This window comes from Candidatus Lernaella stagnicola, from assembly GCA_030765525.1.
GTDB classification, from domain to species: domain Bacteria; phylum Lernaellota; class Lernaellaia; order Lernaellales; family Lernaellaceae; genus Lernaella; species Lernaella stagnicola.
The window spans coordinates 1-57,671 of sequence record JAVCCK010000025.1 but is presented as its reverse complement, the minus strand read 5'-3'; the positions used below and the strand labels follow the sequence as shown (position 1 = coordinate 57,671).

Genomic DNA, 57,671 nt, shown 5'->3' with positions numbered 1-57,671 from the left:
TCGTGAGGCAGTTCCAGTCCACGTTCGCGTTGTTCTCCAGGCACAGCGAATAGGCCAGCGCCGAGTCGGCAAAGCCGTTTTGATAGGGCACGGCGAAACCGCACTGGTCATACAGCAGCGAAAGAAGGTCTTCGCAAACGTCGAGTTCGTCGTCATCGTCGAGCGGTTCGCCGATGCACTCCTGCGCCTCTTCGACGCACTCTTGGAACGCGTCGCACGGATAGTTCTTGTGCCCTTCGCACGCGCCTTCGAAACAGAAGTCGTCGCCGGTGCACCACAGGCCGTCGTTGCACGCGAGCCCGTCGTTGGATGACCAGCCCACGGACAGTTGGCTCGGGTCACAGATTTCGCACGAGTTGTCGGGGTTGCGGTCGCCCGCCTTGTAGCAGACGTCGCCGACGAGGCACCCGTCGCAGGCGAAGGAATCAATCAACTCCTGGACCGTGCTGTTGATGCGTACCCCGTGGCAACTGCCCAGCGTAAGGACGGCGGCAATGGACCACACGCCGTCGTTATCGAAGTACATGGCGCTGCCGCTCTGACCGGGAATGCAGAAGTAGGGGTAGTCGTCGCCGAAGTGGTAGTTCACACGCATCATGCCCGAAGTGACTTCCACGACACGGTTTTCTTCCCACCACATCTCGTCGCCGGTGTACCCGAAGTCGCCCGGATAACCCGCGGTGTGGAACTCCCGTCCCATATACCAGTTGGCGCTGGTCGTATAAAAGCTATCCATATAGCCGGTGTTGTCGCCGAAGGGCTCGACGACGATCGCCGCGTAGTCTTTCGTGTAGTCCTGATAATTCGTCCAACCGGTGTTGGACGCCCAATTGTGCGCGTACGCCTGGCCAAAGGGCTTTTGGCCGCTTTCCTCAGCCGGGATGACGATGATGTCGTCCGGAAAACCGCCGAAATCGTGGTTGTAGATGCAGTGTCCAGCCGTGAAAACCGTCGACGAATTCTGAATAAACGCGCCCGAGCATCCCGCGTACATGTCGTCGTAACGCATGTACAGGTGAACCACCGAACTGTAGGGGAACTGTTGGGTGTTGTTGATCTTGCTCGGCCCGCCGGTTTTTTCTTCGGCGAAAACGGGCAGGGGATTGCCGGTATCAATGTCGTATCCCAACTCCGCCAACGGCGGCCGCTCGGCTTCGTTGTATTTGAAAACCCATCGAACCGATTCGTCGGAGACCGGCGTGGCCATATCGACATTCGGGAAGGGCATCGGTTCAACGTTGGTTCGAAGCCACTCGATGAATTCAGGCGTGAGTTCAGGCCTCTCGTCCGCGGCGGCGACACAGGGAATGGCGAGAATTGCCAATAGGGCCAGACAAGCCGCGACGGCGGGCCAACGGTGGAATTTCATGCTTCATCAACCTTTTCCGGACACACCGGATGCGTGCCCGCGCGTGGACCCTCGACCAGCCGACTACCAAGCACCCACCGGATCCCGACTTGATCCGGCGAGTTGACAGGGGAGTGTAGCGATTCTTCATTGGGGAATCAAGCAACCTCCGACGGCGACAAAACGCCTGATATCGGCTGCCAAAAAAGGGCAAAACGACGTTTTTCTTGGCGTCGCGAGAGTCATTATCAGGAGGTGGGAATCCGGAAAAACGTCGTTGCGGGCGCTTTGTACGGGGAGCCCTTACCTGAAAAAGCTAGGTTATTCCATATCTTGCGGACGGTCTTGACGTGACTCCCAGTCAAAAATTGTTCCTCTGATGCAAATTGGTGACAAATATTGTCACTTAGCGCCCCACTAATCGGTTAGTTACTTTGACTGTAGTATTCAGATGAATTGATTGCTGCTGCATAATTGCTTATTTTTCATGAGTTTGAACGACTGCTCACATACGGGAAAAAAAACGGTATCCAATTTGCATTATTCTTCGTGTGTGGGAGGGTTTTGGAGGACGCAACCCCCGGCCTTCGGGCCGGGGGTCCTCCAATTTTTTATTTAACCGCAGGCCGCTCCAACGCACGTTTCTCCGATAACGGTTTTTGCATGGTTTCGTTGACTGTGGGAAAAACCACGGTCGTTTCACGCACCGGCGACTCACCGAAACCGTAGCGAAGAACCTTGCCCGCAAACGCGCGCAGGCGCTCGAGATCCCATACATAGAAATACACGCCGCCGGGGAACGAGCCTACTTCTTCGATGGCCGCGTCGCCGACAAACATACGCAACGCCGGCGCACGATTCACCGGGAAGCGGCCGTGCACGCGCACCAGGTACGCTTCGCTGATTTGCTTTGTCCCGCCGTTCGGCAGCGGGATCACGTGCGGGTCCTCGAGCGTGACGCGCGCCACATCCATCCCCGTGCATTCGATGTCGGCTTGCTGCGCGACAGCAGTCGCCGCGAGCATCAGGAGGACCGCCAGGCATATCTTCGATTTGGAAATCATCGTCTATTTCCTTCTTAGAATTCGGTGAACTGAATTTCGTCGATCCCGATCAAACCGGACTCGCTGCGGTCGAAGGTCAACACGACTTCCTCCACCGCCGCCGGGTCGACCGGCGAGCCGCCGTCGAAATCCTCCAGCGGAATACGCACGGTTTCCAGTACCGTCATCGACGTGTTGTAGCTGGTGCCCAGTCGTACGTGGCACTGCGAGACAAGTTCGCGGTAGTCCGAGGCGTACACCGGGTCCGATGTCACGCCGTCCACGACGATCGATACCGACACATCCTGCGCCGTACCGAATACGTTGTACTGGTCGCTCGACTCGTAGAGTTGCCCGATGCGCAACGCCAGCATGTCGGCGTCGAGGGGAATGCGCAGCGTGTCGGGAAGCTGCACGGTGTAGGTCGCCACGCCGGCGTCCCACGCGAGAATGTGACCGTCGGTTTCGCCGACGAACTCGCCGTACGCGCCGCTGCCGGTCATGGCCTGCTCGTTACTGATGACGAAACCGCTGGCGACATTCGCGCCGCCGGGAATGGAAGTCGTGGCCGGGTCGTTATCCTCTTCGTAATGGTTCAGCCACGTTCGCGTGTGATTCTGGTACTGGCGTGACAGAACGACGTCGTCGGGAAACGAGTCGAACTCGATTTCGCCCGCCGCCATCATGCGGTAGCAGCGCCGCCCCTGCAGCGTCCAGCGGAACCAAGCCGTCGTAAACAACTTGGCGACCTGTTGCTGGTCGGCCGCGGCGATCAGCGGCGTCGTCGAATACCCGACCGGAAAGGGATCGCCGCCCGGCGCCCAAATGGTGTTGAACTGGCCGTGGTTGCCGCCCTGGATGAACAACAAGCCTTTTTCGCCCGTCGTTTCTTCGGCGACCGGCAAGGCGCGGTCGTAGGTTTTATGGCCCTGGAAATTGGAGACGTCGCCGTCGTGAGAGCCGTGCATCACGAAGTAATCGGCGTTTTCTATCGTCACCAGTTCCGGGAAGAGCGTGCCGAGTTGGCCGTCCACCGGCGCGATCGCCAAGACCGAACGGATGTGAAAACCAAAATCGTGCAGGGGGTCGGCGGGATTGTGCAGCGTCGTGTTGTAGAGCCATGCCGTCGCGGCGCCTTCGCCTCCGCGACTGTGCCCGGCCAGACCGATGCGGTTCATTTTGATCTTGCCGTACAGCGGGTGCGACGGATCGCGGTTCCATTCGCGGAAAAGCTGCAAGTGCCGCAAGAGCACGATGCCCCGCGCGTCCATCTCGCCGGAGACCCCGCCGTTGAGAAAATCTTCCTCGATCGACACGGCGATAATCCCGTGCGTCGCCAAGTGCTCGGTGAGATAGCCGTAGCCCGGGTAGGAGAGCTCCTCGGGGCTATGGTTGCCGTGCACGATCAGCACTAGGGGGAAGGGGCCGTCGCCATCCGGGTAATGCCCCAGGCCGTGCAGGGGAACCGCGCTCATGGGGATGCCGCGGACCCAACGCACGTAGAAAGCGGGCGTCCGGAAATAGGGCAGGACATTGGTTGTTTGGGCGTCGGGGTCGTTTTCATCGCCGTATTCCCAGGCCACGACGGAGTACGCCCCCGCATCGTCCGGGTCTTCCAGCGTTGTGCAATCGTCCGGCGTCGTGTCGTCATCATCGTTGTCGTCATCGTTGTCGTCATCGTCGTCATCATCGTCATCATCGTCATTGTCGTCGTTGTCATCGTCGTCGTCATCACCGGTGGTGTCGTCGTCCACTGGGGACGTGTCGTCATCGTCATCGTCGTTGTTGTCGTCATCGTCGTTGTCATCGTCGTCGTCGTCGCCGCCGGTGTCGTCATCGATGGACGTATCGTCATTGTCGTTATCGTCGTCGTCGTCGTCGTCGTCATCGCAGGCGAGGCCCGCGGCGAAACCCAATAGCAACAACCCGGCCAGCAGTAAGATGAAGGGAACGCATTTCATGATCAGCCTCCTCGCAAGATGCTGTATTTTCAGACGACGGGCCGCGGAAGGCAAGCGGGCCTTGGCAAAGGGTTAGGGACCCGACCGCGACCGAGCGCGATCTTCAGCAAACTGTAGCCGGTCTTGCCGTTGATTCGTCCGGCGCGGGCCATGCAGATTTCCTTGGAACTTCCTTGACCGCTTCGTGGCGCGCCGCTAAGATGCGCCGGGTCTGGAAATCCAAGGGGGAAATGTGCGCCAAACCGTCTTACTGATCATCTGCCTGGCCCTGATTCTGGCCGTGGCGCCCGCTTGCGACAATGTGCCGGACTACGCCGGTGAAGGTGGCGTTTTGGACAACCCCATCGGGTTGGCCATCAATTGGCCGTACGCGTACGTGACCAACGCCAACTTCGACCTTTCCGACGACAAGGTCGGATGGATTTCGGTCATCGATCTCCCGACCGCCCTGGTGGAACGCAAGCGCGCCGTCTTGCGGCACGTTGAGACCAAGCCCTACCTGGCGAAAATCATTTTAAATAATGATAAGAGCCGGGCTTTCGTGGCCGACCGGCGCAGCAACCACGTGCGAATCTTCGATCTTTCCAAACCGGGCTTCCCGGAGCAAATCGACGTCAAGCCGAACGATGAGGGCGTGCAGGGTATCGAAGTGGCGCGGCAGCCCTACGGTTTGGCGCTGACCGCCGACGGCAAAACCCTGCTGGCGGCCTGCATCGGCAGCGGCGATGTGTCGATCGTGGACGTCGAAAACCGGAAGCTGATCCGCAACGTGCGCCTGGCCGCAGGCATCACTGAAGTGAAAATCCAACCGGGCACCAATCACGCCTATGTTACGAATCAGGACCTCAACGCCATCACCGTGATCGAAGCGGATACCGGCGCCTTCCTGACCGCTTTCGGCGCATTCGGCGGCTTTAGCCTGTTCGGCTTCGATTTTCGCGGGTTGGACTTCACGCCCGACGGCAAGTCGCTGTTTGTCGCCTCGCGCAGCCCCAGCGCCGTGCTGATGGTCGACACCGATAAGCTGCCCCTGCAGCCGGACCGCGCCGTGCTGCGCATCCTGCCCTCCGAAGACGCCCCGATCGACGCGGAAGTGCGGCCCGACGGCTTAGAAGCCTGGGTCACGAATTACGACGATAATTCAATCATGGCTTACGACGCGCTCACCGGACGCTTACTGGGCGCGATGGATACCGGTGCCGGTCCGACAGATATCGCCTTTTTCGAGAATCCGGAGAACCCCGGTTACTACTACGCGTTGGTCGCCAATTTCCTCAGCCACAACCTCACGCTACTCGACGCGATGACCAAAGAAGTCATCTGGTCGATACCGTAATGGGGACGATGATGAGCGCCGGCCGGACAACTACGATCCTGATGATACTGCTCGCGCTGTTGCTGCTGATGATCGCCTGCGGCGACGATTACCAACCGGAAGAGGTGAAAGAGCATTTCTTCGGCCCGACGCGGCTCGCCGTGCATCCGGACGTGCTGCAGGATGAGGGTCCGCTGCTTTACGCCGTCAACACCTGGGGTGGCAGCATGACGATTATCAGGGTTGTCGGGTACGACATCATCAAGGACCACAGCCTGGACCCCTACAATCCCGACGTCATTTGGTTGGGCAAGGCGCCCCACGACATCGTGATCACGCCCGACGGCGGCACGCTGTACGTAACCGACGCGTTGCGCGACGCGGTGCGGCTCGTCGATCCGGAAGATCCTTGGACGGTCAGCGAATTGGATTTGGAATTCGACGGTGCGCGGCTGGACGTCGTGCCGCCGGTCATCGACCGCGATACACTGGAGTTCACGACCCCGGAAGTCTGGCGCGAACGGCCGGAAATCTGGTTCATGGACGGCGCCAACGACCGCCTCGTGGTGTGGGACCACGCGGCCATGGAAGTGGCCGGCGAAGTGGCGTTGCCTTCCACACCGGTCGAAATCGAAGTGAGCGTGGACGGGCAAAGCGTGTTTGTCACCAGCGTGGATGGGATGCTGCGGGTCGTCGACGCCGCCGCCCAGGCGCTGACGGACATCGAAGTGTTTCTCGGCGGCAAGCCGGGGGCCATCGCGGAAAACTCCGACAACGACGATTTGTACGTGTTGAATATCGATCCGCCGCAACTGCACATCATCGACCGCCGCGACTGGCAGCAGACCGACGAGGAAATTTATTTCCACGCCGCGCTTAACGACATGGCCCTCTCCACCAGCGGCGCCTACGGCTTTGTGACCAGTGACGACGGCTTCCTGTATTACTTCTTTCCCCGCCAGCGTCGCGTGTGCGGTTCCTCCTACGAACCGCCGCGCTTTTTCGACAAGGGACCCAATAGCAATCCGGAGTTGACCGACATTCAAACCAAGGACTGCCTTACCAGCGAAGAAGAGTGGCGGATCAGCTACCTGCAAAGTATCGATGCCTGGGAAGTGGAGGGGACCTCCAGCGGCCTGCAGTTCACCTATGCCGCGACCGGGCAGGCGTACGCCAGCGACCGCGACGAAATTCGCTTCGTCATTCGCGCCGGTGATCGCGCCCCCTCCGACGGCGACACCTTCCGCCTCTTCACCGACAGCGGCGAACCGCCGGTACCCATCGGCACCGTGCCCCGTGGCGTCATCGTCTCTCCGGTGGCCGACGACGAAGAATTCTTCGGCGAAGACCGAGTCTTTGTGGCCGATCCGGGCACGAACTCGGTCACCCGTCTCATTACGTTTGAGACTGATAATCGCAACATCATCGACTAATTAGCTCTTGTTGACCGCCCCGTAACTAGCCTACTCTGGAACCACGGAATAACTTTGCCATGGGAGTGCAGTGTGGCCGCGAAAATCACCGTGCTCGTCTTGTGCGACGCCGATCCCGACCGACCCGATTACGGCGGCCGGCGATTCGACCAGCCCGGCCCGCTGACGTGGCGCGGCCTGCGCGAAGGCGTACCGCGATTACGCAGCGAACTGCACGGCCTGCGCGATCACCAAGGGCGCGAACTACCGATATTGTGGGTTTTACGGGCCGACGAACAAATCGCCGCCTGCCACGGCGATCCCGGGTGGCAACTTCAAGAATTCGCGGATCTCTGGACCGAACTACAGGACGCCGGGCACGAAATCGGTTGGCATCCGCACCACTGGCGATGGTCGGACGAACACGACTGCTGGTACCAGGAAACGCGCGACACCGCATGGCAGCGAGCGAATCTCGAACGCGGCGCGGCGGCCTTCGATACACCCCCGCGCTTTGCCCGTATGGGGTGGTACGCCATGAACGACGCCACCATGCAGGCCATGCGTGACTTGGGCGTCGAGATGGACCTCTCGGCCATGCCGGGATTGCGTCACCCCGGCGGCGTCGACAAACGCGGCACCCATTTCGCCGGCGAGTACGATTGGTCGCGGTGCAGGCACGGTGCCTACCGCCCGCATGCGGCCGATTACCAAAGCCACGCCGTACGCCCCTCGGGGTTGATCGAAATGCCGCTGACGACCATCGAGTCGGCCGCGGTCCGGACGATGTATACCGTGCGGTACCTGTTGCGCGGCGGCAGCGGCATGACCGGGCGTTACACGTCGATCAACATCACCGCCCATCATGCGATTTTTTCGCTGATGATGCGCCACGTCCTGGCGCAGGCCGAAAAGCGCGGCCACGCCACGCTGGCGGCGTATTTTCATCCCGATGAACTGCTGGGAATGGGGCCGGCCATGGTCGATCGGCCTCTCTACCACGCGCGACATGTCGGCGACAATTTGCGCAACCTGGTGGCCGGTGCGGCCGAGCGCGGCATGGGCGTGGAGTTCGTGACGGCGACGGAAATGCTGGCCCGCCTGCAGGAACGGTTTCAGCGTGAAGCCGAGAACGCGCCGCCGATCTTCCCCGTTGGGAAAAGACAGCTCGGTCGCGCCGTCAAGCTCGCCCGCGAGGTTTTCAACGTGAGCGAAAGCGATCCCGATTTCGCCGACCGTTTCCGTTGGAAGCACACCGTGTGGTCGGCCAAGGGACCGTGGATTTCGGCGGCGGGTCCGAAGACCGTGCCGGTCGGCCAATACCCCTCGCTCGCGTTGCGAACGTGGTTTTTCGATCGCGAGGTGCTCAGCGCCCACTCGTGCGACACCGCCGTGTCGGCTTCGGCGCAAGGCAAGGGGTTGCTCGGACATCTCGCGCGAACTCAGTACGACCGCCTGCGTGAGGCCGACTTCGCCTTCGCCTGGGCATTTCCCAACCAGCGCATCCATCCGATTCGTACCAAAGGCTTGGCCTGGACGGACGTGGCATCGTTTCCTTTTATGTTGCGCCCGCTGGATGTCAAAGCCGTGCTGAGCGGCGCTTTGGGGAAGGGGCTGGCCGAGATGCTGGGACCGGTGGCGGCGGCCATGTGGCGGCGTATCGCACCCGAGCGCGACGCGGGCGCCCCCCTACGTCTGGTGCCGGTGGAACGTTTCGGCGTTGCGGCCGATGACATTTGGGCGCAAACCCGCGAGCGCTTGCGGATTGCGGTCGTGAGAGATGCCGCGGCGCTGAACGCACGGTACGCGCAAACTCCGGGCGCACCTTACCGGCTGTATCACGTCGAAGTGGAAGACGCGGCGGTGGGCGTGGTCGTCACGCGTCTGCTGCCCAAGCGCGGCCTGTTGACCTACGCGATTTGCGAAATGCTGCTGCCGGAAGAACACTTGCACCTGGCTGACGACGTCGTGGCCTTGCTCATCCATGAGGCCCGCGAGGCGGGCGCACAGGTTGCCGGGGCGTTGTGCTTCTCGCATCAGCCGGAACACCGCGCCTTCACCCGCAATGACTTCGTGTCGGTGCCGACGCGCTTTCACCCGGAGCCGACGTACTTTTGCGCCTACCCCCTGCTGCCCGACAACCAGGCCGAAGCGGTCAACGACGCTGAGAACTGGTACTTGACCTGGGGCGACCAGGACACCGTGTGACCCCACAAGGAGCCGCCGCTTGAACACCGCCTTCCGCCGCGTTGCCCTCCGCGTTTTCATGATCTTCCTGATCGCGGTGTCGTTGGGTTTCGTCGTGTGGCAAATCAGGCTGGGCCGATCGCAACTCGCGGCGCAACCGTTGACGGTGTCGCCCGGGCTGCTGGCGGCGAGCCTCGCTGTGTTGCTTGTGAATTTCCTTCTTGTCGCGCTCGTGTGGCGGGTCGTTTTTCGAGACCGGGGCGAGAGCGTACGCCTGCGGGACACCTTCGCCATCATCTACGCCGCGCAGTTGGGCAAGTACGTGCCGGGCAAGGTTTGGCTGTTTCTCGGACAAGTGTTTTTGGCCGAGCAGCTTGGCTATCGCAAGGCGACGGCGCTCACGGCGACCGTTGTGCAGAACATCAGCGGCTCGATCGGCGCGGTGATCGTCATCGCGGTCAGTCTGCTCGGAGCCGGATACGACGCGTGGCTGTTCTGGGTGTCGCTGGCGGTGGCGGCGGTGGGTTGGGCGGCGCTGATCGTGATGCCGGTGCGTATTGAGCGTTGGGTGAACCGCTGGCGCGAGAAGCGCGGCAAAGAAGCGATCGTGCTCGTGGTCAGTCCCGGCGCGGTGGCGCGCACCGTGTTGCTGATGACCGCGGCTTGGGTCGTGCATTGCGCGGCCTTCGTGCTGTTGGTCGCTTCCCTGCGGCCGGTCGGCTGGACCGACGCGTGCCGACTCGCCTTAGCCTACAACTTCGCCTATCACGTCGCGTTCTACGTGCTGATCGTGCCCGGCGGCATCGGCGTGCGCGAAGGCGCGCTGACGTGGCTGCTCAACGACCGCTTCGGCGCGGGCTGGGCGGGGATCGTCTCGGTCGTGCAACGCCTTTGGTTCACCGCGGCGGAATTGATCGCGTTCGCGATATCCCTCGCGTTATTGGGCGGCGTCGTTCGTCGCAAGTTGTGGCGGCGCAAAAAAGAAGTGGCGTGAATCAAGGCGATTCCGGTGCGTGCATCGTGGCGCCGCTGACGCTACACGCTCAGAAAATTGAGACTGAGTAGTAAAAACCGTGAGCAGCAGTTCGTCGGGCGCGACTCACCGAAAAAGTAAAATCTTTCGACATCAGTGCTTTAGCAATCATCGCGGATAGCGGCACCAATTTTGCAGAAAAATAGTCCGACCACCCCTGTGCCCGGAAGTGACGGTGTCGGGTCGGCAACATGGGCCAAAGACATGGAGAATTTTGTCATGGATAAGAGGAAAGGTGCGCTTGGAATTGTTTTGGCATTACTTGTTTTCATTCTTTGTTTCGGCTTTTTGTTCGCCGTTTCGTGTGACAACGACGACCGAAACAAGGAGGAGGCCGACGACGACGGCAATGGCGACGACGACAGTTGGTCTAGCGACGACGACGGCTATGGCGACGACGACGGCTATGGCGACGATGACGGCTATGGCGACGATGACGGCTATGGCGACGACGACAGTTATGGCGACGACGATGGCTATGGCGACGACGACTCATGGGGGGACGACGACGATAATGATGACGACAACGACACCTGGGGGGACGACGACGATGATGATGATGACGACACGACTCCGAACCTGCTCGAATGTCCCGAACCGGGGCCCCCGGTCTCACTGTTCCTGTCGGCGGACGACTCCAACTCGCAGGCCTCGCCGGTAATTGCGCGGACGATCATTCGCCAGGGCGATTTGCCGCCGGCCGGGAAGATTCGTACGTACGAGTTTACCAACTACTACCAAATCAACTATCCGGCACCCGATTCAGGGCGCATTCGGATCGTGCCGCAGTTGCGCGAAAATCCCGAGGCGCAGTTTCCCGGCGAGTACATTCTGCAGATCGGCGCCCAGAGTCGATTCCAGAGGCGCGACCAAGGACGCCGGGTCAACGTGGTCTTCTCGATGGACACCTCCGGTTCGATGCAAGGGGAGCCGATCGGCCTGCTGCGCGACGTCGCCCGCGCGATCACGGGGCAACTGCGGGAGGGCGATATCGTTTCGATCGTCGATTGGGATTCCGTACCCAACGTCGCGCTGTCCTCGCACCCGGTGAGCGGGCCGAACGATCCGGTTGTGCTGGCGGTCATCGACGACTTGCAGTCCGGCGGGTCGACCAATCTGCACGCCGGCCTCGTACGGGCGTACGATCTGGCGACGGCCAACTATCTGCCGGCCGGATTGAACCGCGTCGTGCTGATCAGCGATGGTCAAGCCAACACGGGCAATACCGACATCGACATGATTGCGGCGCACGCCGAGGACTCCGAAAACGAGGGCATTTACCTTGTCGGAGTTGGAGTGGGCGAAGCGTACAGCTACTACCACGACACGCTGATGGACGAGGTGACCGACGCGGGTAAGGGCGCGTATTTATATATCGACGCGACAGCCGAAGCGAACAAGCAGTTCGGCGAGCGGTTCATGGAAAACATGGAACTGGCGGCGATGAACGTGCGCGCCGAACTCGTGATGCCCTGGTACTTGCTGATGACCGATTTCTATGGCGAGGAGGTTTCGCCCAATCCCGAGGAAGTCGAGCCGCAGCATCTGGGTCCGAACGACGCGATGGTCTACCACCAGCATATCGCACCCTGCGATCCGCAGTATTTGAACGACGCGGACGAGATCATCGCACGAGCGCAGTACGTACACCCGACCACGCGGGAGTCGATGATTTCGATTCGGCGCGGCACGATCGCAGAGTTGCTTGCGGCTCCGGCCGACCAGCTTATCAAAGGCGACGCGATTGTCGCCTACGCTGAAGCGCTCAAGTTCATCTGGGAACATCAGTACGGGCCGGAAGCGCTGGCGGAATGCCAACGGGTCAAGGCGAAGGTCGCGGCGGCGGCGGAGTTGCTGTCTGACGCCGAACTCGACGAGATCGTCGGGCTGCTTGCGGAGGTGGAAAACATCCTCGATTAGCAGCGGCGTGTCGAGAACACTACAAAAAAAGCGCGGCCTGCGGGTCGCGCTTTCTGTTTAATAGACGCGCCGGGGTAGTCGGCAACAACGTGGTCGTCACCGTCAGGGAAAGCGGCGCGAACCCGATCATCAGCGCAACAGGCGGTCTTTCGAAAAGGTCGGAACTAGATCCGTATTTCAATATCGGATATCGGATACGCCACGCAGGCATGAATGTAACCGTAATGCCGATCCGATTCGCGCAAGCCGACGTAGGGCGGCATGTAGACTTCGCCCGCCACCAGTTTGGTTCGACACGCGCTGCACTCGCCCGAGCGGCACACCGCCGGCACGACGATGCCGTGGCGTTCCAGCGAATTGATCAGCGGCTCCCCGGCGGCGGCTTGGATCACCGTACCGTTGACGCGAACGGCGAATTGCTTCGTCGCTTTCAGTCGCTTCGGCCAGCCCGGCATTTTCGTCACGTCGGCGGGCGGTCCGTACAACTCCCGTTTGATCTTGTGACGCGGCACGTCCAGTTTCGCCAATTCCGGCGCCACGAAATCGTACATGGCGTTGGGGCCGCACAGATAGAATGTCTTGCCCGCGACGCTGCCGACCGCCTGACCAATCACCTTGGCCGTGATGAAACCCTTTTTGCCGCGGTAGCCCTTGGGCGGCTCGCTGATCACCGGCACGTACGTGAAGCGATCGTTACCCTTGGCCAGCGCCTTCAGTTCCTTGTCGAAAATCACGTCGCGGGTTAGGCGGCTACCGTAAAGGAGCGTCGCCGACAGCGGCCAGCCCTTCGCCGCTTGATCGCGCAGTATGCTCATGAAGGGCGTGATGCCGCTGCCGCCGGCGATGAACACCAACTCGCCGCCGTCGATGAGAGGCTCGTGATAAAGCGACCCGGCCGGGCCGGTTGTCTCAAAGGAATCGCCGACCGCCACCGTTTTCAACAGGTGTTGGGAAACGAAACCCTGCGTCGTGGCGCGTATCGTCAAATCCAGGTGCTCCTGGTTCGGGGCGCTGCTCATGCTATACGGGCGGCTGGTGCGCACTCCGCCGATCGTGACGAACCAGTTGACGTATTGCCCGGCGCGGAACGGCGGCATCGGCTCGTCCACCCGCACCAGACGGAAGGTTTTGGTCGTAGACGTTTCCTTGATGACGGCCGTCACCCGCAAGTGCATGCGTTCGGGGTGCAGCGCCGCCACCGTGCGGGTGAGTTGTTGCCGGTACTCGGGCGCGGTGAAGTCGACGCCTTGTCCCCCCTGGCGCAGTTGCCACTGCTCTATCACGGTTTTCGGATACTGGCCGAGATCCTCCAGGATGTGTTTGACCGAGCGCAGCATGGTCACGCTCCTTTCCCGTAGCGGCGTTGGCGCATAAGCACCATTTCGCCGGCAAAGCGGCCGGAGGTCATCGCCGGTTCGAAACCGCCCCCAGGCGGCGTCCAGGCCCCGACGAAGAAGAGCCCGGGCAGGGGGCCCCAGTGCGGTTGCCGCAGGATGTGCGCGTTGCTCGGCGTCTGGTCGAAGCCGTAGATGCTGCCACCTAAGGTGCCGGCGTAGCGCATGTTGGTCACCGGCGTGGAGACTTCGATCACCTCGCAGTTCCGGCGCAGGCCGGGAAAGACCTTTTCGGCCATGTCCAGCATGGCGGCGCCGATGCCGTTTTTGACGTCCACGTAGTCGCGCGGCGCGATGTCGTGCCACGGTTCGCCGTAGTAAAGCGAGGTGAGCACGGCCATCGTGGTGCCCGGCGGTGAAACATCCGGCAACACGGAGTTGTAGGCGGTCATCGCGATTTGTCCCGGCGCTCCGATGGTGGACATGCGGCGGTAGTGTTCGTCGTAATCGTAATTGATGTTGAGGAAGCACTCGTGGTCGTGCAGTCCCAGTTCTTCGGCGGGGGCCGCCAAACCCAGATAGACGTTGACCGACCCGGCGGCGACGGCGCCGGCCTGCATACGCCGCCAGAACTTCGCCGGGACGAGTTCGGGGTCAATCATATCGCGGCAGGTGGTGATGGGGCTGGCGTTGGACACGACGTTGGGCGCAAAGAACTCTTCACCGTCTTGGGTGACCACACCGCGCACGGCGCCGTCTTCGAGGAGGATTTTTTGCACGGCGCAATTGAATTTCAGTTCGCCGCCCAACTCGGTGAACCGTTCGACGAAAGCGTTGGATAAATCCTGTGAGCGACCTTTGACGTGAGCGGCGCCGTGGTCGAAGTAGGAATTGAGTATCGCGGCATAGAGCAGGAAACTGATGCGCGAGGGGGGCAGGCCGCCGTATCCCCAAAGCTGTGAGATCACGCACTGCGCTTGGAGGTCCTTGACGTGACGTTCCAGCACCTGGCCCCAGGTGGCCATGGAATATCGCAGCATATGGGATGAGTTGAAGGGGAGCTTGGCGATCAGACTCGGCGAGATTTTCCCCATCCCCAGCTTGATGAAGTATTTCATTTCGCGACCGACGGCTTCGACTTCGGCGAACAGGCTTTCGATGCCGCGGCGCTCGTGAGGGAAGTTTTCTATCAACTTCTTGACGAAGCCGGCGCGATCGACCGGCAGCGTGATATCCAGATCGTCGAAGATCGACCGATAGAAATCGGGGATCTGCACGAACTCCACTTTTTCATACACGCCCAGGTAGTCGAGAAAACGACCCAGTGGCCCCAGTTGGTCGCCTCGTCCCAGGCCGGAAAGTTCGTGCAATGCGACCTCGAATTCGAAGCGGCCCCGGACAAAACTCGTGGCGTAACCGCCGGGAACGTTGTGCTTTTCCAATAGGAGGACCGATAGCCCGCGCTTGGCCAGGTAGGTCGCCGCGGCAAGACCGCCCAGGCCGGCGCCGACGACGATGGCGTCATGCGTGCGTTTCATGGAAGCATCTCCTTTGGCTTGATTGGGGATCGAACGGTAACAAATCCGGGAGTCGGACGCAATTGTCGCGAGCCCCGGTCACGTCGTAGCGACTATTGCTAATAGTCGGGAATGTGTTCTATAAAGTTTTTGTACATCAGTGTTCTGCCAAAACCCGAAGCCCCACACCGCCGACCTCGGTTCATTGGCCGAAGTCGAGACAGCGTACCGGATGGATCTGGTGCGGAAGAAGTGAAGATACACCAGCGAAAGGGGTTGTCTATGTCACGTGCGGCCGCATGGGAAAATCGCCTGGTTGAGCTATCTACGGACTTGATACTGGTTGTCGACTTTGACGCGGTGATCCTCGAGGCTAATCCCGGCGCCAAGGACGTGCTGGGGTACTCGGCGGACGAACTGCGAGGCATGGAACTGTTTTCGTTGGTGCATCCCGACGATTTACCCGCCACAATCCAATCCTTTGAGCACGTGCAGACCGGACAGTTGGAGATGAATTTCGTTAATCGGTTTCGGACCAAGAGCGGTTCGTATCGATGGATCAATTGGAATGTCGTGCCGGACATGCCAAACAAAATGAATTACGCCGTCGGCCGCGACGTTACCGAGCAGCGGCAGGATCATTTGACCGCCCGCCAGTTGGGCAGCGATTTCGACCGCGAAGCCAAACTCGCGAGTCTCCGGGTCATGGCCGCTGGGGTCGCGCACGACTTCAATAATGTGTTCACATCGATTCTCGGCTATCTGAAATTACTGAGCGTCAAAACGACGGGCGAAGTAACTTGGCGGTACGATATCGAGGAAATCCGCCGCTTGACCGAGCAGGCTTCCACCTTGTCCTACCAGTTGTTGTCGTATGCGGGCCTTGTCTGGTCGGCCAAAGAGCAGGTGGACATTAACGAGTTGCTTGGCGAAATGAGCCCCGAACTGGAGTTCACCGTTTCCAAAAACGTCAATCTGGTCGTCGAGTCGGGGGAGGACCTGCCGGAGATCGCCGCCGACGTGAATCAGATGCGGCAGGTGGTGCTCAACCTGCTGGTCAACGCCGTGGAAGTCATCGGCGAGGAACCCGGGAATGTCACCATCAAGACCGGCAAGGTTACTGCCGGCAAGGGATTCTGGCGCGCCCCGGAATTGCGTGGCGCGGGCGACACCGGCGAGTACATTACGATTACCGTGATCGACGACGGGCCGGGCATCGAACCGGCTCTACAGGGACGGGTTTTCGATCCTTTCTTTACGACCAAACCGTTGGGACGCGGGCTTGGGCTGGCGCAAGTGTTGGGTATCGTGCGGGCTCATCACGGCGTTGTGATGGTCGAAAGCAAAGAAGGACACACCAAATTCCAGGTCATTCTGCCGTGCTCGGACGCGGAGTCGCCGCGACCCCGGATCACCAGGGAAGAATGCGCCACAGGTCAGGGCAGCACGATCCTGGTTGTTGACGATGAGGTTTCGATCTGCGATGTCGTCGGTTATGTGCTGAGCAACGCCGGCTACGAAGTGCGTAAGGCGAAAAACGGCATGGAGGCGTTGGAGGTTTTCACCGAAGAAGGGCTCGCGATTGATTTGGCGCTGATCGATTTTCGCATGCCGTGCCTGAATGGATTCGAAACCAGCACAAAGCTGCGCGAGATGAAAGCCGGGCTGCCGATCATCATGGCCAGCGGTTACCCGCGCGATATCGTGCCCGACGACTTTTTCAGCATGCCGTGCACCGCGTTTCTGCAAAAGCCCTTCAAACCCGAAGAATTGCTCAAGCTTATCGAGGAGATGCTTGGCGATGCGGAATCCGCCGCCTCAGCGTCGCCCCAATAGCGAGGAAATTTCTTCCCGTCCAAAACGATAGATTCGGGCGCGATCCATCACGAAAAGCTCGCCGCGGCTTTCGCTCCACAACACTTTTCGAACGCGGGTGCCGACATGAAATATCGTCGTGCTCCGGCCGGTGGCGGCGTCAACGGCATGCACTTTTCCGCTGAAGTACTCGGGCGCAAATAACGTGTCGAGCGACGGCGCGTAGCTGATATGCGCGACCATCGGCGCGGCGGGCAGGGATCGAATGGGATTGAAATCGCTGCCCAGCACGTCAATGACGCCGCTCAGAGGACGCGCTACGAAGAGATGACGCTTCCGAGCGTCAATCGCCAACCCGGCTGAGAAAAACCCCACTGTTTCAGAGAGCGCCGTCGCGGCGTTTTCGCCGATCAAAACGCTATAAACGCGGCTGCCGCCGCTCATGTCGCTCAGGTAGCAGGTGTACCCCGACCCGGGACAAAAAAGCTCGAAGGGCGCACCGGGCAACGTCGGCGCGTAGCCGCACTGCATCGCCCCTCGTGCCGGATCCACGCGGCATAATCCGGCTTGCCCGTGCGTGGCGGCCCATACCTCGCGGCCCGGTCCCACCGCCGCCACGTCGCGCAGGTTGGTGCCGCCGATCTGTGCCGTGGGTTGCAAAGAATCGGCGTTGAAGATGTGAAGCCAACCATCCTTGCCAAGCACGAACACCCGGTCGCCGGCGACCGCCAATTGCCGCAAATCCGTCTGCACGGCGGGCGAGGAATGAACTTGATCCGTTTCCAAGTCGAGGAAATGCAGGCGGCCGTTCGCCCGCGAATCGGTGAAGTACAAACGTTGGCGCGAAGTGTCGAGTTCGGCGTCAAAGAGATTCGGCTCGCCCGCCGACTCCGCAGGGCCGTATACGATATGCGCCGCGGCGAAAGCGTCCGGCGGAAAACCGGTTTGGTACAGGTGACCCATCAAACACAGCATGTTGACGGCCATCATGATCGGGAAAAAGTCGCCCGGAAATTCCCGTAACCGAATCCACCCGCCACCGTGCCGGTGAATCCGCCACGCCACAATCACGCCCAGCACTGCCGTCGCCGCCCAAAAGAGAACCGTTGCCTCCCGGGCATTGGTGACCAGTGGCAAAACGGCCGCGGTGAGCGCAAACAAGAACGGCACCAGCAGGCGCAATCGCTTCGCGTCCTGCCAACGATTCCAGGGAAAGGCGACCGACGGCACGACCATCGCCGCGACCAAAAGGCGAGAGGAAGAGGGCTGGTACAGCAGGCTGAATACGAACCCGATCGCGGCAAACAAAAAGACGACGCGTTTGGTCCAGTCACGCAGTGAGGCGAAGGCCGGTAGCTCGCTCCACCAACGCCAGCGCTCGCTGCGGCGGCCGAGAAGTTGGACCACGGCCACGATCGCCGCGGCGCAACAGGTGGCCGGGAAGCCCAGCGAGAAAAGCAGGCACAGCGCCGGGGGCAAGCCGGTTTCCAGCGCGATCGTCTCGCTCCATCGGAACCCAAAATATGTCGACAGCGTCAAAACAGCCGCTAAAATAAGGCTTGTCGGCAGTACTTTTACGACCAGTCGACGTCTAAACTGTACTGAAAACGCGTCGCGTGACGTTGTTAAAACTGACTCCAACCGCGTTCCTTGGATGACAACCTGAAGGCCGAGCACCGCCGCCAGCAGAGGGTAGGCCGCCAAAATCAGGGCCGCCGCGAGGCCGACGACCGTCACCGACGTGGCCAACCATATCTCACGAATCCACACCGAGGCACTGCCGGGTACGGCCACCGCGAAGTAGACCGCAGCCGCCAGCAGCAGCAGATCTTCCGTAACGAGAGGCCCGTTGATGTGAAACGACCGTCTGCCGGCGCGGCGCGCGTCTTTGTTGATGGCTTTTCCCCTATGAAGCAGGCGACTTATCCTACCAACGCCTGGGACCGCCGGGCAAGGTCCCGAGATTCGCTGCTTGCCCCGCCGCCCGGAAAAGGTTATCAAAGATGAGCACCCCCCATCCTATCGAGGAGAGTACCGGTGGCGGATGATTTTTATCCACGCGGCAAAGGTATTGGCGCCCGACTGCGCTTGGTTGGACTTCTGTTCGTCGTGATCGTCGGCACAACCGTGGCGATTTTCTGGATCAAGGGCAATGATCCGCTCGAAGGTCTCGACAAGATGGTCGACGCCATTGTGAACTTCTTCAAGGCGGTTTTCTAAACGCCGATCCCGGCGGAAAGACCATCGCAAAAGATGAAATGTCACTTTAAGTAATTGCCTATAAACTTATGAATTATATGGTTATTGTGTTGTTACGTTCTGCTTGCAGTTTGTAGCTCGAAAGAAAAAAGGATGAAGAAATGGAGTTGCGCTCGTTCGCCTCGGCGGCGGATTTTTTACGCGTGACCGAAGGCTTCCTGGCCGAGCGCGGCGCGGAAGACAACCTCATTTGGGGCGTCGCCCACGAGTTGACCCAGCGCGAACCCCGGTCCGGATTGCCGCCGTATTGGGCCGCAGTGCTCGATGGCGAACGGGTGATAGCCGCGGCCATGCGCACGCCGCCCCATCCGCTTGTCATCACGCGCACTACGGATGAAGCGTTGAAGATCCTCGCCGACGATTTGGAGCGGCGGGGCGTCGAACCCTCCGGGGTCACTGCGGAAACGGGCGTGGCGAAGCGATTCGCCGCGATGTGGAGCGCCCGCACAGGCCGGGGTTTTCGCATGTGGATGAACCATACGATCTACGAGTTGCGGCAGATCAAGGAAAGCGCCCGTGTCAGCGGGAGATGCCGCGTGGCCCAGAAGGCGGATACGGAACGCGTTTGGGATTGGTGGGGACGGTTCGAGGATGAGGCCATGGGGGCCGACGCCGAGCGTGCCTCGCATGAGGTGTTGGAGACCTACATTCGTCAAAAGCGGGTTTATTTTTGGGAAGATACGGAGCCCGTGAGCCTTGCGGTCGTGGTGCGCAAGCTGCCGCGTTGGGGCTGTGTCGGGGGAGTGTATACGCCGCCGGAGCAGCGCGGTCGCGGTTACGCTTCGGCATGCGTCGGGGCGGTCTGCGAATATCTGCTCGCGGAAGGCTCCGAGTTCGTTTGCCTCTTCGCCGACCGGGACAATCCGATTTCGAACCATCTGTATCAGAAAATCGGTTTTCGGCCATTGGTTGACGGTGTCATTTTTCGTTTTACGGCCCGGGAAGAGCGCCCGCGGGAACTCGTCGGGGAAAAGTGACGAAGATAACTCCGCGTAAGAAAAAATTATTTCCCGCAAAGTTTGCTTGAACCGATGCCTCACGCCTTCTACAATGGTTAGCAGGAGAGGTGGGCCGCGCAAGAGTACGGAGTTTAGCGATGACCCGAAAAGCATTTCTTATCTGGACCCTGATAATTTTGGTAATGGTACCGCTGACAGTCGCGATCGGGTGCGGTGGCTCGGACACCGATACTCGCGCCGATGGAGGCTTTGGCGACGATGACACGCCGCCGATTCCGCCCGTCGACGATGATGACGACGATACTGCGGGCGACGATGATACCGGCACGGACGACGATACCGGCACGGACGACGATACCGGCACCGACGACGATACCGGCACCGACGACGATACCGGCACGGACGACGACGACGACGACGATGACGACGACGATACCACCCCGCCGATACCAGGGCGGCCGTATGCCGAAATCAACAGTCCGGAAGACGGCGCGACGTACGGCTCCTACACCATCGATATCGATGCCGACATTTTCGAGGTTGACGATCCCGCCGACATCACCGTGACGATCGACAATTCGGATATCACGTCCGTGCTGACCGTGACGGCCACGAAGGTGACCGGCCAGATCACGGCGCCGATCGGTGGTTGGCACACGCTGCGCATCGACATGGTCAACGACAACGGCCCGGGTTCGGACAGCGCGGACTTCTTCGTCAACCAGCCTTACATCACGGTGCTCAAACCTGAACCCGGACAATTGGTTTCGCGTATTCCGCTGGAGGTTCAGGCCGAGTACGGCAACGTGGTGGAGGCGTCCATCGCCATCACCCTCGACACCAACGACATCACCGGGTCGCTCGAGATTTTCGGCGGCGATATTCACGGCGAAATCGGCGGTGTGGCCGAAGGTCCGCACACCTTGGTCTTCAGCGCCGAAAGCACGGCGACGCGGGACACGATTACCGTGGAGGTTAACTTCACGCTCCAGTTGCTGCCGCCGCACTTCGACGTCTGGCTAAGCGACAACCGCTTGTCGACCGGCGAGACGACCGAAGTGAGTTACATCTTCTATAACGAAAACGGGCAGGACATCACCGGGACGGTAACGGTCGACATTTCCACCGAACCGACGGGCGGCGTGGTGATCGATGAGAATTCCATCACGTTTTATTCGCCGGGCATTTTTCAGGTGTTTGTCGGCACGTTCTACAGCTCCACGTATTACACGGGCACGACCGTGGCGATCGTTACGGCGTCCGACCCGTACAACATCGACTTGACGCTTAATCCCACGGAAATCGCGGCCGGCGAGTCGACCTTCGCCGACTGGACCGTTACCGATGAAGACGGCAACGAGCTTCCCTCCGCGCCGGTGGCGTTTTTGTTCGATCCGCCCGTGGGCGTGACGAGGAACGGCTCGGAATTTACGATGACGCGCGCCGGTACGGTTTTCGTGACAGCCAACGTGATCGGCACCGACGTGTACGATACCGAGGCGGTTACCGTGAATCCGGGTCCGCCGTATCGACTCCATCTCGAATGCGAACCGCCGACGATCGACGTGGGTGAAACCGTCACCTGTTTCGTTGAGATGTTGGATGAATTCGACAACCTCATTCCCGACGAGCCGTATATCTACGAGGTAACGCCCAACATCGGGGCGACGATCATCGGCGACGAAATCACCTTCGATAATTCGGGTTATTTCGTGGTCTCCGCGACCTCGTCGAACTTTCCGGCGTACGACGACGACACGGTTGTGCAGGTAACCAGCTCAACGACGCCGGGTATCGAAATCACGAGTCCGGAACGCGCGCTCTACACGAGCGCCGCCGCCGTGGACGTTACCGGCTACATTTACGACGCCGACTTGTTGGATCCGGATACAACGGTCTACATGAACGAAATGGCGATCTATTTCGACTGGATGACCGGCGGATTCGGACCGGAAGAATTTACGCTGGCCAACGGCTTGAACGTCATCGAGCTGGAAGTCGTCGTCGATGAAGGCGGCCCTGCCGAACAGCGGGCGCGAGCCTCCACCAGTGTGTTGTACGCACAGTTTGAGTGGGCGAACGGAGCCACCGTGGAAGACGCGGTCGGGTTCCGTATCACCGATTACGGCTTCGACGATTTGGAAGCCGTGATCGAATCGTTCATCACCGATATCGACTTCGAAGAAATCATCATGGGCCTCAACCCGCTCTTCGACGAGAAGGTCGAGGTTTGGGGAATCACGATCGCCAGCGCCCGCGCCAACGTCACCGACGTAGAGTACGATCCGCCGACCGTGAATCTCGACGTGCAAACCGCGGCGATGGACACCTCGGCGCAGATGACCAACGTCGTGCTCGACTTCAACGTACGCGGCACGATTCTCGGCATCGGCTATTCGATCTCCGGCGACGTGTCGGTTGCGGCGGTCGATCTGTTTACGACGACGAACTTGTGGCTCGACCCGGCTACGGGCGAGATCATTGCCGAAATGGGCTACTTCGACGTCAGCCTTTCAGGCTTCAACGTCAGCATCAGCGGTTTCCCGGATGAACTGATCGACCTGTTTGAAGATACCGTCGCCGACGCCGTCGAGGATGCGGCGCGCGACGCGCTCCAGCAAATGATTCCGCCGTTGCTGCAAGAACTGCTCGGCGACATTGAGTTCGTCTTTGATGTCTCGTTGGGAGGCGTGGACTTTGCGTTCACCGCGCTGCCGGCCGAATTGGTGCTCGACGACGTGGGCATGACCACGTGGCTGGATGCCGACGTGGCGGCGTCATACCACGACCCGTCGGTGCGACCCTTCAACGGTTCGATCAAAACGCCGGGTAACCGGCCCGATATGGGGGCGAACACGATTCCCTTCATCGGGCAGGATTACGGCATCGGCGTGGCAATGTCCGACGATGTCATGAACCGCTTGCTGTACGAGTTGTACCGAACCGGCATGCTGCACCTGGATGCCGACGACGCGCTCAACGCGTGCGATCCGGTGTTCTACCTGCTGCTGCCGCAGATTTGCGACGAATACGGCACGGGCATGGGCGACAACGTGCCGCTGGATGTCAAAATCCGGCCTCAGTTGCCGCCGGTTTTCCGCTTCAGCCAGACCAAGTCCGGCACGCTGGAAACCGAGATACAGCTCGGTGACATGTTCATCTACCTGTACGCGGACGGCGCGGGCGGCCCCGAGCCGGTGTTGACGATTGCGGTCAGTTCGAAAATCCCAGTGGATATTACCCACGATTGGGGTACGAACTCGCTGAACCTGGAATTCGGCGACGTTTTGGCGGTGGCCGATACGATCAACAACCCGCTGGATATGCCGGAGAACCTGTTCGAGGGCTTTGCGCCGCTCGTGGTCGAGTTGCTGCTGCCGATTCTCAACGAGTTCCTGGGTGGCGTCGTGCTGCCGTCGTTTGAAATCGGCGGCGACGAATACCTGATTCAGGTCGCGCATATCCTGTACATCGGTTCCAATCTGGACTTCATGGGCATCTACGGCGCAATCGCGCCCGCGACGCCCTAAGGCCCGAAAAACACCTTCACGAGGCGCGGCATATGCCGCGCCTTTTTTATGCCCGCGCGAGGGACGCTGTTTGCTTTTGCGGTGGCGTCCGCCTACAATCAAAGTCGTTTTTGGATATGGGGAAAAACAATGATTTTTGAACGATTTTCTTGGTTGGTGCGAATCCTGTTGCCGTTGTTGCTCGTTTCACTTGGAAGCGTTGCGTGGGCGGACTCGTTGTCGCTTGCGCCGGCGGACGCACACCGTTTTTCGGCCGAATTCGACGAATACGGAGCGCAGATCACGGGGCTGGACGATTGGCAGGCCGATTTCGTGATGACGGCGTTCGGGAGAGAGGACGACACCCGTGTCGTGGAGACCGTCTCGCCCAGCCAAGCGCTGCGGGTCAGCCACCAACTCGGGTTGGGCGGTGAACTGCGCGTGTTCGAGGTCGTCGAATACGAGCGGCAATTATTTCATGAATGGTACGGCGCGGGGCCCGAAGGCCTGCGTTTGGGATTCGTGGTCGATTGGCGTCTTGCGGGCGCTGGTCTGCTGGTTTTCCAGGGCGAGTTCAACGGGGATTTGTCGGGACAAGCCGCGGCCTCCGGCGTCCAAGTGGTTTTTCGCGCGAGCGACGCGAAAGTACTCGCGTTGCAGGGTTTGCTCGCGGTTGACGCCACGGGCGTGGAGTTGCCGGCCTGGATGGAATACGAAGACGCCGGCGGCGTGGGCGTGCTGCGGCTCGTGGTGGACGACTCGCAGGCGCTGTATCCGATTTACATCGACCCGGTCGTGAGCGGCACCATACCAACCGCCGAGTTTGTGGACCACGAGATAAAAAGTGCCGCCGCGTTTGCCGTTAGCGACAGCGACGAGCTTTTCTACGCCGGTCTGTTGGATGCCGAAACGACGTTCGCGGCCCGATTCGCCGATCACAACGAAAGTTGGCGCACGGCGTTGCCACTCGAACTTAGCGGCGATATCTCCGTTGTGGCCGCCGCCGATGACGGCGGTGTGTACCTTGCCGGGGCGACCGGCGTGGAAGGCGGTTTGCTGATCACGAAGCTATCGGCGGGCGGCAAGGTGGCCGGGCGCTCGGTCGTGGTCGATCTGGATTGGGCCGATTGGCTTCTGGAAACCGAAGACGGCCTGTACGTGGCCGGCGGGCGGCGACTCAACGGTGAGGACGCGGTCGAAACCGGTGTCGTGAAGCTTTCGAAAGATATGCGGCAAACGGCGCCCTTGTGGTTTGCGCCAAACGATACGCTCGTGGAGATCGCCGACGGCGCGGCACGGGACGACGGGATTTTGCTGGCCGGTACCGCCGAGGTTTTCGGCGAGCGCTCTTTATCGGTGTGGGCCGTGGGCGGTGACGGCGCAACGAAGTGGCAGGCCGATCTCCCATGGACGGACAGTGAATCATCAACCGGAGCGGCGTTGCGGGTCGGGACGGACGGCTCGGTGTACGCGACCGGCTCGCTGGAAAACGAAGCGGGCGGGCGCGATATTCTCACTCTCAAATTCGGCGCGGACGGCCGGTTGTTGTGGAAGACGCGCTACGACGGCGCGGTGGGCGGCGACGACTACGCCGCGGCCATCGTGCTCGACGGCGCGGGCAATGTGCTGGTCGGCGGCGCGTCACAGGGCGCGGGCGGCGACTACGACGCGATCACGCTGAAGTACTTCGATCGCGGTCACGGAGCCGAACTCGCGTGGCAGGCGGTCTATGACGGCACCGGCGCGGGGGACGACTTCGGCGCTCGCTTGGCCGTGAGTGACACGGGCTACGTCTACGCGGCGGTCGCCTCGTGGGGCGCGGGGTCCGGCCTCGACATGGTAACGATTTGCTATGCCGACGCGGGCGAGTACGTCCTCGAGGATTGGGTTGCCCGGTACGACGCGCCGGCCGGCGGCGATCAACGGCCGCGGGCGTTGCGGTTGACGAGTAACTTCGAAGTGCTGGTCGCCGGTACCAGTCGCGACGCGACCGAAGCGGGCGAGGGTGTGGCCGTTGCCTTGTACAAGGCCTGCGTCGGCTGTCTTATCGACGAAGTGTGCGTGCAGGTGGGCGAGATGGCGCCGGGCAATGACTGCTTGTATTGCGCGCAGGTGGGCGACGAGGCGTGGACGGCGGTCGAGGACGGCGATCCGTGCGATGACGTGATGTTTTGCAACGGAGAGGACTCCTGCCTGAGCGGCGAGTGCACCGAGCATACCGGCGATCCGTGTACCGATGATGGGGTGTACTGCAACGGGCCGGAGTTCTGCAACGACATCGACGACATTTGCGAAAGCGGGCCGGCGCCTATCTGTCCCGACGATGGATTCTGGTGCAACGGCGCAGAGGCCTGCAGCGAAGATATCCAGGATTGCGGTCACGAATACGACGTGACGAATCCGCGATGCCCGGACGATGGGCAGTTCTGCAACGGCGACGAAATCTGCGACGAACTCAACGATACGTGCGATCACGGGCTCGAACCGAATTGTCCCGACGACGGCGTTTTCTGCAACGGTCTGGAAATCTGCGATCCGGAGCTTAACGCCTGCGGACACGCCGGTTACGACTGCCCGGACGACGGCGTCTGGTGCAACGGCGCGGAATACTGCGAGGAGAGCATCGAAGGTTGCACGAGTGAAAACCTGACGACACCGCGCTGTCCCGAAGATGAATTGTGGTGCAACGGTTTCGAATTGTGCGACGAGGAAAACGACGAGTGCGTCAGCGAACACGGGCCGGGCAATCCGCGATGCTTGGACGACGGCGCGTGGTGCAACGGCGAGGAGTATTGCAACGAGGAAGAAAACGATTGCATGAGCGATTATCCGCCGGGCGCCGATCGCTGCCCCGACGATCCGTTGTTCTGCAACGGCGAGGAATATTGCGACGAAGAGTTGGATGAATGTCTCAGCGAGTATGGGCCGGGCAATCCGCTGTGCACCGACGACGGCGCGTGGTGCAACGGGTCCGAGTTCTGCAACGAAGAGCTGGATTTATGCGATCACGACTACGACCCGGATACCAATCCGCGCTGTCCGCTCGACACGCTGTTCTGCAACGGCGAGGAGTTCTGCAACGAGGACGGGGATCTGTGCGACCATCAAAACGTGCCGGAATGCCCGGATAACGGCGTGTGGTGCGACGGCGCCGAGATTTGCGACGAGGAGGACGACTCCTGCACGCACGAGTACATCATGAGCGTCAATCCGCGTTGCCCGGTCAACGATGACTACTGCGACGGCACGGAATTCTGCGACGAGTCGAACGATCGCTGCTGGAACCAAGCCGTGCCCTGCGGCGACGACGGCTTCTTCTGCAACGGCGATGAAGGCTGTGACGAAACGCTGGATGTGTGCACGCATACGGGCAGCCCGTGTCCGGATGACACCTTGTTCTGCAACGGCGAGGAAAGCTGCGAGGAAGCGTTGAGTCAATGTGTGCACGCGGGCAATCCCTGCCACGATTTCGAGATCTGCAACGAAGAACTCGACCAATGCCTCGAAGCGTGCAACGGCTGCTTGATCGACGAGGTGTGTTGGGGCGACGGGCAACTCCATCCCGAAAACGAGTGCTTGATCTGCAACGACGATCTCAACGATGAGGATTGGTCGTTCAACGACGGGTACACTTGCGACGACGGTGTGTTCTGTAACGGCGAAGACTCCTGTCTCTCGGGTTCCTGCGCCGAGCACGCGGGCGACCCGTGCCCTGACGACGCGCTGTGGTGCAACGGGGCCGAATCGTGCGACGAAGATGACGACCAGTGCCTGCACGAATACGATCCGGCGACGAATCCGCGGTGCCCTGACGACGCATTATGGTGCACCGGCATCGAGTCTTGCGACGAGGCGGCCGACGAATGCGTCAGCGAATACAACCCGGTCACGCGCCCGCGCTGCCCGGATAACGCGCAGTATTGCGACGGCGACGAGTTCTGCAACGAAGGCGGCGATCTGTGCGACGCCACGGGCAATCCGTGTCCGCCGGGAACGATCTGCGAAGAGGGCGAGGACCAGTGTGTCGAGGAATGCTTCGGCTGTCTCATCGGCGACGTGTGCTACCCCGACCAGTCGCTCAATCCGGCTAACGACTGCTTGATCTGCGTCGTCTCGATAAACCCGAACGCCTGGATCGCCAACGACGGTGCGGCGTGCAACGACGGCGTTTTCTGCAACGGCGACGACTTGTGCCAAGGATCGCAGTGCGACATTCACGCAGGCGATCCGTGCCCGGACGACACGCTGTGGTGCAACGGCGAGGAGTTCTGCGATGAGGTGCTCGACGCGTGCGACGCGGCGAACGTGCCGGATTGCAGTGACGACGACCTGTGGTGCAACGGCGAAGAGTTCTGCAACGACGTGGATGATATCTGCGACGTGCAGAACGTGCCGGACTGCAGCGACGACGGCTTATGGTGCAACGGCGAGGAGTTCTGCAACGAGGACGACAACATTTGCGACACCACCGGCGACGAATGCCCGCTGGACGCCTTCTTCTGCAACGGTATCGAGGAATGCAACGAAGCCACGGACTCCTGTTACTCCACCGGCGACCCCTGCAATGACGACGGCCAGTTCTGCAACGGCGACGAATTTTGCGATGAGGGTATCGATTCCTGCGAACACTCGGGCGACCCGTGCGAACCCAACGAGCAGTGCGACGAGCAGCAGGATACGTGCGATGAAATCCCTGGCGACGACGATGACGACACGGCCGGCGATGACGATGACACATCTCCGCCGGTGGACGACGACGATGACAATAACGACGACAACGATGATGACGATACCGACGGCGACGCGCCGACTCCGCCGCCCGACGATGAGCCTACGCCTCGCCCGGTGGAAGACGACGACGATTCCGGGAGCGGCGGCTGTTTCGGTTGATCGCGCTAATCGAGCGCGGTCATACTCGATTTGGCGTTTCGTTTAAGAACGCAGGATCGGCCTAGTAGAACAAGAAACCGCCGGCCAGCCGCCAGGCCGGGTCGGGATCCTTCAGGAAATCGGCGGGGCGTTCGCCGTCGCTCGCTTCCCCCTGCCAGTAATTGCCGGGCAGAAAATAATCGACTTCGGCCAACCAGTGCAGCTTATCGGCGGGCGTGAACAGGAGCCAGAAGTCCAGTTCCGTGCCGTAGTAGCTGCCGGCGCCGTTGGCGATTTCGTCATAGCGCGTGTTGGTGACCGGGTCGGCGGGCACCGGGCGATCGAACTGCGCGGCCAGAGCGGCCGCCTGGAGATTCAGTTCGAGCCAGTCGGTGGGGAAAATCCTCGTGTACACCTTCCCGCCGATCAACCCGCTACCCTGCACGCCGGGCGAAACGAAGCCGGTGCTCACCAGGTAGGGGCCGCCGTCGAAAAACAAGCGCGTGAAGGTGAAATCGGCGTTGACGTCCAGGTAGCCGGAATAGCGCGTGGCGTCGGGGTCGGGTTTGTGTCCGGAGACAAACGCGCCCGCCGCGCCGACCCGCCAAAACGTGCGGCCGTAGCTCAAATCGACGAGAAACAATGACCCCTGCACAGTGTCGATATACGAGGCTTTCTCTTCCTCGGTAAGCGGCGCCTCTTCGTCTTCTTGAATTTCCTCGGCGGTTTCAATGATGATGCGTCCGGGATCGAGGTTGCCGAAGTTCAACACGGCGTTGAAGTCGAGCGCCACATTGTGCTGGGTGTAGAGCAATTGCAGGCCCGCCCAGAATAGTTGCCCGGCCGATTGCGACGCGAAGTCGGCATTGGATGGGCCGACCAGCCAAGTGCCGATGCCGGTGCCCCCGCCGCGGGAAACTTCGGGCGGCGAATTGCGGTCGCCCGCCGTGCGGTCGCGGAAACGCAGGTAGCACAAGTAAAACGACCCGCTCAGGAAAGGATTTTGCGGGAACTGATAGCTGAAGGAGGAATAGACGTCCTCGATGCGCTGGGTCTCCCGGGTGTCGACGACCGCGCCGGCGATGGTGAACTGCCCGACCGTGTCGTCGCGGTACCAAAAGGCCGCGCCTTCGGCATCGGGGTCGCCCACGACCAGCGAGTTGGGCGTGCCGTATCCCTGGCGGCCGATGCGGTAGCCGAGATAGCCGCCGACCTCGTGCTCGGCCTGGATGTAGAAATGCTTGATGCGAATTTCGCCGGTGCCGCCGGTATCGTTGTTGACGCGGAAGTCGCCGAAGCCTTGTTCGCGGCCGTATTCGGGGTTGACCTCGAAGGTGAATCTCCCGAGCACGTCTTCGGAAAACTGGGTCGTCAGAAAGAGGCGGAAGCGCGATTCGACGAGGTGTTTGTAGGCCTCAGTTTCGATTTCGTTGTTGAAATTACCGGTCGCCGGATTCAGCGCGCGGCCGAACACGTCGCTGTTGGCGCGAAAGTTTTCCTGCGAAACATAGAGTGCATGGAAGTAGATGTCGGCCGAGAGGCTCGGGTAGGCCGGGGTGTCCTCAGCCGTCGCGGCGCTTGCCGCCAGCAGGACCGCCACAACGATCAGCGATAGGCGTCTCATTTCCACGGTACCTCCTTGCGCCAATCAACATGGTCGAAGTAGCGCTCCTCCCAAGCGGCCAACAGGCCCGCGTCATCCAGTTCGTCGATTGCAACGTTCAACCAGCGCAGGAAATCGGGGTCGCCCGGTCGACAAGCGACAGCCAGCCGTTCCTTGGTGACCGGTTTCGTCAGCGCCACGAAACGACCCACGCGGCCCAGTTCACCCGCCTTTAGGTGGCGCAGGTAGGGGTCTTCGTGAATCAGGGCGTCGGCGTGGCCTTCCACGACCGCCTCGGTGGCCGACCGCATGTCGGGAAAACCGACGATTTTCGAATGGCGCAGCAGACGCTGGGACTTGATCTGAATCGTGGTTTGCTCCTTGACGGCCACAACCAGCGGTTCGATTTTCTTGAGGTCCGTCACCGAAGACAGCGGCATGGGCCGCACAACGTTTTCGACTTGAATCTGCGGCACTTTCGCGCGGGCAAGCAGCGCGGCCAACGTGGCGGTGTAATACGGGCGGGTAAAGGCGACCCGCTTCGAGCGTTCACTGGTGATGGTGATGCCCGCGACGGCCAGGTCGATCTTTCCGCTCTCCAAAGCGTCGATGAAATCGGTTGCCCGGACCGGCGTGAAGGTTACGTCGCGCTGAGGGTCCAAACCCATTTTCGCGGCGATGGCGCGGGCTAACTCGACATCGAAGCCGCGGGGCTGCCCGTTGTGCCAGAGACAGAAGGGCGGGTAATCGGCGTTCAAACCGATGGCGATCTTGCCCTTCTGCGTGATGGTTTTCATTTGCGGCGGTTGTTCGGCCACCGCGCCCCCGACCGCCAGCGACAACAATACTGCCAGGACGGCAAAGCATAGGATTCGCTTCCGCTTCATTGGCGAGTCCCCCTTCGTGTCGATTTGATCAACTATAGCGCGTTTGAGGCGGTCGACTCAATACGAACACCGGCGCGCGGCGGGAAGGAAAAACGCCCGACCCCAAAGGGCCGGGCGTGACAGGGTTGAGGTCGGTTTAATTTACGATGCGTCGAACAGTAACGAGATGATTTCGGGCAGTGTCGGGTGCGTCCAGACGCTGATCGCCGAGAGGTTGTTACTCCAGAATTCAACCGGGTTCCATTCGTCGATGTCCACGCCGTCGGGCAGGTCGATAGCCATGACGATCACGATGTCGTTGACCGAGCCGATGGGGCTGAATTGACTCGGCACGCGGAAACTGCTCGCCGTGGGCGGCAGCAGCGCGAAGGCCGATTCGTAGAGATCGGAATCAAAGAACACGGCGACGAAATACGCGTCGACATCGGCCTTGCTCTCCAGAGCCCAGGTGACTTCCTCGGTCATGCTGTTGTAGCTCGTGGCGGCCTCGTCGAAGTACGGCAGAAAGTCGCTTTGCGCTATTTCAACGCCGTCGGCCCAGGAGTCGGAGAAGGGCGCGTACTTGGCCGCGATCGTCATTTTGCTGGTCACGAATTCGGAAGCCAGCAGATCGGTTTTGATCGCGCCGAGAAGATAATCGGCATCGGGGATGTCGGCGTAACTCAAGGTCATGACGCCTTCATCGGCTATCGCGAAATCGAGTGGCGCGACGAGGCGGTTGGGGATTTCCGCGGCCAGCAGGCCGATGTAGTCGGCTCCCGCGTCCGGGTTGGCGATGGTCACCTCAAACGAATCCTTGGCGACGTCGACGGGCAGCATTTCCATGCCGGGCACGCCTTCGGTGTCCCAATCGGGCAGGGCGCCGGCGTAGGGCACGGTCAATCCGTCGGACAAGAAAGCGGGAAGGAGTCCCATCACAATTTCGAGGACGTCGTCGCCGTTGATGATGCCCTGGACGATTTCGGTCAGGGTTTCCAGCGTCAAAACGGAGCCGAGGTCGCAATCGAGCAACACACCGGCTACCGGCGTCTCGTTGGTCGTGGCCAGGTACGGAAAGCGATAGAAACTATGGTCGTTCATGCTGATCGCGATGCCCAGCAGGTTCAGGTCGAGCTCAGGCAGGTAGATGTTCTCGGGTAGGGGCAGGTAGTACGCGGCGTCGGCGGCGTCAGGCAACGTGATATCGACATGGTAATCTTCGTCGGTGAACACGAGCCCGAAATCGGTGCTGAAAAGCTGTTGCCGCGAAAAACCGCCGAACCCCGCGCCGATGTAGATCGGCTGAGTGATCAAGCCCGCCAGGGAGTTCGGATTGGTCAGTTCCAAGGGAGTGGCGTCGACATAAAACTCATCGCTGGCCGATAAGCTTCGCGGGTGGGTGTAGGTTTCGGGGCGCAGCCGGAAGTACATGACCGCCGCATCCGCCTTGTAGGTCCAGCTCATAAAGTCGTTTTTGCCTGCCGTGACCATGGTGGCGGCTTTGGTGAGGTCCACTTCGACGAAACCGTCGGCGTCGGTTGTGTATTCCGTGCCGCCGGCAATGACCGCGGCGTTTTCTATCGGTTCGCAAGGATCAGCGCCGTAGGCTTCCTCGTAGACGTAGACCGCGATGGTATCCCCCGCGGAGCCGCCGCCGATCAACAGACCTTCACCGATTTCTTCGGGATCGGGCAGGGTGCAGAAAAGCGATGAGAATTCCGTGTCAGGATCGTCGGGCGTGGTGTCGTTGTCGTCATCGTCGTTGTCATCGTCATCGTCGTCGTCATCGTCGTCACCGGCCGTATCGTCGTCGTTGTCATCGTCGTCGCCGCCGGGCGGGATGGTCGAGTCGTCGTTATCATCATCGTCGTCGTCATCGTCGCCGCAGCCGATGGCGGCGAACGTGAGGATCATCATAAAGGCCAGCAGGACAAGCAACCATTTCCGTTTCATTATTAACCTCCTTGAAAACCAGGGGGATCGAAATTGCGATTCAATATTAGTCTAAACCATTTTTTACGCTTGGCGTCAAAAGCGCCCGGCCGACCGATGAGGTTTGGTTCTTCCGATTTCTGCGCGCCTGCCTTGCCAAGCGCCGGCATTTTGGGGAATCTCGGCAGGTAGCGATTGGGGCCTGGAGGTGAACGGTCATGAAGCTTCGAATTCTGTTTCTTCTGATAGCCGTTTGTTTGGTGTTCGGCGGCCTGGCCGGGTGCGACGACGACGATGATAACAATGACGACGTCGCCGATGACGACACAAACGACACCGACGACGACGCCGATAATGACGATGACAATGTCGATGACGACACCAACGATGACGATGACGCCGATGATGACACCAATATTGACGATGATGACGACGACGATGACGACAACGATGACGACAATGACGACACGAGTCCCCCGCCGCCGCTGCCGCCGCCCTCATACGGTTGGATATTGATGGACACCAACCGCGATCACATTTCCACGGTGCTGGATCGGGCCGGTGATTTCGATATCGACAACGTGCATTTGTCGCACGGTTTGATCATGGACATCGACGAGATCAACCTCGACGAGGTTAAGGCCCAGATGCTGCAGGAGGTCGCTCAGGAAGCGCACGCCGTCGGTTTGGAAGTGTGGGTGTGGGCGCATGAATTCTACGGCAGCATGATCACCGCCTGTTTCGACCCCGAAGATCCGATGTGGGAAAATCGACGCGACGCCTACCGCGACGCGCTGGATCGCATTCCCGAAATCGACGGCGTCGTTTTGATGTTCGGCAGCGCCGACACCGAGCCGTGGTACGTGCTGTGCACCTGCGATTGGTGTGAGGAAAACGAGCCGACCGGCAACCCGCTGTTGGCATGGATGTACCCGCGCCAGCCGGAACGGGCGCGGATGGTCTACGATGCGGTCGGCCAGGTGGTGCTGGACGAATTCGGCAAGAAGCTACGCATGCGCACGTTCCTGCACCAACCGTTGGAAATTGGCTGGTTGCGGAAATCACTCACCGAGGGCGACGTCGATTCGCGCCTGATGGTGATGAGCAAGGATGTGCCGCAGGATTGGCAGCCGTACTATCCGCACAATCCGTTGATCGGCGACGTGGGCTACCGGCACCAGATCATCGAGATGGACCTCGGCAACGAATACTGGGGCAAGGGCGAGATTCTCAATTCGCAGGTTGATTACATTTTCTACCGCTATTCGCACGACCGGCTGGTGGGTGCCCGCGGCGGGGCGGCGCGCATCGAACGCGGCTCCGAGCACGCTTTGGGCACGGCGAACGAGATCAACGTTTACGCGTTTACCAGGTTGTTGCAGGACGAGGCGGCGACGCCGGATCAAGTGTACCGGGAATGGTTCCAGCAACGCTACGGTATCGGGCCGGAGACCCCCGCCGCCGATGCGCTCAAGGATATATTCCGCAACTCGTTCTATGCCATGCGCAAGATGTACTACACGCTCGGGCAGTGGACGATGATCAAGGGATCGGACATTCCGGATGGCGCCCGTTATCCGGAGCAATTGTGGGCGAGGGTGACGGCCTTCTACGACTTCTCCTGGCTCGACGCGTTCGTCGACTTGGTTGTGCCGACCGAGCAGACGCTGCGCGATTTGTGGCAAGAGGGAGAGGAAGCGCGGGAACTGGCCGGCGACAATCTTGCGGCGCTCGAGGGCCTCGAAGCCGCGTTCAGCAATCCGGATGACTACGCCGAACTTCACGAAATGCTGCGCCTGCACGTCGCGGCGGCGGAGGTTTGGCAACTGGTCGACGACACGACCTATCGCTTCGTGCATTTCACCTTGGGGCACCCCGGTCAGGCGGACTACCTGGAGTGGAACGCGCGCCGGCTACTGGAGCTGGCCGACGAAATCGAGGGCGTGTGGGGAGCGGGCGCGCCGCTGATCGCGCCGGGCCGCATTCGCGACTTCGTGGACGATTTGCGCCAGGGCTTGGCTCCGCAACCCGGCGCCACCGAGTACGTGCAAACCGCGCAGTACGACATCGCCGCGGAGGAGATCGGCGGCGGCGAAGTTCGCCTCACGTGGACCAGCAGCGAACTGACCACCCAATGGGTCGAGTGGAGCGACGAATTACCCAACTACGATAACGCGACCGACGAAGAAGAATTCCTGGCCACGGCGCACGAGGTGACAATCGAAGCCTCCGGCCGCACGGTCTATCGCGTGGCGGGTATCAACGAAGCGGGGCAACTGATTCGTTCCGCGGATTTCTGGTTCGGACTTGATCCCTAACTGGTTTTGCGTCGGTTGGGTTAAGGGTTAGACTCACTAGGGAAAAACGAGCGGTTTACCTCGACGAGGTCGAAAGATGAGACAAAAAGCGATCATGGTGATGCTGGTGTTGTTGTTGGGAAGCGTGAGCGTCGCGACGGCATACGGCCCTTCCACCCACATGCGGGAAGCCGATCATTTCCTGACGTTGTGTGAACTGCAGCCGCAGGCCGGGGTCCAATACGACGCCGATTTCCTGCGTCGCCACCGGCGTGATTTGCTGCTGGGTTCGATCTGGCCCGACATCGGCCGCGTGCTGACCGACAAGGCGGTGCTGGGCAAGGTGGACGAGAACAGCGTCGATCCGCACAACCGTCATTTCGTCACGTGGTTGCTCAACGAGGCGCTGACTGATTACCCGGCTGACGAATGGCGCGTCGCTTTCGCGATCGGCAACCACATGCACTGCGCGGGTGATGCCACGGCTCAGGACATGCTTACGCAGCACATGGCCGTCGTGTGGGGGCTGGGCGAAATGGACGCGATCACCGGCACGATGGATAATCACCCCGGCGGCGAAAACGAGGCGGTGCTTGAGGGCGGCCTGGAGTTCATGGAACCGGCCTTCAGCTACTACTTCGAATTGGTCGACGAATTCATCACGTCGCCGGGCGGCCTGGCGCGCTTGACGCAAATCGTTTCCTACTACCTGGATCGCTACGCCGAGTATTTTTCGCTTGAGGTGGATTACGAACCGGACGCGCTGGTCGGGCTGATCGTCGACGCCTTCAGCGACTACCCGCACAACTTCCCGCCGTGTTCGGCGAACGCCCAGCCCGAAGTGCTGCGCTGGGCGCGGTCTGGATTCGATAACGCGCAATGGGCGGGTGCGAAGGGCATTGATTGGGACGAGCTGGGGCGGGTCATCAACAACGGCTTGCTGGAAAAGGATACCTGGGACCGCTATTTCACCGAGGGCTTTTTCGCATTTTCCCCGCAGATGATGCTGGACTATCACGAAGGGCAGGGTTGGTACGATTACTTCCCGAACTGGAGCGCGAAGGCGATGAAGTCGGGCAGCATACAATCGCTGTCCCGCGCCTTGCCGCAGGTTTTGGTACCCGAGGACGGGCGTTTTCTGCTGGACATGAATTGGTATGAGAACGACTCCACGACGCCGATCACGAGCATCGACGCCGCGTCGCCGCCCGCCACCGTGACGCTTTCGCTGGTGCTGTTCGACTCGCACGGGCGCTTTCTGGACGATGACAGCTTGATGATTCGCGTGCGCGAAGATTCGTTGGATCAAACCGAGGTGGCGCTGCAACTCTTCGACGATGTGAGCGTCGATCCGTGGACCTACGACGTGAACGGCCCGCTGCAGGTTGAGGTCGATTTCGACCCGTCGCCGGCGATTACCAACGGCGCGACGGGATTGATCGTCGAGTTGATTCACGGCGAAAGCAGCACCGGGCGGCCGTATTTCACGACCGACTGGAGCGTCTACGAGCAAATCGAGGGAATCGACCTGACGAAAGACGCTTACACACTGCAGTATTCAACTTACGGCCATTGGCCTTATTCCTTACGCATCAACTACGACGAGGGGGTGACGCAATGAAACGCTTGTTACTCGTGCTTGTCGTGGCTCTTTTTCCGATCAACGCTTTCGCCGGATGGGTGAGTTTGCCTCCCATGCCGAGCCCAACCGAGGGCGCGGTGGCATGGGTCGCGGGCGACGCGGCGTACGTAGCCGGCGGCGGTACGCGCGGCGAAGTATCGGCGGCAGTGTGGCGTTTCACGGTGGACGGCGGTTGGGAAAGCGTCGGCGAGTTGCCCGTGCCGGTGCGCGAGGCGGGCGGCGCGTTCGTGGGAACCAAGCTTTATCTGGCGGGCGGTTTCGATGGCGAAAGCTACGGCGATGCGCTGCAGATATTCGACGTTGGCTCCCGGGGCTGGACGACCGGCGCCAACCTGCCCGAGACGCGTTTCGGCCACGGCCTGACGGCGCTGGACGGCAAGCTGTACCTTACCGGCGGCGGCAACTCGGCGGGGCAGGCGCAGGCGTCGGTTTGGGTGTATGACACCGCCGGCGATTCCTGGTCGACGGCTCCGGCGATGGCGACGGCGCGCAAGCATCACGCCGCAGCCGCGCAGGGTGGCAAGCTTTACGTCTTCGGCGGCGTCAACAACGACGGCGACGCCCCCGCGTATTTGGATTCGGCAGAAGTCTATGATCCGGCGAGCCAAACGTGCTCTGCACTCGCGGCCATGCCGAGTTCCGGCTGGGGCGGGGTCGCCACTTCGTTGCCGGACGGCTTGTGGGTCTGCGCGGGCCTGCAAGACGGCGGCGTTGCGTCGACTTGTCATGTATACGACGCCGATGGAGACGCCTGGACCGACGGCTTGGCAATGCCCTTTGCAGCCTACCGGGTAGCCTCCGCGGCGGCGGGCGCGATCGTGGCGGGCGGCGAGGAAGTCGGCGAACGCGGTTACGAGGTGATCGCGCGCGTGGCGGTCTGGAGGGAAGCTTCGGCCGACGATGACGACGATGATGACGACGACAACGACGTCGATGACGACGACGACAACGATGTAGATGACGATGACGACGATGACAACGATGACGACGCAAGCCCGGACGATGATGAACCGGCCGCGGACGACGGGGATGACGATAAAAACGGATGCGGTTGTTGACATGGCGTGACGCGAGGCTCGTACTTTGCGTGGCGTTGCTCATCTTGTCGCTGCCGGCGACCGCTGCCGTCAGTTGGGCGGACGACGCAACATTGGCGGAGGTCGCGCGGGCGGTCCAACAATCGGGCGCAGCGTGGTCTGCCGGAGAGAATCCCGCTTGGGAACGCTACATGACGCGGGAAGAAGGGTGCCTCGCTTGCACCACCGTTCCCGACCCCGGTCTTGGATACTGGGAAATTCCGGAAACCCGCAAAGACTTACCGGCGCATTTCGATTGGCGTGATTTCCAGGGCGAAAACTGGGTGACGGCGATTAAGGATCAGGGCTTGTGCAACGGTTGCAGCGCGTTTGCGGCCACGGCGTCTCTGGAAACGCAGATCCTGTGGGACCTGCAGGATCCGGCTCTCGGCGTTGATTTGTCGGAGCAGCATTTGTTTAGTTGCTCGGGCAACGGCGACTGCTCGCAGGGCATGGTGATGGGGCTGGCGTTGATTTACCTGCGCCGCTCCGGCGTGCCGGACGAAGCGTGTTTCCCCTATTACTCCATCGACGGCAGCAACCACAGTTGCGACGAGACGTGCGAGGATTGGGAGGAACGCGCCTACCGGATCGAATCGTGGAACTGGGTGTATCACTTCGGCGATTTGGACCGCGTCAAAAGCGCGATCATGGAAGGGCCACTATATACGTACATCGGCTTCTACGAGGATTTCTACGCCTACACCGGCGGCGTTTACGAGCATGTGTGGGGCAACGGACCGATTGGGCACGGCGTGTCGATCATCGGTTGGGACGACGAAGAAGAATATTGGATCGGCAAGAACTCGTGGACAACCGGCTGGGGCGAGGAAGGCTTTTTCCGCATCCGCTGGGGCGAGGCCGATATTGAAACCTACATGGGGCGCATGGTTTGGGAGCCCGACCCCGGTGACGACGACGACGACACTGCCGACGATGATGACGATGATGACAACGACGATGACGACGACAACAATGACGACAATGATGATGACGACGATGACGACGATGATAATGACGATAACAACGACAATGACGACGATGGCGGGGGCGGCTGCGCCGTCTAATCAGTTCCAGATTGTTTCAAAAAATCTTCGCAATTCGGTGCGCAACCAGCGCAGTTCCGCGGTCGAGGCGTTGGCGGCGAGGCGGATTCGTTTCGTTCCCGAAACCAGATAGAGCCCCGGTTGGGCACTGCGGCCGCTGCGGGAAGATACTTTGAACACGAAGTCTTCCACGTGCGGCCACTGGATGCTTTTCGTCCAGCGGAAAAACAGCAAGCGTTTGGTGCGGTCGAAACGCCCGCGCTCGGCATGCAGCGTTTCACGGCCAATCCACTGCCACAACACGAGGTACGCAAGGAACACGCCCACCGCGTCGTGCAGAAGGCCGAAGGCGACCATCACCCACGCGCCGGTGGCGATGCCGATGCCGTTCCACACCACCATGAAGCCGCACCAAAAGAGCGTGAAGAAAAGCAGAAAGGCGTTACCCAGCGTCATACCGGCCGGTGGGATGTCGGCGCGAAACAGCAGCCCGGGAGTGTTTGCAAGCGTGATCGCGCTGTTGTGAGGGCGCGTGAGCGGCGCGTTGAGTTCGTCGAGATCGAAGCCGAGGAAGCGCCGCATTTCCTTGAACACGGCGAGCCCCTGGAGCATTTCGCGGTCGTCCTCGGTCGGCCCGTCCAGCGATATGGAGGAACCGCAGTATTTGCACTCGACGGTGCCTTCGTTGACATGTCGCCGCGTGATACGCAGCGGCGCGCCGCAGTTCGTGCACTTCAAGCCTTTCATGCGTGACCTTCGTTTCTCTTGGTGGAGCCGCGCGGCGACGAAGCGGAACGACTGTTTGCCGCTGCGGTCTCGAATGACAGTTTAGCGGCGCGAGGTTTCTCGGAAAAGTACCGGCGTGCCTTTGAACGCAAAATCTTCCAGGAACGCTTTCTTCTCCATCTCGTGCAGTTTGGCAACGAATTTGCGACGCGACATGTCCGAAACGGGCGGCGCGAGCGGTTCCGATTCAGGGTTGATGTGCTTCATGTAGTGCGTGTAGTGCTTTTGCATGGCCGCGGCGACGCGGGCGATCGTGGACGGCTGCCGCAGCAGCATCAGGACGTCACCGCGCCACTCCTCGGCAAATTTGGCGCTGAAACGTTTGGGCATCGCGGCAAGCTGCCGCCCGATTTCCCGTGCCCGCGTCTGGTTCACTTCCTGGCACACGAATTTGAAGTGGCCCCAGATATCGTAGATCTGTTCCTTGCTCTGCAGTTCCTGCCTTTTCAGCCAAACGAAGGCGTGCAGGCGTCGCCGCCAGTCCCACCATTTCACGGGGCTGTTGAGATCCTCGGCGGGAATGAGAAAGAGGCGCTCTTTCAATAACAGCGAACCGAAAGCGCCGGGCGGTTTGCCCATGCGACGATTCTTGAGGGTCGTGCGATACACGCCGCAGCTCGGGCTGCCTTCCATGAAGACGAAGGCCTCGACTTGAGCCTGGTGCAGCAGTGCCATGGTGGCGGTCAGGCCGGTACGCATTGCGTCGGAAACATCGAGGCCGCGCCGGTTTTTGATCTGCGCGTTGCCGGCCCAGAAATCGTCGCCGTGGCCGCCGACGAGGCGAATCGGATCGCGAGTCACGCCGAGGCCGCTGTTAAGCTCGGGGCAGACCGGCGTCCAGATGAAGTGGTTCATTTCGCGTTCGATTTCCTGGATACGATTCCAACCGCGGTGATTCCAGCGAACCTTCGCGCCGAATTGACAGAGGCTGATTCCGATACGAATTCGCTCTTGCAGGATATACGGCATAGCCATCTCCCGTGAGTGTGAAGTTATTTTACCATATTTTCGGGAGGCCATGGAAAGCGCGAAGGCGGGAAAAGAAACGAGTTTTCAACTTTCGGAAGTTGGGCCGGGCGGCTTTCGTTTTTCCCACTGTTTGGTAGATTGGAAAACACGCCGAAGGGGGGAAGAAGATGAAAACAAGGATCGGCGGCTGCGTGGTGGGTTTGTTGTTACTCGTTGTGGCGGCGGCCGTATGGGCCGGGCCGAAACCGCGCGCCGGGTGGATGGTTATTTGCGGTACGTTTGACGATACGCCGGCGGCCTGGCGACTGCGCGACAAAGTCGATGCCCAAATCGAAAAGCCCGCGCGGGTTATCGAAACCGACGAATACGAAAATCTGACGCCGGGCCTGAAGATCATCAGCGCCGGTCTGTACTCTGCGAAAAAGAAAGCCGCGAGCGTGAGCGAGAAACTCGGCGCCAACGGCGTGAAGTGCTACGTGAAAAAGACGGCACTCAAGCAATCGCCCGCGGGACGGATCATTTACGTCGGCGACCAAGACACGATGTGGTTTTGCTTTCGACACCGCGGCGCGGCGCTGGCTTATAACACCTGCGCGCAACGCATCGGCAAGGGCGACCGGCTGTTGCGGCCCCATATTGCAAAGAGCAAAGGATCGTACGGCTATCAAACGGTGCGCGTGATGCGTGCCAATGAATTCGGAGACGATTCGCCGTGCGAGGATTTGGTGGGGTATTCGGGATCGGTCGGCGAAACCAAAAAGCTGGGTCAGGCACTCAAGGGAAAAAAGGCGCGCGCTGAAGCGATAGCGGCGTTTCGGGAGTTCGCCGAGAAAAAGAGCAAGCTGAAGTTTTCCCGGTTACGGCTTTCGGCCGCGGTGAAGGTTGACGTCACCGGCGACGGAGTTGCTGACACGGTCATCGGCATCGGGGCGGGGATCGGGCAACCGCAGATGAAGGTGATCGGCAATGTGGTTTCGGCGGTCGCGGTGATCCCGGGCGGTGAATCGACCAAGCGGGTGATTCCCCTGTTTTGGCATGCCGTGCCGCACGAGAAGGCGCAAGGCGATTTCTACACGGCAAGCATTTACGGTCGATTGGCCGGGTTCGCGGACGTCAACGGCGACGGACGCATCGACGTGCTGGTGGAGACGGGCTACTACGAAGGAACCGGCTTGATCGCCTACACGATTGAAAAAGGCAAGGCCAAGGAGATGGCGAGCAACGGCTGCGGCGCGTAATTCCAAGCGACGCGAAGCGCCCCAAGTCTCCCGCGGTTCGTTGCGACGCTGTCAGCGGTCGAGGTTGTCCAACACCACACTCCACGGCACCCCGCCATCGGCTTCGGTGTCGTCGTCATCATCGCCGTTGGTAAGCACACCCTCGGGACATCCGGGACCCGTCACCACGTCCAGGTAGTCGATCGTGTAGTCGCCGACGCTGCCGTCGGCGGAGGTGATGTTGATGTAGTGCGGGCAGGGCTCGTCGACCGTGATGGTCAGCGAGCATTGCTCCCGTTCGCCGGGACCGGAGTCGTCGCAAAAGCCGATTACCTGCGGATTGCTGTAATTGCAGGCGGGCAATTGCACCCATTCGAATTGCAGGTCCAGGTCGGCTTGCGCCGGCTGAATCCCCACCGTGACTGTGTCGGAGCAGGCCGCTTCCAAGCCGAAGAAATCCAGGTCCATATAGGGCGGAGGCCCGTCCTTTTGGCAGATCGTCAGCGTCGCTCCCGCGCTATAGGGGTCGACGATGGAGTAAAAGCCGGCGTAGCCCGGTTCGATCGGCAGGTCGTTGTCTTCGTACGCGTCGTCGCGGCAGGCCACGCAGGAGGCGACGTCGCGGCGTTGCCCGGGGTCGTACTCCAGCACGCACCATTCGCTTTCATCGTCGCAATCGATCGTCGTCCAATCCGGGTAGGCCCACGTGCCCGTGCACATTTCGTCGTTCCCGGCGCAGAATTGTTCGTTGAGGCGGGTCTGCTTGTCGTCGCCGCGAGCCGGGCCGGTGCACTGGTCTTCGTCCCGGTCGTCGCACGGGTACTGAGTGCTGTGATACGCGAAGCCGTCGTCGCAGCATGGATTTTGCACGAGGCACAGGCAGTCGGGCGGGTCGTTGACGTTATCGCAATTGTTGTCGATGCCGTCGCATCGCTCCGGCGCGCCGGGGTGGATGTTCGGGTTGCCATCGTTGCAGTCGTCGCCGGGCTCTTGGTGACACTCCTCGGGCCAGCAATCGAATCCGAAATAGAAGCAGTCGCCGTCCGGATTTTCGTTGAAGTACGTGTCGTGATCGCCGTCGCAGTAGTAGTCGGCGATGCAGTCGCCGCCGGCAACCGGCCAGTTGAGGTCGAACACGGTCATTTCGCCGCTGGCCAACATGTAGCCCAGAATTTCCACTTCGGCGCCCGCCAATCCCTCCACGCCCAGCGACATTCCCCACTCGCAATCAGGCAGCAGCTTCAATTCCAGCAAGCCGTAGGGCCCCATTTTTACGTACGGCCCGGCGACGCTGTACAACTTGAAACCCGCGTTCAAATGCGCCCATCCCTTGACGGAGGCATTCAGCGATGCGTCGAACTCGGGGCCGATCACCTCATACGTGAAGTTCTCGGAAGCCAACGGCGACCACTGCCCGTCCTGGTAAACGACGCCCACTGATACGTCGGCCGCGACCACCGTGCCCGCGACGAGCGTCGCTTCGGCCGTCGCCTTCGCCTCGTAGCCCAGATCGAGCGAAACCTGCGGATCGATCCACACCGGCACGGGTCCGATCATGATGTTGATCGAGGGAATGTAGCCGCTGTAGTCGAAGGAGATTTCGTCGCTTCTGTTCACGGCGCCGCCCGCGGTGGCGGAGACTTCCAAGTTTGCTTCGACCGCGCCGCCCAGCGCGAACAGAAAGCGATTGAAGCCGAACAAACCGATGTCGGCTTCGAGACTCATGGTCGGCCCGAAGCTGAAACTTCCTTCGGTGATTTCCACGTTGAGGCCGGGTGTTTGGTACAGCGTCGTGTTGCTGAAATCGTAATCGAACCACAAGCCATCTTTGGTTGGCGGGTTGAGATCGATTTCGGCGCTGTAGTCCAGGTGCAGGAAGACGTCCTCAAGCGTGGCGCGCGCCGTTTGAATGGCGATCGTCGTTCCGTCCTCGTCGACCTCCGTCACCGCGCGCAGGAAACCCGGTTCGACGCCGCTGATGATCACGTCGCCGTCTTCCAGGTCAAGCAAGTCCTCGTTGCCCTGCAGGGGGAACAGCACGCGGTCGAGTTCGACGGTAGCTTCGGCGGCCTGCTCGTCGGGCAGAATGTGTACGCGCGGGTCCAGGGTCAGGCATTCCGGATCCCAGTCGACCGGCGCGGTGTCGGTCAGGCCGTTACAGTTGTCGTCCGTGTTGTTGTGGCAGTACTCGGGTTGGTCGGGGTGTACGGCGTCGTCGGCGTCGTTGCAGTCGCCTTGATTCTCGACCCATCCGGCGGGACAAGAATCACCGGCGACGGTTTGGCTGGCGTCGGGATCGCCGTAGCCGTCGTCGTCTTCATCGCGATAGCAGGCTGTGGAGGGAGCGCTGTCGTCATCGTTATCGTCATTGTCATCGTCGTCGTCATCATCGGCGGCGGGGGCGTCGTCATTGTTGCCGTTGCTTTGGTCGCAACCGGTGAAGGAAAAGGCGCAACAAACCGCCAGCGCCACGGCGAACAAAAATAGCGACGACGTTTTCATTTTTCATCCTCCCGGATCGGGATATTCGAAAAAGCGATGGTTGGCATCGCAGGTGTGAAATACTCGGAAGAAAATCAAATCACAGGGTGATTCTGGGGGAATCGCCCGAAGCGGTCAACACGGGCGCCCTAGGCCGTTTGCGCGGCGTCCCAACCCAGCATCAAGGCCTTCAGGTTTTTATCGAAGGTGCCGCGAGGCACTTGCGCCTCGGTCGCTTCCTTAACCATCTCGAAATCGAGGGGAAGGAAGGCGGAAATCGCCCCGGCCATCACGACGTTCAGCATGCGGTAATCGCCGGCCAAGAGGGCGAGCTTTACGCCGGGAACGGTGCGGACCTTGATGCCGCCGGCGACGCAGGTGGCGCGCCAATCGGCCGGCATTTTTTGTTGCTCAAGCAGCGTGAGTGAGGGCCAAAGCTCATCGACGCTGGTGACGATCGTGCCGCCACGGCGCAGCATATGTGCCCAGCGGAAAGCTTCCAGCGGTTCGAGGCCGAGCAGAAAACCGCCGGCTCCCGGGGGGAAAAGCGAAGTCGCGATTTCACGGCGGCCCATACGCAACGTGCCCATTACCGCGCCGCCGCGCATCGCCAGGCCGTGGGTGTCGGTGCTTTTGGCATGTAGGTCCGACAAGATGGCGGCGCGAGCGAGCAAGCGATTGACGAGCACCAAACCTTGGCCGCCGACTCCGGCAAGAAAAACGTTGACCGGCTTGTCACTCATGATTCCTCTCCTTCGCTCAGCCCGACCGGCACGGGAACGTCGGGGATTTCATCCAGCTTCGAGCGCTTGATGGCGTTGACGGGGCACACCTGGTAACAGACCGAGCAGCCGACGCAGCGGTTGCGGTCGATATACGAATGGAGTTCGCCCTCGGGCTGGTGGGCGTATTGGCGCATGCTGATCGGCGGGCAACCGACCTGCACGCAGGTGCGGCAGCCGATGCACACATCGGGGTCGACATAGTAGTAGTTGAATTTCTTGCGGTACTTCAGCGCGCAGGTGCCGGTGACGATGACCGCCAGCGGCCCTTCCTCTTCCAGGAACTTCTCGCGGAATACCTTGCGGCACTCGGCGAGATTGTATTGGTTGACCTTGACCACGTTCGTCACGCCCAGCGCCTTGACCACTTCGGCCAAGTCAACGCCGTGTTTTTGCTCGCCCCGAACCGTGATGCCCGTGACGGGGTTGTCCTGCAGGCCGGTCATCGAGGTGGAACGGTTGTCGAGGATCAGCATCTTCGACCGGTGGCCGTTGTAGGCGTAGTTGATCACACTGGGCAGGCCGCTGTGGCACAACGTGGAATCGCCGATCACCGACACCATGTTTTCGATCTCATGTTCGGTGCCCGCCAGCGCTTTCTCCATGCCCTGCGCGATGCCGAGCGACGCTGCCATAGAAACGGAAGTTTTGAGCACGTCGAAGGGCGGGTAGGAACCCATCAAGTAGCAGCCGATGTCGCCGTGGCAGAAGATGCCCAGTTCACGCAGCAGCACCATCACCGGGCGGTGCGGGCAACCCGGGCAGAACATGGCGCCGCGCGGCGGGGCGTCGGTCGGCTTGGTGAAAGCGGCGATCGGCTCCTCGCCGAAACCCAAACCGGCGAACACGCGAAGCACGGTCTGGGCGTCGATTTCGCCGTAGCTGAGGAAATGCTCTTTGCCTTCACAGGCAATGCCCGCAAGCTTCATTTTGTTTTCGACGAAAGGAAACAACTCTTCCACGACAATGACGCGCTCGACCTGCGAGGCGAAATTCGCCAGCGCCGCCAGGGGCAGGGGCCACAGGAAATCCAGCTTGAAGATCGACAGCTCCGGCAGGAGTTCGCGGATCATGTAGTACTGAGGTCCGAAGGTGACGACTCCCACGCGGCCGTCGCGCACTTCGGAGCGCCAGCCGTGTCCGTCCTCCACCCATTTTGCGACTTCGGGGATGCGTTGTTCGACCATGGCGCGCGCCTCGCGGGAGTAAGGCGGCACCTGGTAGTAGCGCACCGGATCGGGCTCGAAACCGCGCGGGGGCCGTTCGACGCTTTCTCGCGGCACGACCTCCCCCATCATGTGGCACGTGCGGTCGGTCAGTCGTACGAACACCGGCGTGTGAAAGCGCTCGGAAACATCGAACGCGAGGCGCGACATGTCGTAGCATTCCTGCGGCGTCGCGGGGTGGAGCATGGGGATCATGGCGTACTCGGCCCACATGCGGCTGTCTTGTTCGTTTTGGGAACTGATTTGGCCCGGATCATCCCCGACCGCAATGACCAGCGGCCCGTTGAGTTTCGTCCAGGTGAAGGTCATCAGGGGATCGGCGGCGATGTTAATGCCCACGTGCTTCATGGCCGCGAATGCCGCCGCGCCGGCCATCGACGCGCCGATGGCGACTTCGCAGGCCACCTTTTCAGAGGTCGACCACTCGGCGTGCAGGCCGTCGTAGGTGGCGACGGCTTCCAGAATTTGCACGGTCGGCGAGCCGGGGTAACTGGCGGCCACGCGCGTACCGCTATCGACCACGGCCCGGGCCACGGCCTCGTTTCCGGTGAGCATGAGGGGCTCCATGAGAACTCCTTTGGATCGGTCGGGATTTCCGTATGCCGCTATTTTTTGATACAAGTTATTATGCCTTTGCTCGGAACCCTTCGCAACCGGAAATATGTAGAAAGCCGTGTGTTTTTCAATACCTTGTGAAACCGAGTCCCATTTTGGCCGGCGGGGTGGGAGTGCTATTGCCGCCGAATCTTTGAGTACATTGAGCGGAGCGGATGAACGCGGTAAGCTGAAGCCAGCCCTTGCAGGGTGAGCATTTCGAACAGGGAGAAGACATGACCACCAAGCCGGTGTTGGCGCGCGGTCCCGAACCGCAGCCCAAACGGCAGCCGCATAAAGAGCCGATGACGGCCATGGCGTGGGCGCTGCTTGCACCGGGGTCGGGGCAATTATGGATCGGTCACTTTTGGCGCGGCATGCTGATGTTCGGGCTCGCCTGGTTCTGCTTCATCGGCTACTTCTGGGGTATCGCCGACGCGTATTTTCTGGCCCAGAAAGCCAACCGGCGAGAAACCTACGCCAACGATGATTTCATACGCCACGCGCAGTTCACGCTGCCCATCGTGTCTCACGGCTTGTTTTGGATTCTCTTTGTCGTGGCGGTGCTATTCGGCCTGTCGTACTACCAGCAACACATGCTGGATATTTATTCCATTCACTGAGCCGTTACGCTGCGGTTAGGAGCAGGTGCACCCTCCCACATCGCCGTCGTCTTCTTCACCAAAGGGCGGCAAGCCCTCAATCACGCCTGAATCATCGGTATCGTCATCGGTCGTCGTATCATCGTCTGACGGCGTGTCGTCATCGGCGGGCGTGTCATCGTCTGCAGGCGTGTCATCGTCTGTAGGCGTGTCATCGTCGGCAGGCGTATCGTCGTCGGCAGGCGTGTCGTCGTCGGCGGAGGTATCGTCGTCGGCGGGCGTGTCGTCGTCTGTCGTCGTATCGTCATCGGTCGTGGTATCGTCGTCGGCGGAGGTATCGTCGTCGGTGGCGGCGAGGATCAGAAAAGAAAAAAGAACCAGTAAGGCCAGCGCCGCCGGTATCGAGAAGTATTTCATCCGCGTCTCCCTGATGTTGTTCGTTTGCGAAGAATATAAGATATCCGCGGGCAAAACAAATCGAGCGTGAACCACCGGTGCTGAATTTTGCCGAGGTCGCCCGCGTCGGTGTTTAGCGCCGCACGCGAGGCATCATGAACGACGGCGAAGACAGTTTGCGGCCGGCCGGAAAGGTGGGGGGAGGAGGCCGATATTTTCGGGGTCTCGACTACCTAAATCCAAGACAGTCCAATGTTGAGTGGTTAATCCAATTTAAGTGTGTTTTTGAAGTGTTGACAGCCATTTTCGCATTGCGTCATGGACGAATCTCTATTAAAAATACAGCGGAAGCCACTCCGTAGGGGGTGGGGATGAACACTCAAGCCGGCCGCCGCCATCGGCACGAGGAAGTCGCCATGAATTTTCTCACCAAAGCCCAGCTTCTACTTCACATTCTGCGTTGGCGTTTGACGTGGGCGCAGCACGACCTCGACTACATAGAGAAGGGCGTGGCCAACCCGAAGTTCATTTCCGCGCGGGAGGCGGTCGAGAAGATTCGGGACGGCTCGGTCATCTTTTCCTCGGGCATGGCGGCCAATACGCGGTGCTCGATTTTCTTCTGGGGCGTGAAAGACCGGCACAAGCGCACGGGCTCGCCGAAGGATCTGACGTGGATCGTCGTGGGCGCACAGGGCGGCCGCGGTCGGGTTCCGGGAACGTTGGAAGAGCTTGATACGCCCGGGATCGTCACGCGGTTTATTGCAGGACACGCGGAGACCGTCAAAGCGTTTTTGCACCTAGCCGACGAAGGGCACATCGAACTGCACACGCTGCCTCAGGGGACGCAGACTTTCTTGCTCGAAGCGCAGGCGCGCGGTGAGCAGTACGTCGAATCCCGCGCGGGGGTGGGCACGTTTTTGGATCCGCGGGTGGGCGGCGGTTCGTACGTCGGCGGCGCACCGATGAGCGAGAATTTCACGACGGCCGCGGGCGAAAAGCTGCGCTATCACATGCCGAAAGTTGACTACGCTCTGTTCGTGGCGCCCTATGCCGACGCGGAAGGGAATCTGTACGTCACGAACACCTCGACATACACCGAGAGCTACGAGAGCGCCCTGGCGGCGAAGCGAAACGGCGGCACGGTGATCGCCAGTGTTTCGGGCATCATTCCCAAAGACGAGGAAAAGATTTTCCTGCGCACCGACCAGGTGGATTACATCGTGGTGAATCCGTACAGCGAGCAGACCGGTTCGGTGCAGCAGCGGCGCTATTGGCCGATGTTTACTGTGGAGCACGACGTGGACACGCACGATGCGGTCGAGCGGCTGAAGTTCGCCAACAACGTGCTCAAGATCACGCCCGTGCGTACCGACGCCGAAATGGCGGTCGGCCGGTTGGCGGCGTCGCTGTTTACGAAGATCTGCCGCAAGGGCGCGATGGTGAATATCGGCGTGGGCCTGCCGGAGGAAGTCAGCCGCCTGGTGTACGAGGGCGGGCTGCACGAGGACATCGTATTTTTCACCGAGACCGGTGTGCTGGGCGGTCTGCCGGCGCCGGGTATCTTTTTCGGCGCGGCCGTCAATCCGCAGAAGCTCGTTACGTCGGCGCAGATTTTTCATCAAGCCTACGATGATCTGGATACGACGGTGCTGGGTATCTTGGAAGTCGACTCGGACGGCAACGTCAACGTGTCCAAGCGCGGCGACAAGTGCATCAATTATGTGGGGCCGGGCGGGCTGCCGAACCTGGCCGACGCGGCGCGCAACATCATCTTTGCCGGCTCGTGGATGGCCCACGCGAAGATCGAGGTCGTGGACGGGCAGATCAAAATCGAGAAGCCGGGTTTGTGCAAGTTCAAAGAGGACGTCAGCGAGATTACCTTTAGCGGTACCGAAGCGTTGAAGCAGGGCAAGAACGTTTACTACGCCACGCACGTGGGGCTTTTCCGCCTGACGGAAAAGGGCATGCTGCTGGAACAGGTCATGCCGGGCATCGACGTTCAGCGCGACATTATCGAGTGCTGCGATATGGCGGTTGTGCTGCCTGAAAGCGGCAAGGTGCCGGTCGTGCCGGCCGATATCGTGACGGGCGAGGGCTTTGAGTTGAAATGGCCGGGCGAGTGATCGACGCTTAGAGGATCAACTCGATCTCGTGCCACACTTCGGTAATGTCCATCGGCTGGAAATCAGGTTCGGCGAATTTCTTGCGGCAAAGTTCATAGACGACGCGGTTGTAGGGCGTGACGACGCCGTGCTCGCGCGCCAGGTCGAGCAGGTAGCCGTTGATCGTTTCCAGTTCCGATTCGCCCTGCCGTCGCTGTAACACGTCCTGCGCCATGCTGCTGATGACCATCTTCTTGACGTTTTTCTCGAACATCCGCCCGGTCAGAAAGCGAGGCAAATGCGAGCCCGCCCACAGCAGTTTCCACGGCGGCATGCCGCCCAGTTTTGATTCGCTGTAACCGGCGGCGCGGGCGATTTGCACGCCTTCCCAGGTCATATTGGTCAGTACTTTTTGGAACAGGGCGCGGTCGCTGATTTCGCGGTACCGGTGGCCGATCAGCGTGGTCAACGAATTGGCCAGGTTGATGATCAGTTTGCAGTGGGCGGCATCCTGGAAGCGCTTGGTCACGACGGTTTCCACGGCGTGGCTCCAGAGCTTGGCGATGTTTTTCATTTCCGGCATCAACTCGTTGTGCAAGGTGCCGAGGACCAACGGGCCGTGCTTTTGGTAGCCGACGACACCGGTTTCGTCGAGCCACGCGTTGTAGCTGACGATGCAATAAACAACGCGGCTGAAGTACCGCGGCAGGATTTTCTGGTTTTCGACTCCGTTTTGCAGACCGATGACGATAGCGTTGTCGCCGATCGCTTCGCGGATCATTTTAGCGACCGGTTCGAGACTGTAATTTTTCACGGCGATCGCCACGATCCGGGCATCGGCGGCGTCGCGCAGGTCGTCAATCGTTCGCGCGCGCACCGTGCAGGGTTCCTGCGGCGTCTCGCCCCAGTACATCGTGATACCCTTGTCGCCGAGCACGTCGCGGATTTCCGGCTTGTCGTAGAAATACACGTTGGCGAAGCGACCGCTCAGCCAGCCGCCGACCGACGCACCGATCGCTCCGGCACCGAAAAACAAGACTTTCGAATGTTCGTCAATTTTCATTTCGTTTCCTCGCCATCGCCCGCGAACACTACCGGTGAGCGGAAGTTATCGTTGGAGAGGTCGAAACAGGCCGTCATGCCGCGCGCGTAACGGAACTGGAAGGGGTGCGGCCGAATATCCAAATCGCGCAAGACGCGCCCCGAAGGCGTGTCGCCGATACGCAGGACTTCCTCGTCTGGTTGCAGGGAATCGTTGAAGAGAACGCCCATGTGTTTGGTGACATTGAACGTCGAGGCGAAGTTGGTTTCGCTTTGCTTCAGTTCGTTGCCGAGTCGCGTATACAGATTCGAGGAAACATCGAACTTCATCGGTTTGCCCTCGCGCGGGACGCGGAGTTCGAAATACGGTTCGCCGCTCTCCTCATGGTCGACGACGACGCACTGGTCGCCTTCATCGGAAATTTCGATCTCATGCACAACCTTCGGCAGGCCCCAGATTTTGACGCCGCGAATTTGGTTTTCGAGCGACGTGACCGGCATCGAGAAACAGTAGTAACCGAAATTCGGGAACAGGCCGGCGGCGAGCATCGGCAACACCGGCACGCTGATCGCCGGGTTATGCAGCACGGGAATCGTCATGGCGATCTCGTTGTACGGCGCGACGCCCAGCACCTTTTTGTATTCGTAACAGGAGAAGATCACGAGCGAGCGACCGTGCAGCATGCTGATTGGTTTTAGCTTCGGATGGGGCATGAGCCGCGCCGCTTTTTCCCAGTCGCAAAGGAACACGCCGATGGCGCACGTGACGTCTCCGTAGAAAGTGGGAAAGAGGTAGTTCTTGGCGATTTTGTCGTTCAATTGCAGCGGCTGAGGCGCATGGCGCAAGTGGAAGCGCCGGTAGAACGGTTCGGTGAAATCGGCGGCATTGTCGAGAAGCTCGGGATCGATGGTGTGGGTCGGTTTCATTCGGTTTCCTTCTTGTCATAGTGAGCCGTCACAATCTAGCAGAGGCTGCGGGGGTCGGCAACGACGTGACGGCCAATGCGATCAAAAAACGCCTGGGTCGGCGCCGTACTTTTCGACCAGCAATCGCTCCCGATATAGAAAGAACGCCGCGCGGCATACGCGACGCGTGTACAACGCGTTGAAGCTTCCCGCCGCCGCCAACCCGACCGCCGGAAGAATCTGAGCGATCTTAGCCCGCGTGATGCGTACGCCGAGCATTTTGGCGATTCTGCGCAGCACCGTGAAAAAAACCTGTTTCTCCAAATCATGCCACGCATGCCGTCCGGCCAGCTTGCCGGCAAGGTCGTCCAATTCGGCAAACTCGGCGGCGCGGTCCCCCGGATCGACCGAACCGGCCAGCGTGAGTAGATGCATGGCGAATAGGCGTTCGGGTTCACGCTCGATGTCGAAGCCGCAAGTCGTCGCGTACTCGCCGACCGCCCGCAGGTTCAGCCCGACCACCGCCATGATGTCGGCGGGGATGCCCCACACGCCCAAGAAACCGGTTCCCGCACCCTCGACAGCGGCGAGGCTGAAGTATTTGCGGGGCAGCGGCCGTAGCAACGCATCGATCGTTTCCAAGGGCAACGCGCGCAGGTGTTCGGCGGCGGTGACCTCACGGCCTGTTTTCCGACCGGCGCGTTGCCACACGGCGGCGGGGCGAACGGTGTAGCGCGCGGCATCGGAAAGAACGCCGACGAGGCCTTCGAATGTTCGTTCCACAAGACCGCCGACCCAGGGCAGGTTGAGCACGGCGTCGCCGGCGCGGTGGAAAGGTCGCTGCACGAGCCGGGAGAATCCCGAAGGCCGGCTTGGCGGTTCGTCTTTCCATTCTCGGATACGTCGCCACGCGTCGATTTCGTACGCAGAGGGCATGGTGGCGGGCGTAAGGGTCATTGACTCATCCTTGTTGTCCTGTGTGGAACTCGGTACGCTAATCATATAACGAGGATACGGGGCTGAGAAACCGCGCTGCGGTGCGTGAGGATCGCAAATCCTGCCCCGTAGAAATCGGAGGGTGTTGGTGAGAAACAAGGTCTTGGTTCTGCTCGGTTTGATTGCCTTGGCGCTTTCCGTCGTTGGTTGCCAAAAGAGCGAGCGAACGCCCGCGCCCGTTGAACCGGCCGAAGTGCGACGCCCGTTGGTTGTAGCCACGACGACGATGATCGCCGACATGGCGCGGAAGATCGGTGGCCCCGACATCGAGGTGGTGGGTCTGATGAAGCTCGGGCAGGACCCGCACGCCTACCAGCCCACGCCGGAGGACGCGGTTGCTATTCGTAATGCCGATTTGGTTTTGGCTAACGGCTTACGGTTGGAACGCGGATTGGACGACCTGATTGCGGCGGCCGGAAACAAGGCCGTGGAGTTGGGCGGGCATCCAGTCATCATCACCCGCGAGGGGCAGGGGGGCGCGCCGGATCCGCACATCTGGTGGAACGCCATGTTCTTCCGGACATGCGCCACGGAAACGACAGCCCGGCTGCTCAAACTACGTCCGGACAAGGCGAACGACATTCGCGGAAGAGCGGCGTGGCTCCTGACCGAGTTGAGCGAACTGCACCAATATACGGCGATCGCCATCGCCCAAATTCCGGAGAAGAAGCGGCTTCTGGTGACCAGCCACGCCGCCTTCAACTACTTCGGCGAAGCGTACAACATCGAAGTCGCCCCCGTATTGGGAACGGACCCGGACACGCCGCCGAATACCGGAGAGTCAGCCCGACTGGCGGCGCTGTGCGCCAAACGAGGCGTACCGGCGATGTTTCATGAGAACTCGGTTTCCCCGGCGCAGAACGAGTTGATCGATGCCGTGCTTCGTCTGGCTAAAAAGAAGAAGAACTTCCCGATCGTTGTGGCGGGGACGTTGAGTTCGGGCAGCCTCGGCGAACCGGGAACGCCGGCAGGCAGTTATCTGGGCGCTTTCAAACAAAACGTGCGAATCATTGTGGAAGCTTTGGCGGGAAAGAAGGCTCACCCCTATTTCTATCAAAAGGATCGCCGCGCGCGTTGACGCACGGCGCCGGGTCGTTATCTTTACTTGGATCGGAGCTTCGCAAATACTGCTGGAAAAATAAGAGGGTATTACCCAAGGAATAGCAACAATGAGAAAAAAACACTTTGTCTTTCCAACATTGATTGCAGTTGTCCTTTTTGCCGTTGGTGCATGGCCGGCCGGCGCGGTGGACTTTGAAGCCAAAGGGCCCAGCCGCGGTCCCGCCGAAGCGCCCGTGCAACTTGTGGAGTTTTTCGATTTTCAGTGTGCCCACTGCGCCAAGCTTTCGCCGGTGCTCGATGTTCTCGTGAAGGATTACGGCGACCTGATCCGCATCGTGGCCATGCCGATCAACACGCCGGGTCATGCTTACAGTGAACCCGCCGCGGAACTGGCGCTCACTGCCGCCGACCAGGGTAAGTTCTGGGAAGCGTACAAAGAGATTTTCGCCAACCAGTCCGAACTGGACGACGAATACTTGGCCATGTTGGCGGAAAAACTGGGCATCGACAAAGCTGAGTACGCGGCCAACCAGGAATCGCACAAGCACCGGAGCATTCTGCGCGCGAACTTCATGTTGGCCGTCGATGACCTCGAGTTGGAGGTCACGCCGACGGTGTTCCTCAACGGGACACGCTTCGAAGGCAACAAATCGCCGGACTTCTACCGGTACTACATCAATCAAGAACTCAAGAAGAAGAACATCGCCAGTCCGGTCGGTGACGTGCCCGAGCCGGCGGACAAAGCCTCGGCGCAGGTTGGCCGCGTGCCGCTCGAATTGATTTTCCCGGTGGAACGGATGAAACCCGTGGACTCGCAACTCAAGGTGAAGGTGGGTGGCCGGGCTCCCGATTTCGAATTGCCGACCACGCGAATGGGCGTCAATGTGAAGCTCTCGCAATTCCGGGGTGACAAAAACGTCGTCCTTTCCTTTGTACCGGCCGCCTGGACGCCACAGTGCAGCGCGCAATGGCCGGAATACAACGAATACGAGGAGGAATTCGAAGAGCTTAACACCATGGTGATCGGCATCAGCGCCGACAACGTGCCGTCGCTCTACTCATGGGTGACTTCAATGGGGCGGCCGTGGTTTGTCGTGGCCTCGGATTTCTGGCCGCACGGGAAGGTTGCGGATTCCTACGGAGTTTTTCGTCCCAACGGCGTCACCGAGAGGGCGGTATTTGTCATTGACACCAAAGGTATAATCCGATTCATCGATGTCCACGACATCAATGGGCGGCCCAGTATAAAACGTACGCTGGAAGAACTGAGAAAACTGGAGCAATAAACCGCGATGGCGCGGTGCGAAAAGGAGACCTACATGAGCAACGTTAGATTGGTATTGGCGATCGCGTTGGTTGCGGCTTTGCTGCTGCCGGTGTTGGCTAACGCGGAAGATGGGATGACCAAAGACGAAGCGTGTAAAATCCTCGGTAACTGCGCCGACGACGCGGTTGCCACCGCGCAAAAAATGCGTGCGCAGTGTCAGGAGATGATGAAGGCGGCCGAGAAGATGATCGACAAGGGTGCCCGCATCATGACGCGCGGTCAGATGTGGACCGACAAGGAGATGGAGACCGAGGGCAACTCGCTGGTGGCGCAGGGCAAACTCATGCTTCATCAGGCGAAAATGATGGATCAACAGTGCAAGATCATCATCGACAGCGCTAAAAAGAGCAAGGATAAGGCGAAAAAGATGGCCAGCAGCCAAGACGGGGACAAGAATCCGGTCAAGGGCGGCGACCACTCGCCGGACTGATTAGCGGCGATCTAGAATCAACAAAGCGATCCCATCTGGGGTCGCTTTGTCATTTAAAAAGTCTGAGATATTCGAACATTGAGCAATTGCCGCATCGCGGCACAAATCGGTTGAAGTTATTTTGCCAACGACTTTTTCGGTGACTGCGCGCCATTCGGATGCCCGGCCTTTATTATCCCATGCTGAATTATCCCAAATTAGATAATGTAATACTGGAAGATTATTTACGTAGTTTTTTGAAATCAATAGCTTTTTTCGTTTGACAATCAAAAACGGGAATTCTAGGGTTAATGCGCTGAGTTGGGACCTTTTGGCGAAAACAATCTTTTACTGACATTTCGATAGCAGGAGGAAAGCATGCGACTCTATGGTTTGATAACCGTCTTGCTGGTGGCCGTCCTGTCTCTGGGGCTGATAATTGCCATCGGCTGCGGCGGCGACGACGATGATGACGATAGTGGCAGCGACGACGATGCTACCGGCGACGACGACGACGGCGGTGGTGATTACGAACCGGGTTCGGGTTACCTCTCCGCGTACGTACGCGACTTCCAAACCAAGGCTGAGGTTCAGGGCGCAATCGTCGAGTTGGTCGACAACGCCACGGGCATCGCTTTGGGTTCGGCTTGGAAGACCGAGTCGGCCAGTGGTGAGGGCCAGGGTTACGTCGAGTTCACAAACGTGCCCGACGAACTGGACCAGGTGGGCGTTCGCGTCACGAAGGAAGGCAACCATCCGACCTATCAGTACTACTTCGACGTAGGTTCGGTAGACGAAGAATTCCTGCTCGTGTCTCGTTCGACCTCTTCGCTCGTGGCCGGCCTTTTGGGCCTCGCGCTTGATCCCGAAGCGGGCTTTGCGGCCGGCGCCATCTATTGGGGCGACCCGAGCGACGAGAACCCGGTAGGCTGCGCGGTAGTGCAGACCGATCCGGATCCGATTGACGGCATTTATTATTTCGGGCCGGACAATCTGCCGAATCCGGCCCGCAACGTCGACCCGAACGTCCCGGAAAATGCGGCCAACAGCACAGGTGTTAATCCGCAGAACGGATACTGGATCGGCATAAACATCGCGGCCGGTACTACGGTCGACGTTACCGCCACCGGCGGTACGAATAGGGACGTTGTGGAATCGGTGACCATTCCGATGTCCTTCCCGGACAGCGTGACGATCGCCAACATCTACTACTCGTTCGGTGATTACAGTGCCAACCCGCAAGGCAGTTGGTGCACGGAATAATTCATAGGCATGATGCCGTTCCGTCGTCGATCGGCGGCGGATCGGCTTTACCCGTGGGAGGGTCAAATCCATGAGATTGAATCATTTGTGGCTTTTAGCCTTGGTAGCGGCGCTCATTCTTTCGTTGGGTCTCGTACTGGCGTGCGACGACGACGACGACGATGACGACAACGACGACAACGACAGCGGCGACGACGACGATGGCGATGATGACAGCGGCGACGACGACACCGGGGGCGACGACGACGATGACGATGATGACGACGATAACGACGACGATAGTTCCCCGATACCGGGTTCTATCGGCGGTACGGTGCTCGACTTCTTGTCGGATAATCCGCAGCCGAACGCGACGGTCGAAGCGTTGAACGACGTCGACGGCATGGCGCTTGATCCGGCGGTCGTGGGTACGAGCGACGCGGATGGCTACGTGCTGTTGGAACTGCCGGCGGCTTACGTGGCGGCAAACGACACCGTGGCGATCAAAGTCAGCAAAGACGGTTACAAGAACACGATCCAGTACGGTTTCCCGGTTGGCGTGACCAACGAAACCTTCCTGGGCATTTCGA

Annotated in this window: 40 protein-coding genes (1 of these 40 running past the window's edge); 22 read left to right on the top strand and 18 right to left on the bottom strand. The window is 60.3% G+C overall.

Features of this window, described 5'->3' with window-relative positions; translation table 11 throughout:
* From P9L99_11590 to P9L99_11580, 3 genes are all read right to left on the bottom strand, one after another.
* On the bottom strand, positions 1-1,369 hold the 5' portion of the coding sequence (locus P9L99_11590) for a hypothetical protein (GenBank protein ID MDP8223994.1). It extends 134 nt beyond the left edge of the window; 1,369 of the gene's 1,503 nt are visible here — the first part of the coding sequence; the start codon lies at positions 1,367-1,369; its stop codon lies off the left edge, out of view.
* A 590-nt stretch (positions 1,370-1,959) separates the two neighbouring features.
* Positions 1,960-2,412 (bottom strand): hypothetical protein, encoded by a 453-nt coding sequence (locus P9L99_11585; GenBank protein ID MDP8223993.1) that lies wholly within the window; start codon positions 2,410-2,412, stop codon positions 1,960-1,962.
* A 14-nt stretch (positions 2,413-2,426) separates the two neighbouring features.
* A complete protein-coding gene (locus P9L99_11580; protein MDP8223992.1) occupies positions 2,427-4,352 on the bottom strand; it encodes a hypothetical protein in 1,926 nt (641 codons plus the stop codon).
* Between the two features lie 232 nt (positions 4,353-4,584).
* On the opposite strand from P9L99_11580, the gene P9L99_11575 reads away from it, so the two are divergent.
* From P9L99_11575 to P9L99_11555, 5 genes are all read left to right on the top strand, one after another.
* Complete coding sequence (locus P9L99_11575) at positions 4,585-5,688, top strand: YncE family protein (GenBank protein MDP8223991.1); 1,104 nt, start codon at positions 4,585-4,587, stop codon at positions 5,686-5,688.
* An 11-nt stretch (positions 5,689-5,699) separates the two neighbouring features.
* Positions 5,700-7,100: a hypothetical protein gene (locus P9L99_11570; protein MDP8223990.1), complete on the top strand. Its 1,401-nt coding sequence runs from the start codon at positions 5,700-5,702 to the stop codon at positions 7,098-7,100.
* 72 nt (positions 7,101-7,172) lie between these two features.
* Positions 7,173-9,287 carry a GNAT family N-acetyltransferase gene (locus P9L99_11565; protein ID MDP8223989.1) on the top strand — a complete coding sequence of 705 codons (2,115 nt, stop codon included), beginning with the start codon at positions 7,173-7,175 and terminating at the stop codon, positions 9,285-9,287.
* Positions 9,288-9,306: 19 nt separating this feature from the next.
* Positions 9,307-10,260 (top strand): lysylphosphatidylglycerol synthase domain-containing protein, encoded by a 954-nt coding sequence (locus tag P9L99_11560; GenBank protein ID MDP8223988.1) that lies wholly within the window; start codon positions 9,307-9,309, stop codon positions 10,258-10,260.
* Positions 10,261-10,518: 258 nt separating this feature from the next.
* On the top strand, positions 10,519-12,219 hold the full coding sequence (locus P9L99_11555; GenBank protein ID MDP8223987.1) for a VWA domain-containing protein: 1,701 nt from the start codon (positions 10,519-10,521) through the stop codon (positions 12,217-12,219).
* Positions 12,220-12,383: 164 nt separating this feature from the next.
* Here P9L99_11555 and P9L99_11550 read toward each other — a convergent pair whose 3' ends face one another.
* Both P9L99_11550 and P9L99_11545 read right to left on the bottom strand, forming a co-directional pair.
* On the bottom strand, positions 12,384-13,556 hold the full coding sequence (locus tag P9L99_11550) for an FAD-binding oxidoreductase (GenBank protein MDP8223986.1): 1,173 nt from the start codon (positions 13,554-13,556) through the stop codon (positions 12,384-12,386).
* A gap of 2 nt (positions 13,557-13,558) precedes the next feature.
* Positions 13,559-15,091, bottom strand: a complete 1,533-nt coding sequence (locus P9L99_11545) for an NAD(P)/FAD-dependent oxidoreductase (GenBank protein MDP8223985.1) — start codon at positions 15,089-15,091, stop codon at positions 13,559-13,561.
* 261 nt (positions 15,092-15,352) lie between these two features.
* Here P9L99_11545 and P9L99_11540 point away from each other — a divergent pair, with 261 nt between their 5' ends.
* Positions 15,353-16,906 (top strand): response regulator, encoded by a 1,554-nt coding sequence (locus tag P9L99_11540; GenBank protein MDP8223984.1) that lies wholly within the window; start codon positions 15,353-15,355, stop codon positions 16,904-16,906.
* On the opposite strand, the gene P9L99_11535 is transcribed toward P9L99_11540, so the two are convergent.
* Positions 16,889-18,886: a hypothetical protein gene (locus P9L99_11535; protein ID MDP8223983.1), complete on the bottom strand. Its 1,998-nt coding sequence runs from the start codon at positions 18,884-18,886 to the stop codon at positions 16,889-16,891. The genes P9L99_11540 and P9L99_11535 overlap by 18 nt on opposite strands.
* A 36-nt stretch (positions 18,887-18,922) precedes the next feature.
* Between P9L99_11535 and P9L99_11530 the strand changes: the two genes are divergently transcribed.
* The 4 genes from P9L99_11530 to P9L99_11515 all read left to right on the top strand — a co-directional run bounded on the left by P9L99_11530 (position 18,923) and on the right by P9L99_11515 (position 28,502).
* Positions 18,923-19,105 carry a hypothetical protein gene (locus P9L99_11530; GenBank protein MDP8223982.1) on the top strand — a complete coding sequence of 61 codons (183 nt, stop codon included), beginning with the start codon at positions 18,923-18,925 and terminating at the stop codon, positions 19,103-19,105.
* Between the two features lie 140 nt (positions 19,106-19,245).
* On the top strand, positions 19,246-20,121 hold the full coding sequence (locus P9L99_11525; protein MDP8223981.1) for a GNAT family N-acetyltransferase: 876 nt from the start codon (positions 19,246-19,248) through the stop codon (positions 20,119-20,121).
* A 119-nt stretch (positions 20,122-20,240) separates the two neighbouring features.
* Positions 20,241-23,633 (top strand): hypothetical protein, encoded by a 3,393-nt coding sequence (locus tag P9L99_11520; protein ID MDP8223980.1) that lies wholly within the window; start codon positions 20,241-20,243, stop codon positions 23,631-23,633.
* Between the two features lie 129 nt (positions 23,634-23,762).
* A complete protein-coding gene (locus P9L99_11515) occupies positions 23,763-28,502 on the top strand; it encodes a hypothetical protein (protein MDP8223979.1) in 4,740 nt (1,579 codons plus the stop codon).
* Positions 28,503-28,563: 61 nt separating this feature from the next.
* Here the strand turns inward: P9L99_11515 and P9L99_11510 are convergent, their stop codons facing one another.
* From P9L99_11510 to P9L99_11500, 3 genes are all read right to left on the bottom strand, one after another.
* Positions 28,564-30,105 carry a hypothetical protein gene (locus P9L99_11510; GenBank protein ID MDP8223978.1) on the bottom strand — a complete coding sequence of 514 codons (1,542 nt, stop codon included), beginning with the start codon at positions 30,103-30,105 and terminating at the stop codon, positions 28,564-28,566.
* Complete coding sequence (locus P9L99_11505) at positions 30,102-30,971, bottom strand: ABC transporter substrate-binding protein (GenBank protein MDP8223977.1); 870 nt, start codon at positions 30,969-30,971, stop codon at positions 30,102-30,104. The genes P9L99_11510 and P9L99_11505 overlap by 4 nt, the downstream gene beginning before the upstream one ends.
* A gap of 141 nt (positions 30,972-31,112) precedes the next feature.
* Positions 31,113-32,903, bottom strand: a complete 1,791-nt coding sequence (locus P9L99_11500; protein ID MDP8223976.1) for a hypothetical protein — start codon at positions 32,901-32,903, stop codon at positions 31,113-31,115.
* A 197-nt stretch (positions 32,904-33,100) separates the two neighbouring features.
* Between P9L99_11500 and P9L99_11495 the strand changes: the two genes are divergently transcribed.
* The 4 genes from P9L99_11495 (at position 33,101) to P9L99_11480 (ending at position 38,964) form a co-directional block, all read left to right on the top strand.
* Positions 33,101-35,200, top strand: coding sequence for a hypothetical protein (locus tag P9L99_11495; protein MDP8223975.1), 2,100 nt, complete (start codon positions 33,101-33,103; stop codon positions 35,198-35,200).
* Between the two features lie 76 nt (positions 35,201-35,276).
* A complete protein-coding gene (locus tag P9L99_11490; GenBank protein MDP8223974.1) occupies positions 35,277-36,800 on the top strand; it encodes a hypothetical protein in 1,524 nt (507 codons plus the stop codon).
* Positions 36,797-37,879, top strand: coding sequence for a kelch repeat-containing protein (locus P9L99_11485; GenBank protein ID MDP8223973.1), 1,083 nt, complete (start codon positions 36,797-36,799; stop codon positions 37,877-37,879). The genes P9L99_11490 and P9L99_11485 overlap by 4 nt, the downstream gene beginning before the upstream one ends.
* On the top strand, positions 37,867-38,964 hold the full coding sequence (locus P9L99_11480; GenBank protein ID MDP8223972.1) for a C1 family peptidase: 1,098 nt from the start codon (positions 37,867-37,869) through the stop codon (positions 38,962-38,964). The genes P9L99_11485 and P9L99_11480 overlap by 13 nt, the downstream gene beginning before the upstream one ends.
* Here the strand turns inward: P9L99_11480 and P9L99_11475 are convergent, their stop codons facing one another.
* Entirely contained in the window at positions 38,965-39,690 is a 726-nt protein-coding gene (locus tag P9L99_11475; protein MDP8223971.1) for a hypothetical protein, read from the bottom strand.
* Between the two features lie 81 nt (positions 39,691-39,771).
* Complete coding sequence (locus P9L99_11470) at positions 39,772-40,698, bottom strand: DUF523 domain-containing protein (protein ID MDP8223970.1); 927 nt, start codon at positions 40,696-40,698, stop codon at positions 39,772-39,774.
* 167 nt (positions 40,699-40,865) lie between these two features.
* Here P9L99_11470 and P9L99_11465 point away from each other — a divergent pair, with 167 nt between their 5' ends.
* Positions 40,866-41,936 (top strand): hypothetical protein, encoded by a 1,071-nt coding sequence (locus P9L99_11465; protein ID MDP8223969.1) that lies wholly within the window; start codon positions 40,866-40,868, stop codon positions 41,934-41,936.
* Between the two features lie 51 nt (positions 41,937-41,987).
* Here the strand turns inward: P9L99_11465 and P9L99_11460 are convergent, their stop codons facing one another.
* The 3 genes from P9L99_11460 to P9L99_11450 all read right to left on the bottom strand — a co-directional run bounded on the left by P9L99_11460 (position 41,988) and on the right by P9L99_11450 (position 46,971).
* Positions 41,988-44,417, bottom strand: coding sequence for a putative metal-binding motif-containing protein (locus tag P9L99_11460; protein ID MDP8223968.1), 2,430 nt, complete (start codon positions 44,415-44,417; stop codon positions 41,988-41,990).
* A 128-nt stretch (positions 44,418-44,545) separates the two neighbouring features.
* Positions 44,546-45,139, bottom strand: coding sequence for a 2-oxoacid:acceptor oxidoreductase family protein (locus P9L99_11455; protein ID MDP8223967.1), 594 nt, complete (start codon positions 45,137-45,139; stop codon positions 44,546-44,548).
* Positions 45,136-46,971, bottom strand: coding sequence for a thiamine pyrophosphate-dependent enzyme (locus P9L99_11450; GenBank protein MDP8223966.1), 1,836 nt, complete (start codon positions 46,969-46,971; stop codon positions 45,136-45,138). The genes P9L99_11455 and P9L99_11450 overlap by 4 nt, the downstream gene beginning before the upstream one ends.
* Before the next feature lie 263 nt (positions 46,972-47,234).
* Here P9L99_11450 and P9L99_11445 point away from each other — a divergent pair, with 263 nt between their 5' ends.
* A complete protein-coding gene (locus P9L99_11445; GenBank protein ID MDP8223965.1) occupies positions 47,235-47,621 on the top strand; it encodes a hypothetical protein in 387 nt (128 codons plus the stop codon).
* A 15-nt stretch (positions 47,622-47,636) separates the two neighbouring features.
* On the opposite strand, the gene P9L99_11440 is transcribed toward P9L99_11445, so the two are convergent.
* Positions 47,637-48,017: a hypothetical protein gene (locus P9L99_11440; GenBank protein MDP8223964.1), complete on the bottom strand. Its 381-nt coding sequence runs from the start codon at positions 48,015-48,017 to the stop codon at positions 47,637-47,639.
* 350 nt (positions 48,018-48,367) lie between these two features.
* Here P9L99_11440 and P9L99_11435 point away from each other — a divergent pair, with 350 nt between their 5' ends.
* The gene (locus tag P9L99_11435) at positions 48,368-50,119 is read left to right on the top strand and encodes a hypothetical protein (GenBank protein MDP8223963.1); all 1,752 of its coding nucleotides are present in this window, start codon (positions 48,368-48,370) and stop codon (positions 50,117-50,119) included.
* A gap of 7 nt (positions 50,120-50,126) precedes the next feature.
* Here the strand turns inward: P9L99_11435 and P9L99_11430 are convergent, their stop codons facing one another.
* From P9L99_11430 to P9L99_11420, 3 genes are all read right to left on the bottom strand, one after another.
* Positions 50,127-51,161 (bottom strand): 2-dehydropantoate 2-reductase, encoded by a 1,035-nt coding sequence (locus P9L99_11430; protein ID MDP8223962.1) that lies wholly within the window; start codon positions 51,159-51,161, stop codon positions 50,127-50,129.
* Positions 51,158-52,066: an acetoacetate decarboxylase family protein gene (locus P9L99_11425; protein MDP8223961.1), complete on the bottom strand. Its 909-nt coding sequence runs from the start codon at positions 52,064-52,066 to the stop codon at positions 51,158-51,160. The genes P9L99_11430 and P9L99_11425 overlap by 4 nt, the downstream gene beginning before the upstream one ends.
* Positions 52,067-52,147: 81 nt before the next feature.
* A complete protein-coding gene (locus tag P9L99_11420; protein ID MDP8223960.1) occupies positions 52,148-53,002 on the bottom strand; it encodes an EcsC family protein in 855 nt (284 codons plus the stop codon).
* Positions 53,003-53,129: 127 nt separating this feature from the next.
* On the opposite strand from P9L99_11420, the gene P9L99_11415 reads away from it, so the two are divergent.
* The 5 genes from P9L99_11415 to P9L99_11395 all read left to right on the top strand — a co-directional run.
* Positions 53,130-54,119 carry a metal ABC transporter substrate-binding protein gene (locus P9L99_11415; protein ID MDP8223959.1) on the top strand — a complete coding sequence of 330 codons (990 nt, stop codon included), beginning with the start codon at positions 53,130-53,132 and terminating at the stop codon, positions 54,117-54,119.
* 91 nt (positions 54,120-54,210) lie between these two features.
* Entirely contained in the window at positions 54,211-55,389 is a 1,179-nt protein-coding gene (locus P9L99_11410; protein MDP8223958.1) for a redoxin domain-containing protein, read from the top strand.
* Between the two features lie 33 nt (positions 55,390-55,422).
* On the top strand, positions 55,423-55,860 hold the full coding sequence (locus P9L99_11405; GenBank protein ID MDP8223957.1) for a hypothetical protein: 438 nt from the start codon (positions 55,423-55,425) through the stop codon (positions 55,858-55,860).
* Between the two features lie 357 nt (positions 55,861-56,217).
* Positions 56,218-57,102 carry a hypothetical protein gene (locus P9L99_11400; protein MDP8223956.1) on the top strand — a complete coding sequence of 295 codons (885 nt, stop codon included), beginning with the start codon at positions 56,218-56,220 and terminating at the stop codon, positions 57,100-57,102.
* Between the two features lie 70 nt (positions 57,103-57,172).
* On the top strand, positions 57,173-57,671 hold a 499-nt coding region (locus tag P9L99_11395), incomplete at its 3' end, for a hypothetical protein (protein ID MDP8223955.1).

What these genes read in the sequence shown, in the direction of transcription:
- P9L99_11585 (MDP8223993.1), bottom strand. Translation starts at nt 2,412, where the DNA reads ATGATTTCCAAATCGAAGATATGCCTGGCGGTCCTCCTGATGCTCGCG.
- P9L99_11580 (MDP8223992.1), bottom strand. Translation starts at nt 4,352, where the DNA reads ATGAAATGCGTTCCCTTCATCTTACTGCTGGCCGGGTTGTTGCTATTG.
- P9L99_11570 (MDP8223990.1), top strand. Translation starts at nt 5,700, where the DNA reads ATGAGCGCCGGCCGGACAACTACGATCCTGATGATACTGCTCGCGCTG.
- P9L99_11555 (MDP8223987.1), top strand. Translation starts at nt 10,519, where the DNA reads ATGGATAAGAGGAAAGGTGCGCTTGGAATTGTTTTGGCATTACTTGTT.
- P9L99_11550 (MDP8223986.1), bottom strand. Translation starts at nt 13,556, where the DNA reads ATGCTGCGCTCGGTCAAACACATCCTGGAGGATCTCGGCCAGTATCCG.
- P9L99_11545 (MDP8223985.1), bottom strand. Translation starts at nt 15,091, where the DNA reads ATGAAACGCACGCATGACGCCATCGTCGTCGGCGCCGGCCTGGGCGGT.
- P9L99_11540 (MDP8223984.1), top strand. Translation starts at nt 15,353, where the DNA reads ATGTCACGTGCGGCCGCATGGGAAAATCGCCTGGTTGAGCTATCTACG.
- P9L99_11525 (MDP8223981.1), top strand. Translation starts at nt 19,246, where the DNA reads ATGGAGTTGCGCTCGTTCGCCTCGGCGGCGGATTTTTTACGCGTGACC.
- P9L99_11520 (MDP8223980.1), top strand. Translation starts at nt 20,241, where the DNA reads ATGACCCGAAAAGCATTTCTTATCTGGACCCTGATAATTTTGGTAATG.
- P9L99_11515 (MDP8223979.1), top strand. Translation starts at nt 23,763, where the DNA reads ATGATTTTTGAACGATTTTCTTGGTTGGTGCGAATCCTGTTGCCGTTG.
- P9L99_11510 (MDP8223978.1), bottom strand. Translation starts at nt 30,105, where the DNA reads ATGAGACGCCTATCGCTGATCGTTGTGGCGGTCCTGCTGGCGGCAAGC.
- P9L99_11505 (MDP8223977.1), bottom strand. Translation starts at nt 30,971, where the DNA reads ATGAAGCGGAAGCGAATCCTATGCTTTGCCGTCCTGGCAGTATTGTTG.
- P9L99_11500 (MDP8223976.1), bottom strand. Translation starts at nt 32,903, where the DNA reads ATGAAACGGAAATGGTTGCTTGTCCTGCTGGCCTTTATGATGATCCTC.
- P9L99_11495 (MDP8223975.1), top strand. Translation starts at nt 33,101, where the DNA reads ATGAAGCTTCGAATTCTGTTTCTTCTGATAGCCGTTTGTTTGGTGTTC.
- P9L99_11490 (MDP8223974.1), top strand. Translation starts at nt 35,277, where the DNA reads ATGAGACAAAAAGCGATCATGGTGATGCTGGTGTTGTTGTTGGGAAGC.
- P9L99_11485 (MDP8223973.1), top strand. Translation starts at nt 36,797, where the DNA reads ATGAAACGCTTGTTACTCGTGCTTGTCGTGGCTCTTTTTCCGATCAAC.
- P9L99_11480 (MDP8223972.1), top strand. Translation starts at nt 37,867, where the DNA reads ATGCGGTTGTTGACATGGCGTGACGCGAGGCTCGTACTTTGCGTGGCG.
- P9L99_11475 (MDP8223971.1), bottom strand. Translation starts at nt 39,690, where the DNA reads ATGAAAGGCTTGAAGTGCACGAACTGCGGCGCGCCGCTGCGTATCACG.
- P9L99_11470 (MDP8223970.1), bottom strand. Translation starts at nt 40,698, where the DNA reads ATGCCGTATATCCTGCAAGAGCGAATTCGTATCGGAATCAGCCTCTGT.
- P9L99_11465 (MDP8223969.1), top strand. Translation starts at nt 40,866, where the DNA reads ATGAAAACAAGGATCGGCGGCTGCGTGGTGGGTTTGTTGTTACTCGTT.
- P9L99_11460 (MDP8223968.1), bottom strand. Translation starts at nt 44,417, where the DNA reads ATGAAAACGTCGTCGCTATTTTTGTTCGCCGTGGCGCTGGCGGTTTGT.
- P9L99_11455 (MDP8223967.1), bottom strand. Translation starts at nt 45,139, where the DNA reads ATGAGTGACAAGCCGGTCAACGTTTTTCTTGCCGGAGTCGGCGGCCAA.
- P9L99_11450 (MDP8223966.1), bottom strand. Translation starts at nt 46,971, where the DNA reads ATGGAGCCCCTCATGCTCACCGGAAACGAGGCCGTGGCCCGGGCCGTG.
- P9L99_11445 (MDP8223965.1), top strand. Translation starts at nt 47,235, where the DNA reads ATGACCACCAAGCCGGTGTTGGCGCGCGGTCCCGAACCGCAGCCCAAA.
- P9L99_11440 (MDP8223964.1), bottom strand. Translation starts at nt 48,017, where the DNA reads ATGAAATACTTCTCGATACCGGCGGCGCTGGCCTTACTGGTTCTTTTT.
- P9L99_11435 (MDP8223963.1), top strand. Translation starts at nt 48,368, where the DNA reads ATGAACACTCAAGCCGGCCGCCGCCATCGGCACGAGGAAGTCGCCATG.
- P9L99_11430 (MDP8223962.1), bottom strand. Translation starts at nt 51,161, where the DNA reads ATGAAAATTGACGAACATTCGAAAGTCTTGTTTTTCGGTGCCGGAGCG.
- P9L99_11425 (MDP8223961.1), bottom strand. Translation starts at nt 52,066, where the DNA reads ATGAAACCGACCCACACCATCGATCCCGAGCTTCTCGACAATGCCGCC.
- P9L99_11420 (MDP8223960.1), bottom strand. Translation starts at nt 53,002, where the DNA reads ATGACCCTTACGCCCGCCACCATGCCCTCTGCGTACGAAATCGACGCG.
- P9L99_11410 (MDP8223958.1), top strand. Translation starts at nt 54,211, where the DNA reads ATGAGAAAAAAACACTTTGTCTTTCCAACATTGATTGCAGTTGTCCTT.
- P9L99_11405 (MDP8223957.1), top strand. Translation starts at nt 55,423, where the DNA reads ATGAGCAACGTTAGATTGGTATTGGCGATCGCGTTGGTTGCGGCTTTG.
- P9L99_11400 (MDP8223956.1), top strand. Translation starts at nt 56,218, where the DNA reads ATGCGACTCTATGGTTTGATAACCGTCTTGCTGGTGGCCGTCCTGTCT.